Here is a 55,383-nt window from a genome sequence, read left to right as displayed (position 1 = left end):
ATTCCTTGGAGATGCGGCGGACCGGTTCGTCAAGTGCGCGCTGTCATAGTGTCTGAACGAACCGCTGCAGATTGAAGGCTGTTTTGGATAACCAACAGCTACTCGGAACGGCCGAGATTGTGTGCATTGCTGCAGCGAGCTAGCAACCGCTACGAGGATGAGAAGGACAAGCAGTGCGCTAGAAGCGCGTCAGGCCTCTGTTCACTTGCTATGCGGTGGATTGTGCATATATTGTGCGTATGGGAGGTCGGAGATTTGTTATGACCCACGCACAGCTTGCACATTCCAGGGTGGTCTCAGGCTTCGTCGATAGCCTGCAGGAGCCACGTACGCCCTATATTTCACCGAAGCGCCTGTCGCAGGCGCTTGGCGTGAAAGTGGCCAATCTGGCGCAGCTTACGGGAGTTCATCGCAACACGCTTCGGAATCCGGCATCTGAGCGCTTGCAGGGCCGGATGCGCGAGATGGTCAAGGTGATTTCGGCCGCGACGGAGCTTACCGGGGACGTCGACAAGGCGATCTACTGGTATCGCAATGAACCGATTGCTGACTATGGCCATCGCACGGCAGCCGAGCTCGTCGCGGACGGCCAGGTCGAGGCGGTTCTGGCCTTCATCCGGGATCTCGAGAACGGGGCGCGCGGGTGAAGGTCACCCGCATCGGCCCGGACGAGATCTTCCATCGTTATCTGACACCCAAATGGGCTTTCCTGCCGACTAGCGGCGCAGGCGCGGCGATTGACGGCGGTCGTTTCAATCGGCCAGGCGTCGAAGCGCTTTACCTATCCCGGTCGGCCCAGACGGCGCTCGAAGAATACAAGCAGGGCACCAGCATCACCCCACCGGCCACCCTTGCCGCCTACAAGATCACGCTCGCCGAAGTGGCCGACCTTTCGCAGGGGTTCGACCCGGACATCTGGGGCGGCGCCTGGCAGGAATGGGCTTGTGCCTGGCGCCAGATCGCTCGCATCGAAAAGAAAATCCCGCCCTCGTGGAAGCTCGCCGACCTGGTCATCACGGCCGGACTTCGCGGTATCCTGTTTCCGTCACTGCGTCATGCCGGCGGCACCAACCTGGTGATCTTTCCGGCCAATCTTGTCGACGGCGATCATGTCGCGGTTCACGATCCCGAGCATCGGCTGCCGCACGACCAGTCGTCCTGGTCCTGAGTGATCGCCTGTCTCCGTGGTCGCAGCGCGACAACGCCCCGCTCACGGCCCGTCGTCCTCAACGACATCGCCTTCGCGGTTAGCCAACCCGGCTGGAATGTCGCCGGCCAGCAGCTTTTCCTTCGACAGCAGCCCGGCGTCCTCGAGCGCCTCAAAATCCGGCAGCTGGCGCAGCGTGTCGAGCCCGAACTGCGACAGGAAGTTCTTGGTCGTCACATAGGTGTAGGGGGCGCCCGGCTGCGGGCTGCGCGGCCCCGAGGTGATCAGCTCCTGCGCGCGCAGCGCGCCGATCAGGTCGCGCGACACCTCCTTGCCAAAGAAGGAAGAAAGCTCACCACGCGTGATCGGCTGGAAATAGGCAATGCACATGAGGACGAGCGCCTCCGACTGCGACAGTTCTTTTGTCCCCTGCCTCGCAGGGGTGCCGAAGGCGGCGTGGATGGCGTCGCCAAAGAGTTTCTTGGTCCGGTGCTGCCAACCGCCGGCGACGGAAACCAACTCGTAGGGGCGGCCGGCGAGCTCGGCGCGGATGTCGTCGATGACCAGGTCGAGATTGCAGTTTTTTCCCACCACCCGCGCCAGCACCTCGCGCGGCACAGGCTCGCTGGCGGCAAAGATCACCGCTTCCACGCGGCCCATCCATTCGCGCCAGCGCAGTTCCGGCGGCAGATGTTCCAGCTCGGTGTCCAGCAACGCCGGCTGCTCGTCTTTCTTGCGGCGGACGGAGGCTTGGCTCATCGCTACAGCCCAAACAGCCGGAAGGTCGGACGGCCGGAGAGCTCGCGCACGGCCCCGAGGTGCTGGAGGCGCTCGAACAGGCGTCGCGCCGCAAAGCGCGACAGGTTCTTTGTCACAAGCGATCCGGCCACGGCATCTTCATTCAGGAGCAAAACGATCACGTCGCCGGCGCCCTTGGCGCGCAGTTTGGGCGCCACCGCCAGCAGTTTTTCAGCGCGGCGCGACAACTCGGCCGCCAACCGACAAGCCTCGGCCGCTCCCTGAACCAGCGCGACGCAGACCGCGCGCTCAAAACCCTTTTGCCCGGGTCGGATGCGCGTGCCGCCGCCGGCCTCGGCGCGGAAGACCGGGCCAAAAGCCCGCGCTATCAACAGCGGCAACGGCCGCGGCCAGCGCAAGTCCCGCGCCAGCACCAGGTCGGCGAGCCACCAGGCAAACAGCTCGGCATCGGGCCGCATGGCGACGACGTGAGTGGCGATCGCCGCCGCCGCGAACGGCGCCGGGCGTTGGGAGCCCGCCAGTTGCTCGATCTGCGCGCAGAGGTCGGTGAGAGCCTCATTGTCCCAGGCGAGCCCGAGCATCTCGGCCACTTTTGCCAGCCGATCGGCGCTGACCGCCGGCGGCTGCAGCACCAACTGGCGCCAGGCGCCAAAAATGGTGCCGGCCGGACCCGGATCGGCGCCGGCCGGGCAAAGCTGCCAGGCATCGCGCAGCGCGGCTTCATCCTCGGCGCGGCCGGCGAGCCGCATCGAGGCGGCGGCACAGTTGAGCGCCAGCCGCTGGCGCCAGGCGCCGGCCCAGGCAGGTTGCGCGCGGGCAAGCGTGTCCAGCGAAGCCAGTGCGGCTCCCGCCTGGAAGGCGGCGGCCGCGTCACTGGGCGCATCCCGGCCTAGCGCCCAGGCCGGAACGGTGGGCGGCGTGAGGACGGACGTAGCGATCGCTGGATCGAGGCGAATCATGCTTTCGAGGGTAAAGCGGCGGTGCGCTTTATGCCATCTCTTCCGTCTCAAAACGCACAGCCTGTCGTGCCGACAAAACGAACGATAATCTTGCATTATCGGTCGTTATTTGGGTGTGCAGCATGAAACTGTACAACTTGACACCGGAAGCGCCGAAACATACACTATCGGCACCCTGAACGCTCCTGAAGGACAGAAAAGATGCCCCGCGCCGCCGTCAGCGACAGCCAGCGCATGTCGTTTCGCATCAAGCCCGCCGATAAGGCCATGATCCTGCGCGCCACCGAAATCGCCGGCGCCGCCGGCATAACCGATTTCGTGCTGAGCACGGTGCTCGAAGCGTCGCGCGACATCATCGAGCGCAACGACCGCATCGTGCTGTCCGAGCGTGACACGCTCAAGGTCCTGGAAGCGCTGGAGAACCCCCCTGCCCCGAACGAGAAGATGATCGCCGCCGCGCGCGCCCTGCCGGCGGATCTATGAGTCTTCCCGATTGGCGCGAGGAACCGGTCGGCCGCCATCACGATCGGGAAAGCTTCGACTGCGGCGATCACGCCATGAACGGGTTTTTGCGCAACCATGCCCGCAAGAACCATGAGCGCGGCGCCTCGAAGACGTTTCTTGCCGTGGCGAAGGGCGATGCGGCCATCCTCGGCTTTTATACGCTCAGTCCCGCCGAGGCTGAACTCGAACGGGTTCCGGAAGAGCTTAAGAGAGGCCTCGGCCGCTACGCGGTTGGAGGGTTTCGCCTGGCGCGTATCGCCGTGTCGCGAAGTGCGCAGGGCAAGGGACTGGGCGGCCAGCTGCTGATGGCGGCGGGCCTGCGCTGCATTCGCGCCGCCACCGAGGTCGGCGGAACACTGATGTTCATTGACGCCAAGGACGAGCGGGTTGCGAAGTGGTATCGGTCCTACGGCGCCTTGAGCCTCGACGATCGGCCATTGTCCCTGTTCCAGCCGCTCGCTTCCTTCGAAGCCGGCTTGCGCCTCGGGGGAAAACTGTAGCCATGGTGTCCCAGCGCAACGCAGACGAGGTTCCTGGCAACGATCTTCCTGACATCGTCGACGTCGTTCGGGAAATGGGCCGCGTGCCCGAGCAGCAGGCCAATGCCGCCCAGGCGCCCTCCCCTCCCCTTCCGGTTGCCCAGAATTCCCGGTTGCCCGCGCATCTTGACGCGCTCGCCGGCCGCGCCCGCGATTACGTCGAAGCGGCAAGCTCCGCCAATACGCGGCGCGCCTACGCTGCCGACTGGCGCCATTTTGCCTCCTGGTGCCGCCGGCAGGGCATCGAGTTGCTTCCCCCCGATCCGCAGGTGGTCGGCCTCTACATCACCGCCTGCGCTTCGGGAAAGGCGACCGGCGACAAGAAGCCGAACGCCGTGTCGACCATCGAGCGTCGCCTCTCCTCGTTGACCTGGAATTATGCTCAGCGCGGCCAGCCCCTCGATCGCAAAGACCGGCATATCGCCACCGTCATGGCCGGTATCCGCAACAAGCACGCCTCCCCTCCCCGGCAGAAGGAGGCGGTGCTGCCCGAGGATCTGATCGCCATGCTGGAGACGCTCGACCGCGGCACCCTGCGCGGCCTGCGCGATCGCGCGATGCTGCTGCTCGGCTTCGCGGGCGGCCTGCGCCGCTACGAGCTCGTCGGGCTGGATTGCGGCCGCGACCAGACCGAGGACGGTCGCGGCTGGGTGGAAATCCTCGACAAGGGCATGCTTGTGACCCTCAGAGGCAAGACCGGCTGGCGCGAGGTCGAGGTCGGTCGCGGTTCTTCCGATGCGACCTGCCCGGTGGTCGCGCTGGAAACCTGGCTCAAGTTCGCCCGCATCGCGCATGGCCCGCTGTTCCGCCGCGTCACAGGCCAAGGCAAGGCGGTCGGCGCCGACCGGCTGAACGACCAGGAAGTCGCCCGTCTGGTCAAGCGGACCGCGCTCGCCGCCGGCGTGCGCGGCGATCTGCCAGAGGGCCAACGCGGTTTGATGTTTGCCGGCCATTCGCTGCGCGCCGGCCTCGCCTCATCGGCCGAGGTCGACGAGCGCTACGTGCAAAAGCAGCTCGGCCATGCCAGTGCGGAGATGACGCGCAAATACCAGCGCCGGCGCGACCGGTTTCGGGTCAACCTCACAAAAGCGTCGGGGCTGTCAAACGCCGCCTCCCCGGCCGTGCTCAGTGCGCAGCTTCCTTGTTATTGGCGACCGCAGCGTCATCGGACGACAGTGCACGCAGCACGGCCTCCGGCTCCCGGTCCATGACACGAAGCAGTGTCCGGGCGGCACCGCTTGGTTGCCGCGTACCCTGCTCCCACTTCTTGTATCCGGAAGGGCTGGTTCCGAGCACGGTTGCCATCTCGCCCTGAGTCAGATCAAGCTTCTTTCGGATCGCCTTTGCGTCCACTGCGCCGACGTCGACAGTGTGGACCTTGACGCCGGGAACGTCCTTCCCCTGTGCATGCGCCAAGGCTTCCGACATGGCCTGGATCAGATCGGCGCCGAACTTTGTCATCTCGCTCATGTCCTGCTCCTGTTCGCGGCCTTGATCGCCTTGGCAAACGCGGCAACCGCTTTCGCTTCTTCCGGCCTCAGATCAACCTTCTCATTTTTGGCGTATACCAGCAGCGCGTAGATTGGTGCGTCATCGCTGTACCAATTGTAAATGACCCTCGCGCCGCCGCGTTTGCCCTTGCCTTTGACACCGAATCGCACCTTACGAACGCCACCGGCGCCTGGAATCTCGTCACCCACCTGCGGATTGGCTGCCAGAAAGTCGATCAGTTCCTTCCGTTCGTCGTCGCTGAATAGCTCCGCCGCCTGCTTGATGAACAATGGTGTCTCAGCGACGGTCTGCATGCGCTTCCTATAACCCAATGGGGTATATATGAGATCACGCCGAGAAGAGTCAATGCCACACTCGCTTCAGGGCGTCTCCGGCGGAGTCTTTGTCCAAATCTATAACGATAGAAGCGCAGGAGAGGGAACCGCGTGCGGTGGGCTACGCGGCGATCGTCCACGCAGCACGGTTCCGGCGCATTGCGATCCCGGCCTCGCCTGTAGAGGCGCCAGCACGGCGTCAGCGCCGGCTAGACGCCCGTCGTCGTGCGGAGCCACCGCCTGGTGCACTTAACGGCCCCGCGTGAAATCACCAGTCAGCTTCAGCGGCTGCTTGAACGAACACGACGCGGAGAAATCAGTACGTGGTCCGTCATCGGTGAAAACCCGTTGGATCGGGCAAGGTGCCCTGACGGTCGAAGTGGAGTGATTTCCAAAACAATGGCTTCGGTCAAGCCATGGCGTCCCCCGGTCGTCGCAACCGGAGCCATGCTATTGCCGATAGCTCTGCTCGGTATGCGACGGGATAAGATCCTTAACCGGGTGGCGGCTGCTCGAAAGGATGGGAAGGATGATGAATACGGGTTTGGATATGCCCGTGGCTGGGTGGATTCAGACGATGGGGGAAGAGGCGACCTCAGTCGGAGTTTATCCTCGACAGGTCGATGAAGAGCGCACCCCGCTACGGGGACTTCGAGTTATTCGACGTTTGCGGAGGCGAGGGGCAGTTTGTTCGGATACTGCGGGCCAGCGGCTTCCAGGCGGCTGACGTCGGCTCGATGGAATCCCCGCCTGATGATGCCGTCGTCGTGATCCGGAGCCGACGGCCATCTTGTGAGCGCGAGGTGGCTTCCCTTTTGCCGCGGCAGCTGTGATCGTGCGGTCGCAATCTTAGCCCGGTCGGAATGCCGATGCTGCGATTAGATTTCGAAGTAGACCTTGGGCGAACAGTCTGGTGTCCTCGAAGTTCGGTGTTACGATCCCAGTTTTGATCGTATCGATAAGCATGTGGTTTGGACTCTCCTTCGTATGCAACGGCTTTGAAGTTCCCCGCTGGGAACTATCACTGGCAAGGGTCCTGATTGCCGGCAGGATCCTCCTCCAACAAAGTTCCCAGCTGGGAACTTCCCGTCTCTCCCGTCCGATTTGCCGGATAATCCCGAATCGGGCTAACACTGGCTACGGTAAATAGTCGAATTTCGGTATCTCTGCGTAGTTTCGACAGCGTTAATGGCTTGTTTACCACATCGCCCCTCAATAACAGGTGTGGAACAAGGGAGAATCGGGTGACGCGTCATCTAAGCAGTTTGCAATTTATGAACACCTTCTCGACGAAACTCGAGAAGGCGCTCAACAATCTGCAATTGGCTCAATATCCGCCGGACGCCGTTCGGACGATGAGGAAGTTCACCTCGACGGAAGTCGCAGCGCTGCTTGGAGTGACCGAGGCATATATTCGACAAGTCTCCTTGAAAGGGCAGGGGCCAGAACCCGAAACAACAACAAACGGTAAGCGACTGTACTCACTTGATCAGGTGCTCGAACTCCGTATGCATCTGGCCGAGAAGGGGCGCAAGAAATGGATCAATCCTCGCCGCGTCGATGGTGAGGAATGCCAAGTCATCGCGATCACCAACTTCAAAGGCGGTTCCTCGAAAACCTCGACGACTATCCACCTCGGGCACTGGCTTGCATTGCGTGGCTATCGTGTGCTCGCCGTGGACATGGATCCTCAAGCGTCGCTGACCAGCTTACACGGCGCGTTGCCTGGGTTCGACTACCGGGAAGGAGATTCGCTCTATTCGGCTATCCGCTACGACAACCCTATACCGACGGATCGGATTGTTCATAAAACGCACATCGCTGGGTTCGACGTGATTTGCGCTGGCCTCGAATTGACAGAGTTCGAAACCGCTGTTGCGCTTGAGATGCGGAAAACTGGCGGCACAGGCTTTCTGCTCAGGGTTTCGCAATCACTCGAACAGGTGACTGACAACTACGACGTCGTCCTACTCGATTGTGCGCCTTCTCTCAACTTCCTGACACTCTCGTCACTTACTGCAGCTACAGCCGTGTTGATCCCGGTTCCAGCCCACATGCTCGACGTGGATTCCACGGGTAAATTCCTGGAATTGGCGGCTTCGTACATGCAGATTCTGGACGCGGCCGGATCAGGAGCGCACTGGGACTTCGCAAAATTTCTGATCACCAAGTTTGAAGGCAATGACCATCCGCAAGCCAACATGCAGGCTTTGATGCGGCAGGTTTTCGGAGACGACCTATTGCTCAATGCTGTGGCCAAGTCGACGGCGGTAGCCGACGCCCTCACATGGAAACAGAGCCTGTACGAGGTACAGAGGTCCCGTTTTTCAGCACCGAAGACGTATGATCGGGCAATCGAATCCATCAATGCAGCAAATGCGGAGATCGAGGGACTGATCACGGCAGCATGGGGGCGCGAACAATGAGCCGCAAGGATTCCAAAGGCATGTTCGCCGCCGTTCTCGGTCAGCTCGGTACCGAGGAAGCGGAAACAGTAGCCGCTGTCCGCTCGACGTCGCCTCACCTGATGAAGGTCGCTGCGGGCGTTCGTCAGATGCAGGAAAGGAGCGAGTTGGCGGAAAGACTGCTGAAGGACGGCGAACAAATCATCGAACTCGATCCCGACGACGTTTTGCCTTCAACGATCCATGATCGCTTCGAAGGGGCATATGATGCAGCAGCCATCGCCGAGATCGTCGAGTCTATGCGGGAAAGAGGACAGATCGTTCCAGGCCTTGTCCGTCCCGCTCCTGGCCGACCTGGTTCGTTCCAGATCGTGTACGGCCGTCGTCGGTTGGCCGCGGCACAGAGGCTCGGGATAAAATTCAAGGCCACGGTTCGTGAGTTGACGGACGAACAGGCTGTCGTTTTCCAAGGCGAGGAAAATAGTGCCCGGCAAGATCTCTCCTACATAGAAAAGTGTTCCTTCGCGCTCGCACAGCAGAACGCCGGCTATAAGCGGGAGACCATCTGCGCGTCCCTTGCCACCGGAAAGTCGCATGTTTCAGAAATGATCAAGGTCGCGTCATCGATCGACCGGGAAGTTGTCCAGTTGATCGGCGCAGCGCCCGCAATCGGGCGAGGACGATGGGAAGACTTCGCACGCCGCTACGTCATCAAGGGAAACGCCTCCAAGGCCAAAGATTTCATTAAGAAGGGCAAGTTTCTCGAAGCCAGTTCAGACGATCGGTTCAACCTGCTGTTTTCCGCATTGCCCGAGGACGGAGTTTCCCTGGAAACTGGGAAATCGGTTGAGGAGAAGCCGAAGCAGAATACTTGGGCTCCTGAAGATAAATCGGTCAGCGTTCGCCTGAAAGATAACGGAAAAACGGCAACGCTTGCAGTTGGGTCGACCGACGGATTGCGCTTTGCATCGTTCATCACTGAACAGCTAGACGACCTGTATCAGGCATTCCGGCTGTCTGAACCAAAACAAACAGGAGACTAGAAACCGCAAAAGAAAAAGGCCCCCGAACGGCGAACCGCGGAAGCCTCTCTCGTATTTGTAGCAAGATCGAGAATCGCAAATCCGCGAATCACTGTCAAGAGTCATTGGCGTCGATTCGGCGAGCAGATTTCTTTTGCCCAATGAGAGGGTGAAGGAAGAACATGGAAACGGGCATTGCAACGACGCCTTTTGGGCGGCGGCCGATGTCGCTCGCCTTACTGGCAGCACAAAACGAGGCAAATGAAATCCCCGATGGTAAGGCCGTCGACAAGTGGCAGGCCTACCGGGATCTGTGCGAAGGAAAATCTGTCGTCGGCGTCGGAGACCGCGCTCTCGCGGTCCTGGCGGCCTTGCTGTCGTTCTATCCTGACGACGAACTGAGCGAGGAAAACGGCCTGGTCGTGTTCCCGTCCAACAGACAGTTGATCCTGCGCGCCCACGGTATGTCGGAACCGACCTTGCGGCGGCACCTGGCGGCTTTGGTCGCGAACGGTCTGATCATCCGCCGAGACAGTCCGAACGGCAAACGATACGCTCGCAAGGGCAGGGGAGGGGCTTTCGAGGAGGCCTTTGGTTTCTCCCTGGCACCCATGCTCGTGCGTGCTGACGAGTTCTCAGCGGCTGCTGAAAGAGTTCGTGCGGGTAACCGCGCGCAGAAACTCATGCGAGAACGCATCACGCTGCACCGCAGAGACATCAGCAAGCTGATCGAGGCGGCCGTCGAGGAAGACGTTCCGGGCGACTGGGGCGGTCTCTGGAGGCGGTTTCGGGCCATTGTGGACGCGATCCCGCGCCGTTCGGCCGTTGCTGATCTCGAGTCGATTGTGGGCGATCTGGCTGCGATCCGTGAGGAAGTGGATATCCTTCTGAATTCTCACATGAATGTCGAAGATTCAATCGGCAATGACGATCGAAATGAACGGCAGTATTCTGATTCAAACACCGACTCCCTTATTGAATTTGAACCTGCTTTAGAAAAAAGCGGGGCGATGGCCGAGCCTAGACGAGAACCGCAGGAGCCGCCGAAGGGCTATCCATTGGGATTCGTGCTGAAGGCTTGCCCGGAAATCATCGACTACGCCGTCGACGGGATCGCCAGTTGGCGAGATTTAATGGCGGTGGCCGCCCAGGTGAGGGGATATCTAGGGGTCTCGCCGTCGGCGTATGAGGATGCCTGCCATGTCATGGGGCCGGAAAACGCGGCCATTGTCGTTGCCTGTATCCTGCAGCGCGCTCAGCACATCAATTCGGCTGGTGGATATCTGAGGGCGCTGACCGAGAAGGCGAGGGCAGGGGCGTTCACCGTCGGGCCTATGCTGATGGCGGCATTCAAAGCGAACGGCTCAACGGCAAGGATGGCGGGATGACGGTGTGCGCAGATGGAGGACCGCTTCGTTTTTAGCTAACGATTCTGGATTTCTGGATATAATGCTATGCGGCTGCCGCACCTGATGGGCTATGGTGCGCCCCAGAGAAACCCACGGCCGGACTATTGATGGACAGGTCGAAGGCATCGCTTGTGAACCGCAGGGAGGCGGTAAGGCTGTTCGCCGCGACGGCGGCGTCCCTGGCGCTTCCAGCGATCGGCAGGGCCGAGGAAGACAAGGTCTTCAGGTTCGGGCTCACGCCTGTCTTCCTGGTCAACGACCTCGAACTCCTCGATCATTTGCGGGGATATCTCGCCTCGCGTCTGAAGGTCCCGGTGGAGTTGGTCACGCGCCGGACCTATCAGGAAATCACGGCGCTCCTCGTTTCGGGGCAAATCCAGTCGGCGTGGATCTGCGGCTATCCGTTCGTCGCGTTCCGCAGCCAACTCGACCTGGTCGCGACTCCGTCCTGGCGGGGGAGGCCGCTGTACCAGTCGTACGTCATCGTCCATCGCGATAGGCAGGTGGACGACTGGACGGGCTTGCGTGGGGACGTCCACGCGTTTTCCGATCCCGATTCCAATTCAGGCTATCTGGTCACGACGGCGCTCCTTGCCGAAAACCGGACGACTCCCGATCGGTTCTTCTCTCACCATTTCTTCACGTACGGACACCGGAACGTCGTGCGCGCGGTGGCTTCCAGGCTGGCGCAGTCGGGCAGCGTTGACGGATACGTCTGGGAGGTCATGCGGGAGACGGAACCCGACCTTGTCGCACAGACGAAGGTGCTCCGCCGTTCGGAATGGCTCGGCTTCCCTCCCGTCGCGGCGCCGCGGCTGCTCGCAGGCGACCCCAGGCTCGCCGCCATCCGGGACGCCCTCACGGGGATGAAGGACGATCCGGAGGGGCAGGCGGTCCTCAAACTGCTCAGGCTGGACGGATTCGTGGTCACGGAGCCTTCGCTCTTCGACACGATCGCCGCCAAGATGGACGTGGTGAGGCGGCTGGGATGAACGTTCTGCGGGCGTGGGGCTCGATCCCGGTTTCCTATCGCGTTCCGGTTCTCGTCGCGCTGCTGATGGTCGTCGTCAGCGCGGCGATCTCCGAACGCGTCCTCGACCGCCTTTCGCAGACGCAGGAGGCGGCTCTCGACGGCCTTGCCGAAACCTACCTGGACGGACTGTCGGCGGCCATCGTTCCCGCGGTGATGCGCGGTGACGTCTGGGAAATCTTCGATGCCCTCGACAGGACGACGACCGCCTATCGGTCGCTCGCCCCGCTGGAGACCGTCGTCGCCGGTGTCGACGGGCGGGTGCTGGCGGCAAGCGACCCAGGCCGGGTTGCGACCTATTCGCAGCTTCCCGCGGATTACGTCGCCCAGTTCGGCCTGCGGAGCGTTTCCATCGACAGCGACACCATGGCCGGATCGACGCGCCGCGACCTCGTTTACCAGGGACAGAAGGTCGGCGCCGTCTTCGCATCTTTCGACGTGTCGCATCTCTTCGCCGAACGCCGGGAGATCCTCGTGACGCTGCTGGCTACGAACGGCATGCTAGCGGCGGCCTTTGCCCTCGGCGGCTTCCTGCTCGTGCGCCGGATAACGGCGCCCCTGGGGGTACTGGAAAGCCACATGCGGTCGGCGGCGAACGGGATGGCCCAGCCGATTCCTCCGGCAGGAATACCGTCGCGGGACCGGGAGGTCGCGAGCCTTTTCAACGGCTACAACGCGCTCGTGCAGGCCCAGCGCGACAGCGACAGATTGGCGACGCAGCTTGCGGAGGAGGAAAGACTGGCCAGCCTGGGGCGCCTCGCTTCCGGAATGGCGCACGAGATCAACAACCCGCTGGGCGGTCTCTTCAACGCGATCGGCACCCTGAAGGCGCACGGCTCCGCACCAGGCGTGCGTGAGACCTCGATCGCCCTTATCGAGCGGGGCCTGCAAGGCATCCGCGATGTTGTCGCGGCGGCGCTCGCCACGTACCGCCCGGAGAGGTCGACCAGAACGTTCGCCGTCGCCGACCTCGAGGACGTCCGCCTGCTGATGACCCCGGAACTGCGCCGGAAGCGCCAGCGCCTGGAATGGAGCGTGGACCTGGGAAGCGGCGAAGTCGCCCGCGTCAACGGAGCACCGATCCGCCAGGCGCTGCTCAATCTTCTCCTGAACGCGAGCGCGGCGACCCCGGAAGGTGGGGGGATCGCCCTGTCGGCGGCCAGCAGGGGAGGCGAACTTCGTTTCGAGGTCAGGGACGAAGGCCCCGGCCTCCCGCCGCACGTCGCCCGGATTCTGGTGGCGAGCGAGCCAGGCCCGATCGTCAGCGCCGGCGGCGGGCTTGGCCTTTGGATGGTACGGCGGACGGTCGACGAGTGCGGCGGAAGGATCGCGGTCGCCGACGGGCCGAACGGCGGGACCGTGATCGCGATGTCCATTCCGATAGCGCAGGAGGAACGACGCTTCGATGCTGCATGAAAGAGGAATTGGGCTGGTGGAGGACGATCCCGTCATGGGCGGGTCGCTCGTGCAGCGGCTGGAACTCGAGGGCTGGAAAGTCAATTGGTGGCAGACTGGCCGGGCTGCCATGACGGAGCTTCCGGCGACAGCGGGTTCGCTCGATCTCGTCGTCTGCGACATCAAGCTTCCGGACGTCTCGGGAGAGGAGGTGTTCCGCCAGCTTGCTCGGGAGCCTGGGATGCCTCCGTTCCTCTTCGTCACGGGATTCGGCGATATCGACCAGGCTGTCAGGCTCATGCGGGCGGGCGCGGCCGATTTCCTGACAAAGCCCTTCGAGATGGAAGCGTTCCTGAAACGGATCGAGGCTGGTCGCCGGCTGTCTGCTGGCAGCGGCCCCGCCGCCCACACGCTTGGCGAATCCCCGGCGATCCGCAACGTCGAGGATGTCTTGAGACAGTACGCCCGGCACGAGCTGCCGGTGCTCGTCACCGGCGAAACGGGTAGCGGCAAGGAAGTGGCCGCCCGCCTCCTGCATCAAATCTCCGGACGCGCCGCCGAACCGTTCGTCGCCGTTAACTGCGCCGCAATCCCGGCGGACCTCATGGAAAGCGAGATATTCGGGCACGAGAAGGGAGCCTTCACAAGCGCGCAGGCGCGCCATCTCGGTTACGCGGAACGTGCCGGAAAAGGCACGCTGTTCCTCGACGAGATCGGCGATATGCCCCTTTCGCTCCAGGCCAAACTGCTGAGGTTGGCCGAGGACGGGACATTCACCCGCGTCGGCGGCGAGGTTACGATACCGTTCAAAGCGCGGATCGTGTCCGCTACCCATCGCGACCTGGCCGGGGCGTCCTCCACGGCGTTCCGGGACGACCTCTATTTCCGCCTGGCGGTCCTTCCAGTCGAGATTCCCCCTCTGAGACGGCGGCACGAGGACATCCTGTGGCTCATGGACCACTTCCTGAACAACGCCGTCGATCGGCTCGATTCCACCATCAGGGGCTTCAGCGCCTTGGCCGAGGAGGCGGCGCTGGCTTATCCCTGGCCCGGCAACGTCCGCGAACTCAGGAACAGGGTGGAGCGCGCCGTCGTTCTCGCCGGGGCCGAGTGGATCATGCCGGGTGACCTGTTTCCGGAACAGTTCGGAAAGTCGACGGCTGAAGATTTTGTCCCTCTTTCGATGGTCAGGGATGCCGCGGAGCGACGACAGATTGAACGGGCGCTGGAAAGAAGTGGCGGCAAAACGACGACGGCGGCCAGGCTGTTGGCAGTTTCACGGACCACACTGTGGGAGAAGATGACACGTCTCGGACTGTTGCCGCCGGAAAAAAGCTGAAGGAGCTTGGAACTCTCGGCATGCGGATCGGCTAGGAGTTCGGCCTATTTATGCCTCCAGACCTTCCATGCCGAGATCAACAAAATGGCCGCGAGGGCGGGCAGCAGGACAGGGCTTGGCACGATACCGAGTAACTTCCCGCCGATGAACGCGCCGAGGATCGAACCCGCTGCCATAGCAAGCAGGAACCCTCGATTGCGACCAAGAACGGCAAAGCTCTGGTCGCGGCTATAGCGTGTGAACGCGACCAGCATCGTCGGCAGACTGACGGCAAGCGACAGGCTTCCCGCCAGCTTGATGTCCGCTCCAAACAGCAGGACCAGCGTCGGGATCAGCAACTCGCCTCCCGCGACGCCAAGAACCGATGCGACGACGCCGATCACGAATCCCGCACCTACGCCTGCTACGATCTGAGCCGTTCCAAGGAAAAGCGGCCGGCCCGCCGCAATGTCGTGGCCTGCGACCAGGACAAGGGCTATCGCGACAAGCAGCGCCGCGATGACGCGATGCAGGGGTTCGGAGCGCAGGCGGGTGGCCCAACCCGCTCCCAGCCAGGCACCCAACAGGCTTCCTGCCAGAAGGTTGACGACGACCGGCCAATGCGTCTCGATCTCGTCGAGAGGGACCGTCCCGGCTCGGAACGGCAGCGCGAAGCCAACGACGACGAGACTCATGGCCTTGTTCAGGATGACCGCCTCAAGGGGAGCGAAGCCGAACAGCCCGATCAGCAGGGGAAGCCGGAACTCAGCGCCGCCAAGACCGATCAATCCGCCGAGCGTGCCGATGAGAGCGCCGCCACCGAAAGCGGCGGAACGATTGCCCGAGACGGAAGAAATCGTGTTCATTGCTTTGTATCTCAACAAATACAACGCTTGCCAAGGCTACCCGTTCGCACGACTTGCGCTGCGCGAGAGCCCGCCTTCGCCGCCGTTCGGATTTACGGACGCCGCCGCCATCGGATGTAAGGAATCCCGAACGTGCGGTGACGGCGCGAGCCTGTTTTTCGTTCGAGAAGCCCTGAATCCCGGGAGCCTGCCCAATTGGCACAGTCGTTGCTCCTGTCTTTCCCGAAGTCATCGTATCAACACGGGAGGGACTTATGTCACGATGCGACAGGCTGGTGGATGTCGGCCGGAGGCAATTCCTGCGCGGCGGCGCGTTCGCCGCAGCAGGCGTCGCGGCGGCCGCCACGTTGCCGCAGGAGGCCGCTGCGCAGGTGGCACCGGCCCTGGCCAGGGTCGAATATCCCTCGAACAGGCTCGGCAACGTCGCCGACCTCAAGCCGAACGAACCCTTGGACGTCGCCTATCCGGACGACAACGCTCCGGGGGTCCTCCTGAAGCTCGGCAAGCCCGTCGAAGGCGGCGCTGGACCCGACGAGGACATCGTCGGCTTCACTACCGTCTGCCCGCACAAGGGTTTCCCTCTCAACTACAGCGCCGACGACCGCACGCTTTCCTGCCCCGGGCACTATTCGCGCTTCGACTGCGAGGCTGGCGGACAGCAGATATGGGGCCACGCCACCCAGAACCTGCCGCAATACGTCCTGCGGGTCGACGACAAGGGCGACATTTACGCCGAGGGGCTAGATGAGCTTCTCTACGGCCGACTGTCCAACGTGCTCTGAGAGGGAGGCTAGAATGGCTTACAAGCGACAGATCGACCGTCTTCCGATCATTCCGGCCGACGCGAAGAAGCAGAACGTCACCTGCCATTACTGCATCGTCGGATGCGGTTACCATGCCTATTCGTGGCCAGTGAACAGGCAGGGCGGCGTCGAGCCGTCCGCGAACGCCTTCGGAGTCAACCTCGCCGAGCAGCAGGCCGCGGAAACCGATGCCTGGTACGCGCCGTCGATGTACAACATCGTCAAGCAGGACGGGAAGGACGTCCACATCGTCATCAAGCCGGACCAGGACTGCCTGGTGAACTCGGGCCTCGGCTCCGTGCGCGGCGCCCGCATCGCCGAGATGAGTTTCTCGCGCCAGCGCTCGACGCAGATGCAGCGCCTTACCGATCCGCTGGTGTGGCGTTACGGACAGATGCAGCCGACGAGTTGGGAAGACGCGCTCGACCTCGTGGCGCGCGTGACCGCCCGCGTCATCGCCGATCAGGGTGAGGACGGACTGTTCGTTTCCGCCTACGACCATGGCGGCGCCGGCGGCGGCTACGAGAACACCTGGGGCACAGGCAAGCTCTATTTCGGGGCGATGAAGATCAAGAATATTCGCATCCACAACCGCCCGGCCTACAACTCCGAGGTCCACGCCACCCGCGACATGGGAGTCGGCGAACTCAACAACTGCTACGAGGACGCCGAGCTTGCCGACACCATCTTCGCGGTCGGCATGAACTCCTTGGAGACGCAGACGAACTATTTCCTGAACCACTGGATCCCGAACCTGCGCGGGACTTCCATGGACAAGAAACAGCAGCAGCTACCCGACGAGGCGCATGCGCCGGCACGGATTGTCATTGTCGACCCGCGCCGCACCGTGACGATCGCAGCTTGCGAAGCGGAGGCCGGCAAGGAGAACATGCTCCACCTGCAGATCAAGTCGGGCACCGACCTCGCCCTGTTCAACGCGCTTCTGACGGAGATCGCCGACAAGGGCTGGATCGACAAGGACTTCATCGCGGCCAGCACGATCGGCTCCGCCGACGCCGGATCGCCCGCCGATGCCGGACACCCGGCGGCCTTGACCGACTTCAAGTCGGCGGTCGAAGGCAACCGCATGACGGCCGAGCAGGCATCGGAGATCACCGGGCTGTCGGCGGACGATATCCGTAAGGCCGCGAGCTGGATTGCGGAGCCCAAGGAAGGCGGAAAGCGCCGCCGCACCATGTTCGCCTACGAGAAGGGGTTGATCTGGGGCAACGACAACTACCGGACCAACGGTGCGCTGGTGAACGTGGCGCTCGCAACCGGAAACGTCGGCCGCCCCGGCGGCGGAGTCGTGCGCCTCGGCGGCCACCAGGAAGGCTACGTGCGCCCGTCGGACGCGCATGTCGGCCGTCCCGCCGCCTATGTCGACAGGCTCCTCATCGAAGGCAAGGGCGGCGTGCACCATGTCTGGGGCTGCGATCACTACAAGACGACACTCAACGCCGACGAGTTCAAGCGCGTCTACAAGCAGCGCACCGACAAGGTGAAGGACGCCATGAATTCCGTTCCTTACGGCGACCGCGACGCGATGGTCGAGGCGATCGTCAAGGCGATCGGCGAAGGAGGGCTATTCTCGGTCGACGTGGACATCGTTCCGACCCGCATCGGCCAGGCGTGCCATGTCGTCCTCCCGGCGGCCACCAGCGGAGAGGCGAACCTCACGTCGATGAACGGCGAGCGCCGCATGCGCCTGACCGAACGCTACATGGACCCGCCCGGCCAGGCCATGCCCGACTGCCTCGTCGCCGCGCGGATCGCCAACAACCTCCAGCGGGTCTTCACCGACATGGGCAAGGCGGACGTCGCCGCCAAGTTCGACGGCTTCGACTGGAAGACCGAGGAAGACGCTTTCATGGACGGCTACCACAATAACGCCGCCGGGGGCGAATTCGTCACCTACGAACGGCTGCGCGCGATGGGCACGAACGGCTTCCAGGAGCCGGCGACGGGATTCGAGGACGGCAAGATCGTCGGCACGCAGCGCCTGTTCGCCGACGGCAAGTTCGGCACGTCGGACGGCAAGGCGAGCTTCATGAAGGCGGAGTGGCGCGGCCTCCAGGCGCCGGGAAAGCAGGAGCAGAAGGACAAGTACGCCTTCCTGATCAACAACGGCCGCGCGAACCAGGTCTGGCAGTCGGCCTACCTCGACATCGAGAACGATTTCGTGATGGACCGCTGGCCGTTCCCGTTCATCGAGATGCATCCCGACGACATGGCGAAGGTCGGCGTGAAGGAGGGCGATCTCGTGGAGGTGTTCAACGACGCGGGCTCGACCCAGGCGATGGCCTATCCGACCACCACCGCCAGGCCGGGGGAGACGTTCATGCTGTTCGCCTTCCCGACCGGAGTGCAGGGCAACGTCGTCAACGCGGGAACGAACGAATTGGTGATCCCGAACTACAAGCAGACCTGGGCCAACATCAGGAAGATCTCCGATGCTCCCGCCTCGGTGAAGCACCTTTCGTTCAAGAACCAGGAATACAGCGCCGCCTGAGCGCGCCCTGGACATCTCCCGCCGCCGCGGCCGACCCGTCGCGGCGGCGGCTGGCATTTATCCGGAAATGGAGAATGGGTTTGCCGATCGAACGAATGGCCATCGCCGCGCTTGTCCTGATGTCCGCCGTCGGCATGGCCCAAGCGCAGGACGCCGAGGCTGGCAAGAAGGTGTTCGCACGCTGCATGGCGTGCCACGACGCCGAAAAGGGCGTGAACAAGGTAGGTCCGACGTTGAAGGGAATCGTCGGGCGGAAAGCGGGAACGGTGTCCGGATTCAGGTATTCGCCTGCCATGAAGGCGGCGGGCGAGGGCGGCTTGGTATGGGACGAGCCGAACCTCGCCCGGTATCTGGCCGATCCGAAGGCCGCGGTCCCCGGAAACAGGATGGCGTTCCCGGGACTGAAGGATCCGGATGAAATCCGGAACGTGATCGCCTATCTGAAAGCCGTATCCGGATAGGGTTGGCCGTGGCTCCGCTTGCCGTTCCCCTCGAAGCATCGTGTTCCGTCGGGGCCGCCGGCGAGATCCTGCCCGTCGATGTGGCGGCTGCGAAGGCCATCGCGGCCGCACGGCCCGTGGTGGAGGTGGAACGCGTCGCGCTTCTCGAAGCCCGGGGGAGGATAGCCGCGCGCCCTGTCGGATCGCCGATGCGGCTGCCGCCTTTCGATAATTCGGCGATGGACGGTTACGCCGTGCGCCGGGCCGACCTTTCCGGAGACGGCCCATGGAGGCTCCCGGTCCAGGGACTTGTCAAGGCCGGAGACGCGGCTTCGGCGCCCGAGGGGAAATGCGCGGTCCGGATATTCACCGGCGCTCCCGTGCCGGAAGGATTCGACGCCGTCGTCATGCAGGAGCGCTGCGAGGTCCGCGGCGGCGGCGTGGTGATCGGCTGCATGCCGCGCCCTGGAGAAAACGTCAGGCGCGCCGGTGAGGACGTTGGCAGCGGAAGCCGCCTCGTCGACAGCGGCGACGTCCTCACCCCGCAACGGCTCGCCCTGCTCGCCGGGGCGGGGATCGCCGAAGTCGAGGTCTACCGGAAGGTCCGGGTCTCGGTCGTCTCCACGGGAAACGAACTACGCGAGCCCGGCGAGACGTTGGCTCCGGGCCAGATCTACAACTCGAACCGGACGTTCCTGCGCTCGTCCCTCGCATCTTTGCCTTGGGTGGAGGCCCTGGACTTCGGCATCGTTGCCGACAACCGGGAAGCGCTGCTGCAAACCTTCGCGGAGGCCGTGGACCGTTCGGACGTTATCGTTACGACTGGCGGCGTTTCGGCTGGGGAGGAGGACCATGTCGCCGCCGTCCTGCGGGACAGCGGCGCGGAGCTCGAGGTCCTCAAGGTCGCGATGAGGCCGGGCAAGCCCTTAAAGGTCGGACTGATCGGCGGCGCGCTCGTGGCGGCCCTGCCTGGGAATCCCAACGCGGCCCTCGTGACCTTTAGGCAGATCGCGCTGCCTGCCATCCGCACGGCTGGAGGATTGCGCCAGGTCCGCCCCGAGTGGCAGGCCGCCCGTTCCGGGTTCGCCTACGGCAAGCTCCTTGGACGTACCGAATTCGTGCCGGTCCGAATAGTGTCGCAGGACGCCGATGGCCTCCCCGTTCTGGAGATGCTGGGCCGCGGGTCGTCGGCCAGCCTGTCCGCGCTGGCGTTCGCCGACGGGATCGCGATCCTGCCTCCCGACGTCGAAGCGGTCGAACCCGGGACTCCCCTTCGCTTCGAATCCATCCGCTGATCCACGGGACTTGTCATCGTTCCGTCATGCTGTATAGCTACAAAGCATCAATCTGGAATCACGGATATATGGATAAGACAGCGGCTCTGGCGGCCCTCGCCGCCCTCGGACAGGAAACGAGGCTGGACATCTTCCGCCTGCTCGTCCAGGCGGGGCAGGAAGGCGTTCCCGCCGGCGAGGTCGCGACGCGCCTCGGCGCCGTCCAGAACACGGCTTCGGCCCATCTCAAGATACTGTCCCACGCAGGACTCGTCCGCAACGAGCGCGACGGCCGCGTCGTGCGGTACGTCGCCGACATGACCGGGTTCCGCGACCTGCTCGCGTACCTGATGGAAGACTGCTGCAACGGCTCGCCGGAACTCTGCCAGCCCGTGATCAAGGCCGTGACCTGCGATTGCTGAAGGAGGATGCGATGAGCGAACCGTACAACGTCCTTTTCCTGTGCACCGGGAATTCAGCCCGGTCGATCATCGCCGAGGCGATCCTGAACCGCGTCGGGGCGGGCAGGTTCAAGGCATTCTCCGCTGGGTCGCATCCGAAGGGCGAGGTGCATCCTTTCGCCCTGCAACTCCTCAAGAGCCTCAATCACGACACGTCGTTCGCCCGCTCGAAGAGCTGGGAGGAGTTCGCGGCCCCGGATGCGCCGGAAATGGATTTCGTCTTCACCGTCTGCGACAACGCCGCCAACGAATCCTGTCCTGTTTGGCCCGGCCAGCCGATGACGGCGCACTGGGGCGTTCCCGATCCGGCAGCGGTGGAAGGGACCGACGCCGAAAGGCATCTGGCTTTCGCAGAAGCCTACCGCATGCTCAACAACCGCATCTCGATCTTTACCGCGCTGCCGATGCAGGCGGTCGACAAGCTCTCCCTGCAGAAGCGTCTGGACGAGATCGGCCGCAACCTGCCGAAGGCGGGCTAGGAAGGCAGTCATGACCGACAGGACGTTGAACCGGGAGGACGCCGTCCCGGCCGGGATCGGCTTCTTCGAAAGATACCTGACTCTTTGGGTGGCGCTCTGCATCGTCGCCGGCATCACCCTCGGGCATTTGATGCCCGGTATGTTTCACGCCGTCGGTGCGGCGGAGGTCGCCAAGGTCAACATCCCCGTCGCCATTCTGATCTGGCTGATGGTCATCCCGATGCTGCTCAAGATCGATTTCGCGGCGCTACGCGAGGTCGGCCGGCACTGGCGCGGGATCGGCGTGACGCTGTTCGTCAACTGGGCCGTCAAGCCGTTCTCCATGGCGCTGCTCGGGTGGCTGTTCGTCGGCTGGCTGTTCCGGCCGTACCTGCCTGCCGACCAGATCGACTCCTATATCGCCGGGCTGATCATCCTCGCCGCCGCGCCCTGCACCGCCATGGTGTTCGTATGGTCGAACCTGACGAAGGGCGAGCCGCATTTCACGCTGTCGCAGGTCGCCCTCAACGATGCCGTTATGGTGGTCGCCTTCGCGCCCATCGTCGGCCTGCTGCTTGGCCTGTCCGCCATCACGGTGCCCTGGGACACGCTCGTCCTGTCCGTCGTCCTCTATATCGTCATTCCCGTCATCGTCGCGCAGCTCCTGCGCCGAAGCCTGCTGGCGAGGGGCGGCGACGCCGCGCTCTCCGACCTGCTGGATACCTTGCAGCCGCTGTCGCTCGTCGCCCTGCTGGCGACGCTGGTCCTGCTGTTCGGCTTCCAGGGCGAGCAGATCATCGCCCAGCCGATGGTCATCGCCCTTTTGGCCGTGCCGATCCTGATACAGGTCTATTTCAATTCGGGCCTCGCCTACGTGCTCAACCGCGTGTCCGGCGAACGGCATTGCGTGGCAGGGCCGTCCGCCTTGATCGGGGCGTCGAACTTCTTCGAACTCGCGGTGGCTGCGGCCATCAGCCTGTTCGGCTTCAGTTCCGGCGCTGCCCTTGCGACGGTCGTGGGCGTCCTTGTCGAGGTCCCCGTCATGCTGTCGGTCGTTTGGATCGTGAACCGGAGCAAGGGTTGGTACGAACGCGGGGCGGGCGTTTCCGGAACCGCTGTCGGGGAACAAGCGAAATGACCGTCACCATCTACCACAACCCGGATTGCGGCACATCCCGCAACACGCTCGCCATGATCCGCCAGTCGGGCGAGGAGCCGGAGGTGATCGAATACCTGAAGGATCCGCCGTCGCGAGAAAGGCTGGTCGAACTGATCGAGGCGATGGGCATGACCCCGCGTGAGTTGCTGCGCGAGAAGGGAACGCCCTATCGCGAACTCGGCCTCGCCGATCCCAAGTGGACCGACGACGAACTGATCGGCTTCATGCTCCGGCATCCGATCCTGATCAACCGTCCGATCGTCGTCACGCCGCTCGGCGTCGTTCTGGCAAGGCCGTCGGAAGCCGTTCTCGACATCCTGCCCAATTCCGACATCGGTCCCTTCACCAAGGAGGACGGTGAGGTCGTCGTCGACGGCGAAGGACGGCGCGTGCGCTGACTGTGTTTCGATTTTTATCGAAATAGCATTGACGCTAGCCGGGCGGTCGGCTAATCAATATTTCGATAAATGTCGAAATAAAAAGCCGCAACGGGAGGATGCGGCTGCAGCAGGAGACCCGCATGAACGCCCACTCGCCCTTGGACACGTTTCCCAACGTCGTCGAAGACCAGTTGAAACCGATCGATGCCGCGGCGCTGTTCGACGTCGAGCGCGCCAGTCATCCGCCGCGAATCCTGATGCTCTACGGTTCGGTCCGCGAACGTTCTTATTCGCGGCTTGCAACGGAGGAGGCCGCGCGAATCCTGCGGAAGCTGGGCGCGGAGGTGCGCGTCTTCAATCCGGCCGGACTGCCTCTTCCGGATTCGGCGCCGGCGGACCATCCGAAGGTGAAGGAACTGCGGGACCTGTCGCTCTGGTCGGAGGGGCAGGTGTGGTGCTCGCCGGAACGGCACGGTTCCATGACGGGCATCATGAAGGCCCAGATCGACTGGCTGCCGCTCTCCCTCGGCGGCGTTCGTCCGACCCAGGGAAGGACGGTGGCGGTGATGCAGGTCTGCGGCGGCTCCCAGAGCTTCAACGCGGTCAACCAGCTTCGGATTCTCGGACGCTGGATGCGGATGTTCACGATCCCGAACCAGTCGTCGGTCGCGAAGGCCTTCGTCGAGTTCGACGAGGCGGGCCGCATGAAGCTGTCGCCCTATTACAACCGGATCGTCGACGTGATGGAGGAATTGGTGAAGTTCACGCTCCTCCTGCGTGACAGGGCGGACTACCTGACGGACCGCTATTCCGAGCGCGTCGAGAGCGCGGAAGCCGTCTCGAAACGGGTGAACCAGCGGTCGATCTAGCGGTTCCATCCGCCTCTTGGCGCGACGTCCACAGCGTCTAATTTCGACAGTAGTCGAATTAAGGTTGACAAGCCGGACCGTCGGCTTATGTTATTTCCATGAAACTCGAAAAAGCAGCCGCCCAGCTCGAAGCCCTCGGAAACCCGACGCGCTTGAAGCTGTACCGCACCCTCGTGCGCGCGGGCCTGGAAGGCCTCCCGGTAGGCAGCATCCAGGAGAAGCTGGCGATCCCGGGTTCGACGCTGTCCCATCACCTGAAACGGCTTGTCGACACGGACCTTGTCACGCAGGAGCGGCAGGCGACCACGTTGATCTGCCGCGCCAACTATCCCGGCATGGAGGCGCTCGTCGGCTACTTGGTCGATGAATGCTGTCTCGACAGCAAGTGCGGGCAGGCGGCCGAAACAGAGGCGGCGTAGCTTTTTGCGCGTCGTCTATTTCGGTGTTTCTAGAACATTGGACGGAGAAAGAAGATGCCTATCCTCTCTCGAATGACCTCGATCCTTGCCAACGCCGTTCAGGGCCGGGTGGACGTCGCCCGCCTGAAGGAGCTCAATGACGCGCAGCTCCGCGACGTCGGGCTGGCGCGCCGCGACATCGCCCCCTCGCTACGGTCGGCCTATTTCCGGGATCCGTCGTCTGTTCTGCGGTGGCTGTGCTGCCAAGGCCCCATGCCGGGGCAACAGACCTTGCATGGCTGCTGCTAGAGGGAGACGGACGACATGAATGCGATGACATCCTCCAGCCTTCCCGTAGCGGTGATCGGCGCGGGGCCTGCCGGCCTCGCAGCGGCGGCGCATCTCGTCCGGCGCGGCTTGCGTCCGCTCGTCCTCGAACGGGGCGACAGCGTCGGCGCGACGCTCCTCGAATGGGGCCACGTCCGGGTCTTCTCGCCCTGGACCTACAACATCGACGCCGCCGCGCGGGCGCTCCTCGATCGCTCCGGCTGGACGGCTCCGGACGGCAAGGGGCTGCCGACGGGCGGCGAGATCGTGCGGGACTATCTTGCCCCGTTGGCAGCGTTGCCGGAAATCTCCCGGAACCTGAGGCTCGGCGCGACCGTCACGGCCGTGACGCGGCAGGGCCATGACAAGGTCTCGAACGAGGGCCGGGAGAATTCTCCCTTCGTCGTCCGCTACGAAGACAGGGACGGCGAGCACCGTGTCCTTGCTCGCGCGGTGATCGATGCGTCCGGGACCTGGACGCGGCCGAACCCGATCGGCGTCGACGGCCTGCCCGTTCCGGGCGAGCGCGAGGCCGCCGCCCGGATCGCCTACGGCATACCCGACGTGATCGGGAGCCGCAGAGGCGACTATGCCGGGAAGCGCACGTTGTTGATCGGCGGCGGCCATTCGGCGATCAACGTCGCGCTCGCCCTCATGGAACTTCAGGAAGGCGACCCGGGAACGGAAATCTTCTGGGCGTTGCGTCACCGCAGCGTCGAAAAGCTTCTCGGCGGCGGGCTGAACGACCAGTTGCCGGAGCGCGGCGCGCTGGGCCTCGCCGCGAAGCGGGCGATGGAGGACGGCAGGCTGAACATGCTGACCTCTTTTGCCGTGAACCGCATCGCGCGAGACGGGGACGGCCTCCTGGTCGAGGCGACGGTCGCAGGGGAACCCTTCAGCCTCGCGGTCGACCGGATCGTCGTGACGACGGGATTCCGGCCGGACCTCTCGTTCCTCGGCGAACTGCGCGTCGCGCTCGACCCCGTGGTGGAAGCGCCGCCAGCGCTCGCCCCGCTGATCGATCCGAACTTCCATTCCTGCGGCACGGTCCCGCCGCACGGCATCGAGGAACTCGCCCATCCCGAGCCGGGCTTCGCCATCGTCGGCTCGAAGTCCTACGGCCGTGCGCCGACGTTCCTGATGGCCACGGGCTACGAGCAGGTCCGTTCGGTCGTCGCCGAAATCGCGGGCGACCACCGCGCCGCGCGCGAGGTACATCTGGTCCTTCCGGAAACGGGCGTGTGCAGCGCCGACCCGGGCGACGGAGCCGACGCGGCCGCGGGCTGCTGTGGCGGGCCCGCTCCGGTCGGGGCGGACGCCTGCTGCCCCAAGGACGCGGAAGCCAAGGCGCATGGCGAAAGCGGCTGCGGCTGCGCTACGATGCCCGCTTCGGCCGAACCGGCGCCCGTCGCGAAGGCCGGATGTTGCCGGAGCGCCACGTGACGAGCACTGCGATAGACGAGCAGGGAGAGAAACATGGCGCGACGAGGGGGCTGATCACAGCCCTCGGAGTCGCGCAGATATGCTCGTGGGGAACGCTCTACTACAGCTTCGCTCTTATGGCCGAGGCGATGCGAACGGACCTCGGCTGGCCGAAGACGGAGATCTACGGCGCTGCGACCCTCGGCCTGACGCTGGCGGGAGTCGCTGCCTATCCCGTCGGCGCGGCCATCGACCGGGGCAGGGGCCGCTACGTCATGAGCCTGGCGTCGGTGGGAGCCGGGCTCATGCTGTTCGCCTGGTCGCAGGTCTCGAACATCTTCGTCTTTTACGCCATCTTCGCGGCCATGGGCTGCCTTCAGGCCGCGACCTTCTACGAACCCGCCTTCGCCGTGATCGCGCGGAGGGTTGGCTCGGGAAACGCCCGCCGTGGCATCACGGCGCTGACGCTGTGGGGCGGGTTCGCCAGCACCGTGTTCATCCCGCTGATCCAGTTTCTGATCGACCATGTCGGATGGCGCGACGCGCTGATGGTGCTCGGCGCGATCAACGTCATCGTCTGCGGCGGACTTTATTTCCTGGCGATCGATCCGAGTAAGGACCGGCCGCGCCGAACGAGGGAAGCGCACGAGCCCGAGCCGCTGGCGGGCCGCAAGGCCGTGGCGTGGGCGATGCGGCGCCCCGTCTTCTGGGCGCTCATGGTGGCGCTCGTCGGCTACGAGGCCGCCTTCGCAGCGCTGACCTTCCATCTCTATCCGTTCCTGCTTGAGCGCGGACTGGATTCCACGGGCGTCGTCAGCGTCCTCGCGGTGATCGGCCCGGCACAGGTCGCCGGGCGGCTGCTGATCATGTTCCTTGCTCCGAACGCCCCCGTTCGCAAGGTCGGCTCGATCATCGTGATCGTGTTCCCGCTGGCGGTCGTCGGTTTCGCTTGGGCTCCGCCGAGCGTGCTCGTGATCGCCCTGATCGCCGCCTTCTACGGCGGGGCGAACGGGATGATCACCATCGTGCGCGGCTTGATGGTCCCCGAGATGATCAGCCGCGACGCCTACGGGGCGATCAACGGCGCGCTGGTCGCCCCAATGAACGTGACGCTGGCCATCTCGCCCTTGGCTGCCGCGTGGATATGGTCGAGGACGGGAGGCTACGACGCCGTTCTGGTCGCGATCGGGATCGGAGCGATCGTGCTGTGCGTCGGTTTCTGGACGGCCGCGGTGTTGAGCCGCCGCCCCGACGGCAAAGGGACAGCTGGAGGGAACGGCGGTTAGACCCGTGGCAGCATACCGCTTTGTCGATTCTACGATGGATAGATGAGAGTAGCGACAGCGTGTTGATCTCCGCCAAGAACTTCTTGGCGAAAATCCCCGATCGGCTCTCAGCGGAAATCGACACTTTCGCCAAGCGCGAAAACCTCGCCTTTCACAATGAAGAGAAGCGATGCGTCGCCCGCGTCGTGCCGACCGCCCGGATCAGCGGGAAGACCGCGCGCCAAACCCGGCAAGACAAACGGGTGGCGGTTCGTACTACCATGACTCACCGCCGAATAGGTTGCCGAAACCGCCGCGATGCATCATCGTGTTCGCGATGATTCTGCGCTCTGACACTACCCGAAGGCGCAATACTGAGGCACCTACTGGCGTGCCTGCCAACCCGGTGGCATCCTGGTCGCGCCGAGCCGCTTCATTGCCGAAGGGCGCAATTGGGACGACTGAGAACGCCCGGCGCGCCCTACACTTGTGTGACGACGAAGAGGTTCTGGTCGAGTTCGGCCTGAACACGCGTCGCGTCCGTCCGATTTCGAGGCGCACGAGGATGCCGGGCTGCTTTCCAAGGCGGGGACATTCGGCAAGGCTGGCCAATAATGAAGATGAGGAAGCCTGACGTCGGGCACCGACCAGTTGCGACACTGGAACGAACTGATGAACGAACAACCTCCAGGAAGACGCCTTGGACGGGGTCTTGCCGCCCTGATCGGTGACGTGAACAGTCCGGCTCCCGAACCGGCAAACCAACTCGCGCCGGATCGCACGGTTCCGATCGAACTCGTCTCCCCGAACCCGCGCAACCCGCGGCGTAGTTTTGGTGAAGCCGATCTGATCGATCTGGCGCAGTCGATCCGAGAGCACGGCATTGTTCAGCCTGTCGTTGTTCGCCCATCTCCGGATCAGTCGGGCTATTATGAGATCATCGCCGGCGAGCGACGCTGGCGGGCGGCTCAGAGAGCCGGGCTGGCAGAACTGCCTGTTATCGTTAGAGACGTCGATAATCGTACGGCGCTGGAACTGGCAATTATCGAAAATGTCCAGCGCGCTGATCTCAATCCCGTCGAGGAGGCGCGGGGCTACCAGCAGCTCATTGATGAGCATGGCTACAGCCAGGCGGATCTCGGGCAGGTCATCGGCAAAAGCCGCAGCCACGTGGCCAACACCTTGCGGCTTCTGAAGTTACCCGACGGGGTACACGATATGCTGGTCAGCGGGACGCTGTCTGCCGGTCACGCCCGCACGCTGGTCACCGCCGATAACCCGACAGAGGTTGCGCGCCGCATCGTCGAAGACGGGCTGTCAGTGCGGCAGGCAGAAGCCCTCGCGCAGACACCTGCGGCAGAGAGCCCTTCGATCTCGCGATCCGCTTCTGCGGCGAAAGATGCCGACTTGCTCTTGCTCGAAAAGAAGCTTTCGGATGCGATTGGCATGAGAGTGACGATTGCGCTCAAAGGCAACGTCGGAGAGTTGAAGCTCGTTTGCCGGTCACTCGAACCGCTCGATGAACTATGCAGGCGTCTTGGACAAGGATAGTCGCAGGCCGCGCTAGTCGAAGGGGCAAGGACATATCCACGCAGATCAAACTAACCGGAGTGGGCGTGCCAGCCTTCATTAGGTGTTCATCGGAAGGGGAGGCATCTCGCCCTCAGTGGTGCGCCAGATCCAGGCGCCGATTTCCGGCCGTGACGTAATCAACTCGCCGAGAGCTTCTTCGTAAGCTCCGTCGGCCGAGGGTGGAACGACATAGAGCGCAACCGGCTGCGATGAACGCTGCAAAATAGCAGCCGCGGTCGGCTTTTCGGCCGACAAATTGTAGCGTAGTCCCTTGACGCTGCGCTCTTGCAACTTGGCCAGTGCGTCGACCAGCCTCTTCTCGTAAGCGGACTCGTAGGGCACCCAGTTTTCGGCGACAACCATCAGCGCCATGTCCTCCACGACCGCGAGACCGACTGGCGTGAGCCCGAACGTCGCAATCACGATCAGGTGAGAAGCCTCGTCCGCTCCCCAAAGCGCCAACTCGTTCTCGAAGCGGGCCTTGAGACGTCTATAAAGACCTTCTTCCAACATGAGCGGAAAATCCGGCAGGTGTTTTATGATCAGCCGATGGCCGCTGCGCGCCGGCGCAAAATCCTTCACCTCACCGACCAGGATCATTAATTTGCGCGGCCCGCTCTTCGGAGGGAGAGCAGATGCAAGCGCTGCGGTTCGCCGTTGTTCGATCGCGCTCTTGTCCGTCGCTCGAAACGGCTCTGGTATGAATAGAATTTCGCTGAGCGGTCCGCCCTTCACCGTCATCTGGCCGGCAGCCTCCGTCAGATGCCACCGAATATTCCACCAGTGCCGCTTGCCCGCCCATCGCGACGTCCACGCTGTCAGCTCGGCCTGCTGCCAGAGGTAATGCAGCAGGCTGCGCAACGAGAGCTTCTTCGCATCCCCGACGATAGTGTCGGTCGCATTTGTTCCCGTATTCGGCGCCGCTCGCGTCCCGATTTTCGTCAGGCTGAAGCTCACTTTCAGCGCCGACATTCCGCTCTCCGGATCCACCTGTATGGCGCTACCCGTCAGCACGCCGAGGCCTGACAGTTCGTCCGGTGGTTCGTAGGATGGGCAGTTGGGATCGTGCCCACCACCTGAGAGCGGCATGCGCTTGACCAAGTACTGATCGCCAATTCGGGCGATGTACATTGGAAGCCCACCTTCCTTGCACAGACAACGCGGCCGAATCCGTTTCCGGTAAGCATCCGCTAACGCACTCTGCAAATACGGCGCCTTCTCGTCGATCACCTCGTCAGCAAGTCTGAACCGTCGCATCGCCTCCATTGCTCCGGACGCCGCCACATCCCCTATCGTCATTGACTCACGCTTTCACCGACGACGCAACCCTCGGGATATCTGAATGCGGGCACTGTTTCGACGATGCGCGGCCTGCGACCGGCCGATGCGGCAGCGCGCCGCGCTTCGCGCGGGCTGGCGCAGGTAGAGGCAGAGGGGAGGCCGGTTAGCGGCGGCGAGTGAAGGACCGGGGGAGAGGCTCCCGGCACCCGTTGCGGAGCAAGACCATGACCCAGATGGAAATTCAGGCACCATCACGTATTACGTCCAACGGCTACAAGGTCGACGTCAGCAGGGGCCAGAACATTGGCCGCGTGTCGTCGGAATGGTTCAACCGGCCGCCCGACGACCGGTATCTGTCACTCACGGACCTGCATAATTCGGTGAAGCACCGATCCGAACGTAGCAAGACCCGCATCGTCGAAAGCGAGGCTATCCGCGTCGAAGCCTCTCGTGACAATCCTGAGCGGCTGACGTTGATGCTACCCGATGCTCATGCGCCGGTCACTCCGACACACTGGAGCTTCGGTCAGCTTGCCAGCCTGGTCGGCGCGCCCGCCACGTATCTGCGTCAACTTCCGGCGCCGCTCGCCGGGATAAATCTGCAGCACGGACTGCTCAATCACCGGGCCGAACAGGTCAAGACACTCGAGATCGAGAACGGCCGCCTTGAGCTGCGAGCGGTAACCGGTCCGGACTACGGCAGAATATTCGACCATGAACTTATCGAAGCGGTGCAGAAGATCGCCGGCAACGGCACCGGCGACACGCGCTGGAAGGTGCCGGGTTTGCTCGACTGGTCCACCCATATCTACAACCCGAATGTCGATATCTCGAAAGATACGACGACACTCTATGCCTCCGACCGCGATGTCTTTGTGTTCCTGGTCGACGATCTCAACCCCATCGAGGCCGGCCGGTTGCCGAACGGAGAACCAGATCTCTATTTCCGCGGATTTTATGCGTGGAACAGCGAGGTCGGGTCGAAAACCCTTGGAATTGCAAGCTTTTACCTACGCGCAGTGTGTTCTAACAGGAATCTCTGGGGCGTCGAAGATTTCCAGGAGATCACCATCCGCCATTCGAAATATGCTGCCTCGCGCTTTGCGCTTGAAGCTGAACCAGCGCTGATCCAGTTCGCCGAATCCTCGCCGATGCCCTTTGTCAACGGCATCAAGGCGGCACGCGAACGCATCGTGGCGCGCGACGATGACGATCGGACAACATTCCTGCGCAAGCGCGGCTTCTCGAAGGGCGAAACCGCGAAGATCATCGACTCGGTACTCAATGAAGAAGGGTATCCGCCGGCGTCGATCTTCGACTTCGTCCAGGGGATCACCCGGGTAGCGCGCGACAAGCAGCATCAGGACGTTCGGCTCGAAATGGAAGGCAAGGCAAAAAAGCTCCTCGACCTCGCCCACTGATCCATCCAGACGGATGATCTGCTGATCGCACGTCCGGTTTTCCCATGATCGCCCCATGCAAAGCGCCGTCCCCCCGTCCGGAGGGCGGCGCTTTTCGCCGTCGCCGGTCACTGGGAGTAAACATATAAGTGCGAATGACCGAGATTGGTGGATTCCTGCCTGACGGCTCCTGGGTGGCGAGGCCGGGATAGCAGCCGTTCAGGTGTTGAGCTTACTGCGGCGGCAACGCGCCGCCATGTCCGCCATTCGCCCACCCGGCCTCGCGTCCCGAAAGCCGCCGTCGCGAGTCCAGCTATCGCGAACGTTACCTAAGCGCCATCACTTGCGGAATCGGGGAGTCCAGCTTTCGATCAGCGCGTCTTCGTCATCGTCTTCAGGCTCAGCCTCGGAGCGCATGCTGAGCGCCTTGCACGTTAGAATCGTCAGAGTACGCCCGTACTGCCCAAGTCCGACCACCTCTTCGGTGATGCGATAGTTGCCGCCGCCGCCCATCCAGTCACTCAACCGTTTCTGGCCCTCGTCGCGTTGACCTGTACGCACATTTTCGGGGCTGGCATTAAACTGCGCCGTAATGGTGCCTGAGGGAACGCCGATGCCCTTTCGCAGAAAGGTCAGTCCTTTCGCCTGCTTGAGGCCATCAGACATGAAGCACCAGTCAACGGCGTCGCCTGTCGTGCAGATGACTGCAACACCGTCTGATGTGAGGGTGCAGTATCGGATGGCGGTCGCCGTCAACGACGTTTCGCATTCTCTTCGGAGCGCCTCGACGCAGGCCAAGCCCGCATCCCGATCCGCAATCGCCTTCTTGAACGGCGCTTCCGGCATGAGAAGCGCGGCTGCGAAGTGATCCGCCTCTTGTTCGAAAGGATCACCTGACACGAAGCCCGCGCGTGATTGATGAACACCTGTCGTGAGCAGCGCTTCGGGGTGTCCTTCAATGAAGTAATGCCCCAGTTCGTGGCTGATGCTGAACCTCTGAAAGCCACGGCTGGGAATGTTCGTTGCGTACATGATGCCGAAATCATCGCCGGCTTTGATTAGCATACCCGAGACGCCTAAAGCTGTGTCAGGCTTGGGCTGCACCATGATCCCCTTGGTGGCAGCGATTGCTTCGGGGTCGACCCACAGTCCTTCAATCTTCATCTGCCGAAGCACTGCATTGGCAGCAGCCTCAGCCAGAGCACGACGTGCGAGCCGTGGCTTCGTGTTCATTCGCTTGCCTTCGCACCTCTCTGTTTGGCCAGCAGGCCCACGAAATCCGTGGCGAGCTTCAGGTCTTCCTCGGTGAGCTTGCTCAGGTCGCGGTGAAGGCGTCCGACTGTTTCTGCTGAGGCCTCGGGCGTATCGGATCGACCGAGCAAATAGTCGGTGGTCACATTGAGGGCCGAAGCCAAGGCTTTGAGATTGTCGAACGACGGTTTCCGCGGGCCCGACTCGAAATGAGACACCGAAGCAGCCGGAAGCCCGGCTTTGGCAGCAAGTTCGGCCTGATTCAGGCCACGGAGTTTGCGGGCGTCTTTGAGACGTTCCTTAAAAATATCAGTGGCTTGGGCTTCCGGCATGGTGCTTTCAACATGGATAACTTGACGTTTCCGCCATTCCGAGTCATTGTCATGGTGGTCATGGCAATTATGCCATGGCGGAATCGCATGGCGCAAGCCAGAAACCTATGGGCCAAAGATGGCAAAGAATGACAGGTTTGTCGTTCGGCACGGCAACGACTGGGCGGTGAAGAAGGGCGGCGTGGCCGCACCGGAAAGCATCCACCACAAGCAAAGCCGCGCCGAGCAGCAGGCGAAATCGACCGTTCGTGATCTCGGAGGCGGGGAAGTCCGCATCCAGGGGCGCGACGGAAAGTGGCGTGACTCTGACACTGTCGCGCCGGCGCGTGATCCGTTTCCGCCGCGCGACAAGAAACACTAACGAACAGGAGAAGAAAAATGGCGAACAACAATCACGGTCAAGGTGGCGGTCAAGGCGGTAGCAATCCCGGCCAAGGCGGTGGCGGCAACAACGAGATCACCATCCACATGGACAAGAAGCAGTTCAAGTCCCCGAGCCCGACGACCGGGGCGGCGCTCTACACGCTAGGCCAGGTCGCCACAGGTTACGATCTATGGCGCGAGGTTCACGGCAAGGGCGATGACGAACTTATCGCGAACAACGCCACGCAGGTGATCCTGAAAAACGGTGACCACTTCTACACCGCACAGTCCTCGTTGAACCCGGGCGCTGACCATGTCAGCGACTGATGTGGAAGAACTCTTGCCGGAGACTGATCGGGATTTTCTGGTCGCCGCCGGCTATGAGCACGCGATCGAACGGGTTGGGGACCACGTCCACATCGTCATCAAGAATTTCCCGTTGCCGCGTTACAAGCCGCAGAGCGCTGATCTGCTGATCAGGGTGAAGAACGGTTACCCAAATGCGAAGCTGGATATGTTCTGGACGTATCCAGACGTGTCGCTGCCCAATGGCGGCGTCCCTCTAAAAGCCGACGTTCATGAGCAGTACGGGGGCCGCAATTGGCAGCGTTGGTCCCGGCATATCGCCGACGGAAAATGGCGTCCGGGTGTCGACAACTTACGGTCGTATCTCACGACGGTGAAAACGGAGCTGGCCAAGGGGGGTTGATGCGCTACTCCGTCACCTTCCTCGAGCATGATTACGAAGCCTTGGAAAAGCATTTGGCGGCCAGTACCGATGAGCAGGCCGCGTTTTTGATTTGCAGGATTGCACAGGCCGAAGGCGAGACCAGGCTTTTGGTCCGGGAGTTGTTGCCGGTGACCGGCGAAGACGTCATCGAGCATTCTCCTGTCCACATGAAGATCGCGCCGCGCGCCTACACACGCGCCATGAAGCGCGCCAATGACGAAAAATCCTGCCTTCTCTTCGTCCACTCCCATCCGAACGGCTACCCGGATCATTCCGCTCAGGACGACGTCGAAGAAGCGAAACTCTTCAAGACCGCTTATACTCGTATTCGCACGCCCGGCGTTCACGGGTCGTTGGTGCTCACGCCGCAAGGACTCTCCAGTGCGCGCGTTTGGCTGCCGGATGGAGCGAGCGCTTCGATCGAACGCATTCGTATTGTTGGCAGACGCGTAAGGTTTTGGTTTTCACAGCAGGGCACGACCGAAATCCCCACATTCTTCGATCGTCAAGTCCGGGCTTTTGGCCCAGACATTCAGCGCCTATTATCGCGCCTACGGGTTGGCATCGTCGGCGTTGGCGGCACTGGATCTTCTGTCCTTGAACAACTTATCCGCCTTGGAGTCGGCACGATCTACATCTCCGACGGAGAGCGTTTTGAATCCTCGAATGTGAACCGCGTCTACGGGTCCCGCGTCATTGATGACACGCTCCCCAAAATCAAGATCGCACAGCGCCTGGCGGCGGAGATTGGATTAGGCACGAAGGTCGAGCTCATTGATAAGCCGATCTCATATCAATCTGCGCTCAAGACATTCCGGGACTGCGATATTGTGTTCGGCTGCACGGATGACGAGCTTGGTCGTTCGCTCCTGAATACCTTCGCGATCTACTACTACATCCCAGTCTTTGACATGGGCGTCAAAATCGACTCCGACGAGGGTGTTATTCGGTCCATCAATGGGCGGGTCACAACGCTGGTGAATGGAGCCGCCTGCTTGCATTGCCGGGGCAGAGTTTCTGCCGAACGCATCGCGGCTCAGGCGGAATGGGAAGCTGATCCTGAGGGCGCGCAGGCCCTTCATGATGAAGGCTATCTGCCGGAACTCGGGGACCCGGCTCCGGCTGTGGTGGCTTTTACGACCACAGTCGCAGCAAGTGCAGTGTCCGAATTTCTGCACCGTCTCACCGGCTTTATGGGACCGGAGCGCGAAAGCACGGAAGTCTTGCACCTGATCGACCAAACGTCGGTTCGGACCAATCGGGTTGCGTCGCAGCATGATTGTTTCTGCGCGGATAAATACCATTGGGGTCGCGGCGATGTGCGCCCTTTCCTCGATACGACATGGCGGGCTGAATGAAGAGACTGATTGCCTATCTCAGACGTCTTTGGCTTCGGTTTCGTCGCCGTCACGAGATCGCATCGATTGTTCAGGTCAGCAGTCGTTCGGAGCTTCCCACTAGACTAGGGACCTCTCTCTACCTCGTTGGCGATCCACCGAAATGGGCAGTCCTAAAATGCCCTTGTGGTTGTGGCGACACCATCGACGTCAACCTTATGAAGGCGCGCAGTCCTGCCTGGCAGTTATCTGTTGTCAACGGGAAAGCGAGCTTTCATCCGTCTTTGTGGATGCCCAAAGATAAGTGCGGTGCGCATTTCTGGATCAGAAATGGGAAGATTACCTGGGTTTGACTTTCATAACGGCATGACGTGGGTCGCAGTGGATCCCTGATGGCGCAGCGTAGGTCTGCTCGTGAGACCTTTGAAACAGAAGCGGGCAGTCCGCCGCCGGCAGTCAATCTGCCGTTCACCTCAACGAAAATCTTGGGTTGCCGCCGGGCGATATTCGCGCCTTACTACAACCGGGTATAGGCAAGTGGCTTGGGTTATGACGTTGATGAAGCGGACGGCGCTCTCTGCCGTCTTCATGGCAGTGGCAATCGGGTTCGGATCAGGCACCGCTGTCGCGGATGATGTATCCAGTTCCGGAACGGGATTTTTCGTCAACGATCAGGGCTGGGTGGTCACCAACGCCCACGTCGTGGAAGGCTGCACGAGCGTCAGTGTTCCGCAGATAGGGACAGGCGACGCCTTGGCGGTCGATAAGCAAAATGACCTCGCCGCCTTCAAGCTCTCATCCGGCATCGGGAAGTCGCATCTACCGCTACGCCGCTCCCAACCGAGGCTTGGCGAGGATATCGCCGCCTATGGCTTCCCCCTCGACGGTATTTTGTCGGACTCCATCAAGGTCACCACGGGCAATATCAATTCCCTGGTGGGGATGGAAAACGACACCCGCTATCTGCAGGTTTCGACGCCGCTACAGCCCGGCAATTCCGGCGGCCCGATCCTCGATCAGTGGGGATCGGTTGTTGGCGTCTCAACCGCCGTGCTCGGCACAAAATTCACCGATGCAACAGGTATAGCGCCTCAGAACGTCAATTTCGCGGTTCGGTCAAACGTGGTCGAACTGTTCCTGCAAAGCCGAGACATCAAGTACGACAGCGCCGATCCGGGACAGGATGACAAACCGCTGTCCACGGCCGATCTATCCGACAAGGCGGTTCCGGCAGTCGTGAAGGTTCTCTGTCATGGCGGGGCTACGACTACGGCAGAAGCCGAGGCGTCCGACAAGCCGACGGTGCCGAGCACGATGCCTCGCCCGGCTATCCGCTCATTCAGTCCTGCCGACAGCTACGATGTCATGGGCTTCGATTACGCGACCCTGAAGAATGTTTCCGAAGCCGAGTGTGAGAACGCATGCCAGGGCGATCTATCATGCAAGGCCACGACCTATAACAGGAAGGCCCGTTTCTGCTTCCTGAAGAGTGACGCGAAGATCCTCGTCCGCAATGTTGATGCCGTGGCGAGCGTCCAGAGCAACCTTACGGGCAGTCTTATCTTTTCGACGTTCGTTATCAGGTCGGGCCGTGACATGGCCGGCGGCGACTACAGCAGGATTCGAAACACCAACTTCATTGCCTGCTATGCGGCCTGCGAGACAGACTACCAGTGCCGGGCGTTTTCGTACGTTCGCAAGAAGAACGAATGCTGGCTGAAAGACCGGATCGGCTACGTCAACACGAAAAATGGCGTCGACCTGGGCCTGAAGTGATGGCTTTCCCCAGAATAGGCCTGCTCCTGATACCCGTGGCAGCCGCTATCGGATATTTCGCTGGCGACGGTCTTGATGCTGTTCGACCCTATGCAGCGGCGGTCACCCAACATTCTTCCGTCGCATCCAACGGTTCGCCTCCTGGGAGGTCGATCACAGGTCGCGCTTCGGTCATTGACGGCGACACCATCGAGATTTCTGGCCAAAGGATTCGTTTCAACGGTATCGACGCCCCTGAGGGTGCTCAGCGCTGCAATGACGCATCAGGCCGGTCCTATGCCTGCGGCAGGGAGTCCGCGAATACGCTGGACGAGTTCTTGGCATTATCACGCCCGGTCACATGCAAGTTTGTCGAATGGGATCAATACGGCCGCTTCGTCGGAAATTGTATCCGCGCCGACGGTGCTTCCGTGCAGGAATGGCTTGTGAAGAACGGTCATGCGCTCGATTGGCCCCGATATTCGCATGGGGCTTTCTCAGGGCAGGAGAAGGCGGCCAGAAAGTCTAAGCGGGGCGTTTGGCAGGGTGACTTTCAGAAACCATGGGAATGGCGAGCGGCACAACGGGGCCAGGCGGCTCCTGCCGCTCCCAGCCCCGCCGTTTCCCTCGTCGACCAGTCCGGCTGCAACATCAAAGGCAACATCAGCGCCAAAGGCGAGCGCATCTATCACGTCCCTGGTCAGAAATTTTATAGCCAGACGAAAATCTCCGCGGGGAGAGGCGAGCGCTGGTTTTGCTCCGAGGCAGACGCGCGGCAAGCTGGCTGGCGCAAAGCGCGGCGTTGAACGCCGATGTTAGCTCCCAATCCTGATTATCCTCCTCCGGATCCTTGGCCATGCGGCTGGGTTCTGTTCGGAATGGCGCTAGGGATCATCGGCCCCGTGACAATATGGTGGTTGCTGGGCTGAACGGCAGCTATCTGCTGGGTCCGCTCCAGGGCCGGACAGTCAGCAGTCGGCCTCTCCCTTGACAGAGACATTTCCCGGCACAGTAGGCCGGGCGAACAGCAACGGCCAGGTTTGGTCGCTTGCTGAATGGCAGTTATTCGCTGAGCACGCCCGATACCGGACAGTCTCTTACCGGCCCCGGTTCAGCTATAGATCGCTCGTACTGGCAGTTAGTGCGTACCTTAGTTGCCCATGGGCTAGGCACTTTGTTGTACAGTAAGACATGCGATGAGACCCGGCCCGTCCTTGCGCATGGTGAGCGTGAGTCCTGCCCCCTGTCTTTCGGCCGCTGCTTTCGCGATCGCCAGTCCCAAGCCGCTCCCCTCGCTGTCCTGGGCCCCGGCACGGAAGAATCGCTCAAAGACGCGGGGCATGTCGTCCTCCGCAATGCCAGGGCCGGTGTCGCGGATTTCTATCCGGGCTTCCGGCCCCTCGGCTATCACCGCGACATCGACGGTTCCGCCACGCGGCGTGTATCGCACGGCGTTCTCCGCGAGGTTGCCGAGGATGATTTCCAAATCGGCCGAGGAGCCAGTCACCATGGCGCTGTCCTGGCGGGTGATACCGAGGTCGATCCCCCGACTCTCTGCGAGCGGGGTCAAACGCGCAACGGTGTCGAGCGCAAGCTGGACTAGATCGATCGGCTGCGGTGCAGGTGCTGCCTCATGGGCATCGTAACGCGCCAGGCGCAACAGCTTACCCACAAGGCTTCCGGCCCTGCCTATCCCGGCTTCCAACTCGGCCAGGCGTTCGGAAAACCGGCCGTCTCGATCGTCATGCCGAAGGTTGTCGATCTGAATCTGCAATGCCGAAAGCGGCGTGCGCAGTTCATGCGCCGCGTCTGAAACGAACCGCCGTTGCCGTTCCAGCAGAGCGCGCAGCCGCGCGAGCAGGAGATTGATCGAACTGACGAAAGGAATGACTTCGGCGGGCACGTCGTCCGTGGGTACGGGATCGTCAGCGCCGCTGCTGCGCGAGGCGACGGCTGCCGCCAGGCGGTCGAGCCGGGCCATGATGCGGTCGATGATCCAGCCTAGCGTCAGCAATGACAGGGGAATCAGGATCATGATCGGAATGGCTGCTTGCAACGCCGCGTTGGCCGCCAGTTCCTGCCGGACCCTGGTGTCCTGCGAAACCTGAACGGTCCGGTCCGGCCCCACCAGCGTGTAGACGCGCCAGTCCGTGTCGCCGGTCGAAATATCGGCAAACCCGGTCGCAGGTCGCAGGACAAGACCGACGGCTGGATGCGACTGCCGCACCGGCCGGCCGGACGCATCCCAGACCTGGACGACGAAATCGTCCTCGGGGTCGTGCGGTGCCTCGCTGACGGGGTTTGCCGCAGGCGACGAACGCGCGTCCCCGACATAGAGGGCGATCTGCCGTAGCTGGTTGTCGAGGAAGGCGGAGGCCTCGTTGCGGACAAGGAGGTAGGAGGTCGCCGCCGCGCAGATGCCGATCGCCGTCATCAATCCGGCGAGCCACAGGAAAGCGGTGCGGCGGATCGAAATCGCGTTCGTCACTTCGGAACCATCCAGCCGGCGCCCCGGACATTGCGAATGATGTCCTTGTCGAACTTGCGGCGCACATAGTGGATGAGCACGTCGATGGCGTTGCTTTCCACCTCCTCGCCCCAACCATAGAGCCTTTCCTCGAGCTGGGCGCGGGAGAGGATCGTTCCGGGCCGCTCCAGCAGCGCCTGAAGCAAGGCGAATTCGCGCGCCGGCAACACTTCGCCGCTGCCGCGATATGTGACCTCGTGGCTCGCCAGATCCAGTTCGATCTCGCTCGTGCATAGGATTGAGACCGCCTGACCGCCATGCCGGCGCAGGACGGCGCGTATGCGGGCAAGCAGCTCCTTCACTTCGAACGGCTTGACCAGATAGTCGTCGGCCCCGAGATCAAGTCCGGCGACACGATCGTCGAGTCCGTCGCGCGCGGTAATCACCAGGATCGGCCTCTTGTCGCCGGCGGCGCGCAACGAGCGCAGGATTTCCAGGCCCGAACGGCCGGGCAGGCCGATGTCCAGCAAAACGAAGCCATGGCCGCCGACGGCAACGGCTTCTTCGCCGAGATGCCCGTCGCGCACCCAGTCTGCCGCCATGCCGGCGTCGTCGAGGGCCTGCACCAAGGCCCTTCCGAGCATCATGTCGTCTTCGATCACCAGGACACGCATGATGCAAGACGTAACCGAAACGGATCCGCCTGCACAGGTTCCGGTGCTCTAAGACCCTTCTAATTCTACTGACGTCCTATGCCTTACCAAGTTCGCACAGGAGCCCTGGCCATGACCGCGTATTACCGCCTGTCTGCTGCACTCGTCGTCTTGTTCATGGTGGCCGGGACGTTTCCCGCCGCCTGGGCGCAAGAGAAACTCGTGGCACCGGAGACGAACCCACCGGGTGACATTCCGGACAACCAGGTCTTCATTACCTACAGTTCTCCCGACGGATTTGATCTGAAAGTGCCCGAGGGATGGTCACGAACCGCGATCGACCATGGCGTCCGGTTCTTCGACAAATATGATGAGATCGACGCCACCCTTGGCGGCGCAAGCGCTGCTGCAACGGCCTCTTCGGCCAAGACTCACGAAATTCCGGACCTCAAGGCAACCGGACACGCCGTCAAAGTCACCGCGGTCAAGGATGTGAAGCTCACGGCCGGACCGGCCGTTCGCATCAGTTATCTCTCGAATTCCGCGCCAAATCCGGTCACGAACAAGCAGATCAGGCTCGAACACGAGCGCTTCATCCTGTTCAGGAATGGCAAAACCGTAACCCTCGATCTCTCCGCACCGGCTGGCGCTGACAATGTCGACCAGTGGAAACTTATTTCCAATTCGCTGCGGTGGAGATGAGACCATGCCTGCGCTGGAAACAACCGAGCTTTACCGCTTCTTCCATGCCGGCGACGACGAAGTCGTGGCCCTGCGCGGGGTTGCCCTCACGCTCAACGAAGGGGAGTTCACTGCGTTGAGGGGACCGTCGGGCAGTGGAAAGTCGACGCTGCTTTCCTGCCTGGCCGGAATCGATGAACCGGACGGTGGCGCGGTGTCGATCGGGGGCGAGCGCATGACCCGGCGCCCCGAGCCCGAGAGGGCGCGGTTGAGGGCGCGCCATTTCGGCATCCTCATGCAGTCCGGAAATCTGTTCGGGCACCTGACGGTGCGGGCCAACCTGCGTCTCCAGATGGAGCTGTCCGGCCGTGGCAAGCCTACCGAAATCGACGACCTTCTCGGCAATCTCGGCCTCGATGGTCTCGCCGATACTTTGCCCGCCCACCTTTCAGGCGGCGAGGCCGCTCGCGCCGGCCTGGCCGTGGCACTCTCGGCAAAGCCCCCAGTACTGCTCTGCGACGAGCCGACGGCGGAAGTCGATGCGGCGACGGAACAACTCGTCATCGATCGCCTCATCGAAGACTGTCGAAGAGGCGCTGCCGTCCTGGTCGTCACGCACAGCCCGGCGCTCGCCGCACGAGCCGATCGCGTCGTCGACATCCGTGATGGAAGCATTGTGCATGGGTAGGACCCTGGTAGTAGCCACCGATCTTTGGCGAAGCTTCCAGCGTGAGCGAGGCGTCGTGACGGCCGTTCGGGGTTGCTCCTTCAGGATTCATGCCGGCGAGACGATCGCGATCATGGGACCTTCGGGTTGCGGGAAGACGACGCTCCTGAATCTGATCGCCGGCCTGGACGTCCCGAGTTCGGGCCACGTGGAATGGCCAGCACTCGGCGCCACCGACACATTGCGCCCAAAGCGTATCGGCGTCGTCTTCCAATCCGCCAACCTGATGCCCGCACTCACGGCCGTTGAAAATGTCGAGTTGCCGATCCTTCTCGGCAACGGCGCGGAATCCAGGATCCGCGCTCTAGCCGCACTTTCGGCTTTCGGGGTCGAAACCCAGGCGTCGAAGCTTCCTGAACAACTCTCCGGCGGTCAGGCGGAGCGGATCGCCGTCGCCCGAGCCATCGTGACGGACCCGGAACTGATCGTCGCCGACGAGCCGACAGGTCAGCTCGATCAGGCGGGTGCCATGGCGCTGGTCGATCAGCTCCTTGCCTGGGGGCGTGGGGCGGAAACCGCCATCGTCGTCGCCACGCATGACGAGAGAGTGGCGGCAAAGATGAACTGCATCTGGCGTATGCGTCACGGCAAAGTCGAAAGCATGGTCGGGAGGTCCGCATGTACCGGCATTGGCTGATCGGACTTGTCCGAACCGGCTCCGGCCGGCTCATGGGCACCATCGGCGGTGTCGCGCTGACGGTTGCCTTCATCGCTTGCCTGGGAGCCTTTCTGCAGTCCAGCGCGGCCGGGATGACGGCGCGGTCGATCGCGCAGGTGCCCGTCGATTGGCAGGTTCAGCTCCAGCCAGGGGCGGACCGCGGGGCGGTCGAGGCTGCGATTCGTTCTGCCGCGGCGGTTATCGGCCTCCAATCGATCGGTTATGCCGATGTACCAGGCTTTGAGGCAACGACCGGAGGCACCGTCCAAGCCACCGGCGGCGGCGAGGCGCTAGGCATCGAGCCAGGCTATTTCGGCCAGTTCCCGGCACAGGTTCGACGGCTGGTCGGGTCGGTAGACGGTGTTCTGGTCGCGCAACAGACGGCCGCCAACCTGCATGTCACGGTGGGGGACCAGGTCGTCATCCACCGCCACCAGACGTCCGACGTCGCCGTGACCGTCGCCGGTATCGTCGATTTGACCAACGCCGATGCGATGTTTCAGGCAATCGGCGTCGCCCCCGGCGTCGCGCCACAGGCTCCGCCCGATAACGTCATGCTGTTGCCGATGCCCCAGTGGCGGCAAATATTCGCGCAGCAGGGCGCAAACCGGCCTGACACCGTCAGGACCCAGTTCCATGTCAGCTTCGATCATCGCGATCTGCCTGCCGATCCGGTTGCCGCCAGCAACGCGGCGACAGAGCTTGGCCGCAATTTCGAGGCGCGCGTCGCGGGAGCGGCTCTGCTTGCCAACAATCTGGCGGCTCGATTGGAGGCGGTGCGCGAAGACGCCCTCTATGCCCGGCTGGTCTTTCTGTTTCTTGGCACTCCCGGGGCTGTCCTCGCTATCCTGCTTACCCTTGCCGTCGCCGGCGCCGGGCGTGACAGGCGCCGCCGTGACCAGGCATTGCTGCGCTTGCGAGGGGCAACGGTCGATGCCGTTCTTCGCCTGGCCGCAGCTGAAGCGATCCTCGCGGGCGTCGGCGGTGCGGTTCTCGGGGTTCTCCTCGGTGCGCTTGCTGCGCATTTCCTCCTCGGGGCGACACTCCTACGTGGGGTCGCTATTCCTTTGCTCAGCGCCGTGGCCGGGCTCGCGCTGTCGCTCGCTGCGATCCTGCTTCCCGCCTGGCATGATGCTCGTAGTTCCACCATTGCGGCCGGTCGGCGACCGATAGGCGAGCATCGGACGCCCTTCTGGGCTCGCGGTTATCTGGATCTCGTGCTGCTTGCGCTCGCGGCGGCGCTCTACTGGCGTTCGGCGGCGAGCGGATACCAGGTCGTCCTCGCGCCGGAGGGCGTGGCGGCGACGGCGGTAGACTACACCGCGTTCCTCGCCCCTATGACGCTATGGATCGGTCTGGCGCTGTTGGCCATGCGGCTCGTCGGGGTCGGGCTACGGCAAGGTCGGCCAGTGCTAGCCAAGTGCTTGCGACCAGTCGCCGGACGTCTGGCGGATGTGGTGGCTGCGACATTTGGGCGACAAGGCCGCCGCCTGACTGCCGGCATCGGCCTGGCTGCGCTTGCTTTCGCCTTTGCCTCGTCAACCGCGATTTTCAACGCAACCTATGTGGCCCAGGCGCGGGTCGACGCTGAACTCACCAACGGCGCTGACGTCACCGTTACGGGCACATCCGCCGCGCCCGCCTCCCAAGTCCTTGGCAGCCTCTCCAGGTTACCGGGCGTGGCGGCGGCCGAGCCGATGCAACACCGATACGCCTACGTCGGAACCGACCTTCAGGATCTCTATGGCATCGATCCTGCACGCATCGGGAGGGCCACGGCCATGTCCGATGCCTATTTCGCCAATGGCAACGCCGGGGCGACACTCGCCGACCTCGCGCAAACGCCCGATGGCGTACTGGTCTCCCAGGAAACCGTGAACGACTATCAACTCAGCCGCGGCGACAGCATCAACCTTCGTCTGCAAAACGTGGCCGATCACCAATATCACGTCGTGCCCTTTCACATCGTGGGCGTGGTGCGCGAATTCCCGACTGCGCCCAAGGATTCGTTCCTGGTCGCCAACGCAGCTTACATCGCCCGGCAAACCGGTTCCGCGGCAGGCGAGATTGTTCTCGTTCGATCGAACGGTGATCCCGCCCGCATCGCTTTGGCCGCCCGAAATGCGACTGCGGATATCCCCGGACTGAAGGTCAGCCAGATCGGCGATGCCGTCGCCTTGATCGGATCCAGCCTCACTGCCGTCGATCTCGCCGGCTTGACGCGACTGGAGTTGATCTTCGCGCTTGTCATGCTTGCCGCATCGGGCGGGCTGGTACTGGGCCTCGGCTTTGCCGACCGCGAGCGCTCCTTCGCGATTCTCGTGGCCCTGGGGGCCCGGCCACGGCAACTCGGTGCCTTCGTCTGGAGCGAGGCGGCTTTGGTCATCGGCAGCGGCATGGTCTTGGGTCTCACAGCCGGTACGCTGATTGCCTATGTCCTCGTCAAGCTGCTGACAGGAGTGTTCGATCCGCCGCCAGAGGTGCTTTCGGTGCCGTGGCTCTACCTTGCTTCTCTCGTCGTCACGGCGGCGGCGGCCGCTCTGGTAGCCTCGACGGGTGAGGCGATGCGCAGCCGGACACACGTCACGGACAAGCTCAGAGGCGGGTGAATCTCCGTTTTCCCGCAACCCATGCCGCCACTACGGGAAAAGACAGATCGGCGGCCCAGACCTTGAAAGGATAAGCAGATGAAGCCGCAAACGATCATAGCCGCCATGCTGGTTCTGGCACCGATCAGTACCGCATTCGCTGCCCAGACATCCGGCACGATCACCGCAATCAGCAAGAATGCAGACACGATCACGCTGTCGGACGGCAAGACTTATTCCCTGCCCGAAGGGATCGAAGACACCAAACTTCGCATCGGCGAAAAGGTCCAGCTAACTTATGCGGACAAGGGCGGTAAGGCGGTTGTCTCCCACCTGCTTCCGCAAAAATGAAAATTACGGCGGCCGGTGCAATTACCGGCCGCCGCTTTCGCGCGCGGTCGGCAGCCGATTGCTCGTGCCCAGCGCCACGCAGCTCTAATTCTCAGCTAATTGAGCCTGCGTATTCATCACCGAACGCCAAGGAAGAGCGGAAGGCGCGTCGAGCTATCGCTGCGGGCAGGCCGTTCAACCGGCGAGGGGCGATGCGGAAACAGCGCCCTTCTTGTGACGCCAGAACTCGGGGAAATCCACCGATGAAACAGATTTTTCTAGCCATCGCGCTCATTGCCGCTCCCGTGGCGGCTTTCACAGGTTTTGAGCTCTACGCCAGCAACGCGCCCGCCAAGGCGGCGGGGCTTGGCGACCTTTCATCCTTCAAGACCATCATCGCCGACGTCCAGACCCTCGCCTCCAAGGGCGATCTTGCCGGTGCCGCCAAGCGCGTCACCGACTATGAGACTGCCTGGGACCAGGCCGAGACGGCGATCAGGCCACTGAACCAGACCGACTGGGGCAACATCGACGCCGCCTCGGATGCCGCGCTGAAGGCGCTGCGCCAATCCCCGCCGTCGGCGGACAAGGTCAACAAGACGCTCGCCTCGCTGATGGCCGTCCTCAACGATCCGGCCCGGCCGGCTTCGTAGGCGCACGTCACCCGCACCGCCGACCTTTCCCTCCGCTCATTCCAGGAGAGCCGCATGTCCACATCGAGCGCTACCGCCAAAACCGTCGCCTACAATCGTGTTCCCCGCATCACCGCTGACTTCTGGCTCATCAAGCTGATGGCCGTCACCATGGGGGAAACGGCGGCCGACTATCTCAACGTGCAGATGGGGCTCGGTCTGACGGCGACGTCGCTGATCATGTCAGCGATCCTCGCGGTCGCGCTGGTCTGGCAATTCGCACAGAAGCGCTACGTTCCGGCCGCCTACTGGCTTTCCGTGGTGCTGATCAGCATCGTCGGCACGCTGATCACCGATAACCTGGTCGACAATTTCCATGTGCCGCTGCTGGATACGACGATCGCGTTCTCGGTCGCGCTGGCGCTGACGTTCCTGCTCTGGTTCAAGGCAGAAGGGACGCTTTCCATCCACTCCATCTTCACCGGGCGGCGCGAAGCCTTTTACTGGCTGGCGATCCTGTTCACCTTCGCTCTCGGCACGGCGGCGGGCGACCTGGTGGCTGAAAAATTCGCGCTGGGCTATCTGGCGACCGGCATGCTGTTCGGTATGATCATCCTCTCGCTCAGCATCGGCTATTTCTTCCTCGGCCTCGACGCGATCCTCGGCTTCTGGCTGGTCTATATCCTGACCCGGCCGCTGGGCGCTTCCTTCGGCGACCTGATGTCCCAGCCGGCGCAGTACGGCGGCTTCGGCCTCGGCACGATCATCACCAGCGCCATCTTCCTCACGGCGATCGTCCTGATCGTCGTCTACATGAGCCTGCGGCACGAAGGCGAGGAACTGGTCGAGGTCGACGCAAGCGGCAAGCCGGCGAAGACCGCCAAAGGCCACGGCTTTACCGAAGTCGAAGAAAAAGGCTGAGGGCCCCCTACGATTGCCGGTCGCCGTGAACATCGCGCTTTGCGCGGCTGCTCGGCAGGATTATCAACAGCACGGAAAGCGCCGGCTTCTCGGCGCTGCCGACGGAAACCGCAGGAAATGAGCGACCAGACCGGGAAGCCTGCAAGCGCGGCCGGGAAAATCACGTCGTCCGGCCTGCGTGCGGGCATTCCGGCCGGCATCTGGGCGCTCGGCTTCGTCTCGCTGCTGATGGACGTCTCCTCCGAGATGATCCATGCGCTGCTGCCGGTCTATATGGTGACGGTGCTCGGCACCTCGACGCTGGCCGTCGGCATTATCGAGGGCATCGCCGAGGCGACGGCCTCCATCACCAAGGTTTTTTCGGGAGCGCTGAGCGACTGGCTCGGCAAACGAAAACTCCTCGCCGCGCTGGGCTACGGGCTCGCTGCCCTGGTCAAGCCGGTCTTTCCGCTGGCGTCCTCGCTCGACGGGCTGATCGCCGCGCGCTTCATCGACCGGATCGGCAAGGGCATACGCGGCGCGCCGCGCGATGCCCTCGTCGCCGATATCGCGCCGCCCGAACTGCGCGGCGCGAGCTTCGGCCTGCGTCAATCGCTCGACACGGTGGGCGCCTTCGTCGGGCCGTTGCTCGCCATCGGCCTGATGTGGCTGACGATGGATCACTTCCGGACCGTGTTCTGGATCGCCGTCATTCCAGCTTTCCTCTCGGTCGCCCTTCTCCTCGTCGCCGTGAAGGAGCCCGAGCGGCCGGCCACGTTGCGGAAAATCCGCCTGCCGCTGCACCGCGAGGAATTGCGGCGCCTCGACGCGCCGTACTGGTGGGTCGTGGCGATCGCCGCGATCTTCACGCTGGCGCGCTTCAGCGAGGCCTTCCTGATCCTGCGCGCGCAGTCGATCGGCCTGCCGATAGCGCTCGTCCCGGCGGTCATGGTGCTGATGAGCCTCGTCTATTCGCTGTCGGCCTATCCTGTCGGCATCCTGTCCGACCGCAGGAACAAGGTGACGATCCTGATCGTCGGGCTCGTATTGCTCGTCGCCGCCGACGTAGTGCTGGCGTTTGCCGGCGGCATCCTCGCGGTCGGTGTCGGCGTCGTGCTCTGGGGTCTCCATATGGGCTTCACCCAAGGGCTGCTTTCGACGCTCGTCGCCGAAACCGCGCCGGCGGAACTGCGCGGCACCGCTTTCGGCATGTTCAACCTGGTTTGCGGTCTGGCCATGCTCGCCGCCAGCGTCATCGCCGGTGCGCTGTGGGACGTGGCGGGACCGGAAGCGACTTTTCTCGCGGGCGCCGCCTTCGCGTTGCTGACGGTGCTGGTTCTTCTGCCTGTTCGAGGGAAGCTGGCGAAGCCGGCCATGCCTGCGGCAAGACAGGATTATTGACGCGCCGCCGAAGCCGTTCGCGCGAATACGAGAGGATATGCCGTTGCAACTCTATGATCTCGACGCCTCCATGACCCATGCCATCAACGGTCTCGCAGGAGCGGGCGGCATCGCGGATTTCCCGATGATCTGGGTGTCGGCCATCGGTGTGCCGCTGCTCGTCCTCGCCGTTGCCGGCCAATGGTGGCAGGGGCCGGACCGGCCGCACAACAGGCATATCCTCGTCGCGGCAGGACTGACCTTCCTCCTCGGCCTGGCGCTCAATCAGTTGATCCTTTTGTTCGTCCATCGCATGCGGCCATACGATGCCGGCATCTCCCACCTGCTCATTGCGCCCAGCACCGATCCGTCCTTCCCCTCCGACCATGCGACCGCAAGCTTCGCCATCGCGGCCGCGTTCCTCGTGCACGGAATGCGGCGGATCGGCCTGTGGTTTCTAGCGGCGGCGGTGCTGGTGGCGTTCTCCAGGGTCTATATCGGCACGCATTATGTGAGCGACGTCCTCGGCGGCGCTGCGACCGGCATCGCCGCCGCCTTATTGGTCCTCGCGCTCTACCGCGAAGGAACACGCATCGATCGGCTGGTCACGGGCATCCTGTGAGGCCCTAGCCGTGTTCACGTCCTTCTTCTCCGTCGTCACCGCCTTCATTGCGGCGCATCCGCATCTGGCCTACGCGGCCGTGCTGCTGCTCGCTCTGTCGGAATCGATTCCGGTCATCGGCGTCTTTATTCCGGGCACGGCTGCCATTCTGGCCGTCAGCGCGCTGGTGCCGAGCGGGATCGTAAAATTGTGGCCGTTGCTCGGTACAGCAACCATCGGTGCCGTCATCGGCGATGGTCTCTCCTTCTGGCTCGGCCATCGCTACCACCGCGAGATCCTCGAACGATGGCCGCTCAGCCGGCACCCGGATCTCACAACCCGCAGCGAAGCCTTCTTCGCCCGGCATGGCGACAAAAGCGTCTTCATCGCCCGCTTCACGCCTGGGGTGCGTGCGTTCATTCCCCTGATCGCCGGCATATTGCAGATGCCGGTACGGCGCTTCTATGCCGCCAACATCCTGTCGGCGCTGGTCTGGGCGCCGTCCCACATCCTGCCCGCGGTCTTCGTCGGCGCGGCCTTCTCCATGCTCGGCGCCGCCGCCAAGCCGCTTGCTATTCTGGTCGTCCTCGTTGTCATCGTCATCTGGGTCGCAATCCGTCTCGTCAGGCTCGCCCTTCGCCACGGCCCGCCGCTTGCATCGCGCATGTCGGAACGGTTGCGGACGCATGTGGCGGGCAGCAATTCCCGCTGGGGGCGTTTCGTGATCGATCTCCTCGATCCGGCACGGCCCGACGCACGAATCCTGGCACTGCTCGCTCTCCTGCTGATCGGCTCCGCCTGGCTGTTCTTCGGGATATTGGAGGACGTTGTCAGCGGCGATCCGCTGGTTCGCGCCGACACCGCGATCTACCAGGCGCTACAGGACCTGCGCACCGGACCGGGCGACGCCCTCATGCTCATCGTTACCGAACTGGGCGATACCGCCGTCGTGCTTGCCGTAACGACAACCGTGCTTCTGTGGCTCGCATGGAAACGAAGCTGGCGCACGGCCGCCTACTGGTTGGTCGCCGTCGGTGGAGCGTCGGCGCTCAACACAGCCATCAAGATTGCGCTGCATCGTCCCCGCCCGAACGAGTTTTTCTACACCGGTTGGAGCGCCTTCTCGTTTCCCAGCAGCCACAGCACGGTCAACCTAGCCCTCTATGGCTTCCTCGCTATCCTGATCAGGCGCGAACTGCGCCCGGCATGGCATCTCCCCATCGCCTTCACCGCGCTTTCCTTTGTATTGTTGATCGCGTTCTCGCGCGTCTATCTGGGAGCGCACTGGTTCTCTGATGTAGCCGGGGGGCTGGCTTTCGGAACGGCGTGGCTTTCGGTGCTTGCGTTCTTCTACATGCGGAAGCCTGCGCCGCCTGTCGGGGCCTGGGGCCTGACCGGGGTCGCTTGCCTGGCGCTCGCTCTTGCCGGGGGCCTGAACGTTTCTCGGCATCATTCCCTCGATGTCGAACGCTATGCGGTAAAGCGCACAATACCGGTGATGACGGCTGCTGACTGGTCGGCATCGGGATGGCAAAGCCTGCCATTCCGGCGTATCGACATCACAGGCGAAATCGAAGAACCACTGACGATTCAGTGGGCGGGAAACCTTTCTGCGATCCAGCAGGATCTGCAGGACAAGGGATGGCGCTCGCCTGGAGCATGGGCATCATCGAAAGCTCTTCTCTGGCTTACCACGACAGCGGCGCCTGTCGACCTGCCGGTCATCCCCCGTCTCTCAAGTGGGCAACTTCCGACGCTCACACTGGTATTGCCGGACAGTGCGGCGCCCGATGTCTCGCGGCTCGTGTTGCGTCTGTGGGATGCCGGCCTTGAACTCACCGACGGAAATCTGATGCCGGTCTGGGTTGGCTCCGTCGTCAAGGAGCGGGTTCTGCGACCGCTTTCGCTCGTCTCCGTTATCTCGTCCCAGGCCGACGCCAACACGCCACGCAATAGTCTGGCTCAAATGCTACGATCGGGGCGCATCGCTACGCGCTCCGATACAAAATCTGATGACGAATGGGACGGGGGCGTTCTGCTGCTGCGACCGATGGGACAAAATGCGCCGGATTGAGCACGGGCACAAGCGCGCCGGTAGCGACAGTTTTTTGCTGAACAGAGACTGAAGCTGACAGATCTCTAGGCCCCCGGTCTGCCGTTTGGCAGAAGCTGAACGAATGGCAAGTTTCGGGCGGTGACGATAGCACTCCGAACGGCGACAATTAAGGTCGTTTGCCGAAGGGCAGCTATGGGCTTGGCCTGTCCCAAAACCTGACCGTCCGGAATCGGCCCCGCTCAAGCCGAAAATCAAGTGCTGAATGAACGGCAATTTTCGGGTGCTCCGTGGTCCGGGCTGAAGGACTGACTTGAGGGTCGGAAGCTGCCATTTCTTTCATCGATGGGTCTATCGCAAATCTGGAGAGAATTCGGGTCGCGCCTGCGGCAGCCGGCCTGCGCCGGCGCCGCGAGAGGTAGAGGGCGGAGGGGAGGGTTCCTGACGGGTTTGTAGGTGCGGGGAGAGGCCCCGGCCGCCCGTCATGGAGACCCTGACCATGGCAAAAAGCGCCATTCAGAAGATCACCCTCAACCAGGCCGAAAACATCCCGTTCGACAAGCTGTTCCTGTCCCAGAAAAACGTTCGACGGATCAAGAACGGCGTCTCGATCGAGGATCTCGCGGTTGACATTGCGCGTCGCGGCCTCATCCAGAGCCTCAACATCCGTCCCGAATTGAAGGACGGCGAAGAGACCGGCCGTTACGAAGTGCCTGCCGGTGGCCGGCGGTTCTCGGCACTCCAGCTTCTGGTCAAGCGCAAGGAAATGGCGAAGACCGCGCCGACGCCCTGCATCGTCAATCGTTCCGGTCAGACGAGCATGGAGGATGACTCGCTCGCCGAAAACGTCCACCGCGAGAACCTGCATCCTCTCGATCAGTTCCGTGCCTTCAAGACGCTGAGCGAGCAGGGGCTCGATGTCGAGGAGATCGCCGCCCGCTATTTTGTTTCGCCGAACACGGTGAAGCAGCGGCTGAAGCTCGCCAACGTCTCGCCAAAACTGCTCGATCTTTACGAACAGGACGAGATCCGGCTCGAGCAAATCATGGCGTTTTCGATTTCGGACGATCATGCCCGCCAGGAGCAGGTCTGGGAGCGCATCTCCGACAACTCGAATATGCAGGAGCCCTATTACATCCGACGCCTGCTGACGGAAACGACGGTCCGCGCCGACGATCGTCGTGCCGTCTATATCGGCGCCGAAGCCTATGAGGCTGCCGGCGGGATCATCCTGCGCGACCTGTTCGAGCAGGATTCCGGCGGCTGGTTCCAGGATGCAGCCCTTCTCGAGCAGCTGGTCTTCGAAAAGCTGAAGGTGGATGCCGAGGCCGTGCGCGCCGACGGATGGAAGTGGGTCGAAGCGGCGATCAGCTTTCCGTACGGTCACACCTCCGGCATGCGGCGCGTTTATGCCGAGCCGGAAGAAATGAGCGCCGATGAGATCGCCCGCCACGACGCCGTCAAGGCCGAGTACGACGAGCTCGACGCCAAATACGCCGAGATGGAGGAAGCTGACGACGCAATCGAAAATAAGCTCGATGAGCTTGGCGCTGAACTCGACGCGTTCGCCGATCGGCCGCATGTCTACGATCCGGTCCAGAAGGCCATCGCCGGTGTGTTCGTCACTCTTGGGGCTAATGGTCAGCTTCAGATCGAAGCAGGCTTCGTCCGTCCCGAGGACGAACCACGGGTCGAGACGGACGACGATGACGAAGCGGCCAGCGACGAGGGTCGCAATACGGCGGACGCCGAGAATGACGATGCCGGCGGCATCACTGTCAACGGCCGATCTTTGAACGGCGCATCCGAGGCTGCCGAAGAGCCCGAGGACGAAGGCATCAAGCCGTTGCCCGATCGCCTCGTTTTCGACCTCACTGCGCAGAAGACGCTGGCGCTTCGCAACGCGCTCGCGAGCGACGTCGACATCGCCTTTGTCGCGGTGCTTCATGCGCTCGTCCTGCAGGTGTTCTACCGGTTCGCCAAGGAGAGCTGCCTCGAGATCACGCTTGCGAGCAACAGCTTCGGCCAGGTTCAGGGACTTGCCGACACGCCATGGGCGAAGGAGATCGCCGAGCGGCACGAGGGCTGGGACAAGGATATGCCCGACAGCAACAAGCTCTGGGACTTCCTGTTCGGTCTCGACGAAGCGAGCCGCAAGGCACTGTTCGCGCACTGCGCCTCGCTTTCGCTCAACGCCGTCGTCGAACCCTGGAACAGGCGTCCGGGTGCGCTTGCCCATGCCGACGTGCTCGCCGGTACGCTCGGCTTCGACATGGTCGAGGCGGGTTGGTCGCCGACGGTGGACAACTATCTCGGCCGCGTCACCAAGGCCCGGATCGTCCAGGCGGTCCGCGAAGCCCGCGGCGAGGATTCCGCGCAGTTGATCGACCATATGAAGAAGGATCTCATGGCACGTGAGGCCGCCCGTCTTCTCGAAGGATCGGACTGGCTCCCCGAGCCGCTGCGCCTCGAGGTCGAGGATGCGGTTGCCGAAGCTGGTGAGCCCGTCGCCGGCGATGCGACGGACGAGACATCTCCCGAAGGCGATGCCGCCGAACTGCCGGCCTACCTCGCCGGCAATACCGGTCCATCCGCCGATGAAGAGATGGCCAGCGACGGCGACGACGCCGACCACCTTCAGGCCGCCGAATAATCGGCTCCTCCGCTCATCACCGGGCCCGGCATTACAGCCGGGCCCTTCCTGTTTTTCAACGTGGAGAAACCCGCAATGTCAGCCCACATCGTTTACGATTCAGCCCCTCTGGGAAGTGTCATCCGCTACTCGGACGGCGCCCCGAAGCCGCCGGAGCGTTTTCGGAAAAAACTCGCCGCCTGGGGACGTCGCAATAGCGTCGGCCGGCTGATCAGGAAGGAACCGCCGCGCGAACGGGCGACCTATACGTCACCGGCGTGTTTCACCCTGCATGAAGGGGATTTCGGTCAGGCCGGCACTGTCGTTGTCTCTGTCCGCCGCACCTATACCGTCGACAGCGAGCTGCGGTTCGAGATCGTCGAACGTCCCGCGATCGGTATGGTCCGCATCCTGCAGGATGTCGGCGACAGCCCGGAACTCCTGCATCTCGCAAAGGACCGCGAGGCCGCCGAGCGCTGGCTCGCCAGCAACCGGTACAGCCGAGCCTTTCTCGAAGAGGTCACCGCCGATGAGGTCGGCGCCGACATCGTCGAGGGCCGCACGGCCGCCTAACCTTTTCACCACATAGAACCAACCAACGACAGGTCCGGGAGCGCGCAAGCGATCCCGGACCTGTTCCGTTTCATGGAGATCGACATGTTCGACTGGACCAAAAGCTGCTCCTACGATGCGCAGCAGAAAAGACGTTTTCACTCGACCGCCCGCTCGCGGCTGAAGAAACTCGCCGCCGAGCTTCATCTACCAGCCGGATCATACGACGTGCGTTCCAACAAGGCGGGAATCGCCGTCTCCGGTGAAGTGACCTTGCATCACACCGCCGTCTACATTCAGGTCGGTCAGTTCGGCATGTCCTCGGGTCACGGTATCCTGATCCGTACCTGCAAGGGCCGCAAGGACTATACTGGCGGAGCCAACCACTTCGTCGCACTCGCCATGCTCGACGACATCCCGGCGCTTGCCGCGGCCGTCCGCGCCATCACCGGCATTGGCCGGGATGCTGTGCATTCCCCGGATCGCCACGCCGCCTGAAGACGCCACCCGGGGGCACCGGAAGCCTTCGGCGTCACCGGTGCACGCAACGGCGCCGCGCCGCAGGTTTGTCCATGTGGCGGGCCGCCACATCCATCAACATGAGGAAGGATCATCATTCACATGGCAAGACACAGAATCAGGATCATCCAGGTCTTCAGGACCACACGCAGCATCGAGATCGAGGTTGAGGCGGATGACGAGTATGACGCTTGCGAAGGGGTGTCCTCCGGCGCCATCGACCCGCCCGAATTCGACGATCCCCGCTGGCAAACCGGCTGGGACCTCCAAAACGAGGAGGTGGGGCCGGCGTGACAATCGACCTGTGAACCCAGACGGTTCACGCCGGCGATCTTGTCACTCGTCCGATCTGGACCCGTCGACTGTCGTCGACAGGGCCGGCTGTTCTTCCGGCAGCGGCCCGACGATCCCGGCTGCTGCCCGTCTCTTCTTATATCAAGACCACGGAGCTTTCCGATGACCACGCTCGAAACCCGTCGTTTCGCCGTGATCTCCACCGCGCATGTCTCGGAGACCACGGCCAAACGGCTCGACAATATGCCGCCCAAGGACTGGCCCTGCCTCGGCGGACCATACGGCGAATATGGCTGGTTCCTCTATGCCCATGACGAGAACGCCGGCGTCTGGCCGGACGTCATTCCCGACGAACTTTTTAAAGTCATGATCTGGGCTCGAACACGAGGCTTCGACTACATCCTGCTCGATTGCGACGCCGACGAGGTCGAGGACTTGCCGGTCTTCGACTGGTGACGCGCCAGCAGCGCCGGCCCGGGCGCACCGTGTATCACCGCGGGAGAGCGAGAGGCGGGCCGGTTGCGGGTGTGGTGCTGGTGGGAGCGGGAGCGGTGCCTTGTCCGCTGCGTCTCGCGTTGCGTCGATAGTCATCGACCAGCAGCCGCAATGACGGCAGGCCCGAGGCCCGTAGGCTCCCCGTGCACCAGCATTCCAGCATCACCATGTTCACCCGAGCCCGGCCTTCGCGCCGGGCTCCTTCGTTTCAGGAGGTTAAAATGCCTGCATCGCACATCGCCCTTGGCGATCC

At 62.8% G+C, this 55,383-nt stretch carries 59 protein-coding genes (1 of these 59 cut by a window edge); 49 read left to right on the top strand and 10 right to left on the bottom strand.

The annotated features are described in order from the left end of the window. The 3 genes from ABMA46_RS14325 to ABMA46_RS14315 form a co-directional block, all read left to right on the top strand. Nucleotides 1-49, top strand: the final stretch of a protein-coding gene (locus ABMA46_RS14325; RefSeq protein ID WP_292385824.1) for a CBASS cGAMP-activated phospholipase. Its footprint begins 995 nt before the window's first position; 49 of the gene's 1,044 nt are visible here — the last part of the coding sequence; its start codon lies off the left edge, out of view; it ends in the stop codon at nt 47-49. A gap of 211 nt (nt 50-260) precedes the next feature. Further along, nucleotides 261-647, top strand: a complete 387-nt coding sequence (locus ABMA46_RS14320) for a hypothetical protein (RefSeq protein WP_349000310.1) — start codon at nt 261-263, stop codon at nt 645-647. Next, the gene (locus ABMA46_RS14315; protein WP_349000309.1) at nt 644-1,168 is read left to right on the top strand and encodes an RES family NAD+ phosphorylase; all 525 of its coding nucleotides are present in this window, start codon (nt 644-646) and stop codon (nt 1,166-1,168) included. Before ABMA46_RS14320 ends, ABMA46_RS14315 begins: the two co-directional genes overlap by 4 nt. A gap of 42 nt (nt 1,169-1,210) precedes the next feature. Here the strand turns inward: ABMA46_RS14315 and scpB are convergent, their stop codons facing one another. Beyond that, the gene (scpB, locus tag ABMA46_RS14310; RefSeq protein WP_349000307.1) at nt 1,211-1,906 is read right to left on the bottom strand and encodes an SMC-Scp complex subunit ScpB; all 696 of its coding nucleotides are present in this window, start codon (nt 1,904-1,906) and stop codon (nt 1,211-1,213) included. A gap of 2 nt (nt 1,907-1,908) precedes the next feature. Beyond that, on the bottom strand, nt 1,909-2,865 hold the full coding sequence (locus ABMA46_RS14305) for a DUF1403 family protein (RefSeq protein ID WP_349000305.1): 957 nt from the start codon (nt 2,863-2,865) through the stop codon (nt 1,909-1,911). A 201-nt stretch (nt 2,866-3,066) separates the two neighbouring features. Between ABMA46_RS14305 and ABMA46_RS14300 the strand changes: the two genes are divergently transcribed. Genes ABMA46_RS14300 through ABMA46_RS14290 form a run of 3 tightly spaced genes read left to right on the top strand, consistent with a single transcriptional unit; the run spans nt 3,067 to nt 5,119 of the window. Further along, nucleotides 3,067-3,348 carry a type II toxin-antitoxin system TacA family antitoxin gene (locus ABMA46_RS14300; protein ID WP_349000304.1) on the top strand — a complete coding sequence of 94 codons (282 nt, stop codon included), beginning with the start codon at nt 3,067-3,069 and terminating at the stop codon, nt 3,346-3,348. Then, nucleotides 3,345-3,869 (top strand): GNAT family N-acetyltransferase, encoded by a 525-nt coding sequence (locus ABMA46_RS14295; protein WP_349000302.1) that lies wholly within the window; start codon nt 3,345-3,347, stop codon nt 3,867-3,869. Before ABMA46_RS14300 ends, ABMA46_RS14295 begins: the two co-directional genes overlap by 4 nt. A 2-nt stretch (nt 3,870-3,871) precedes the next feature. Beyond that, on the top strand, nt 3,872-5,119 hold the full coding sequence (locus ABMA46_RS14290) for a site-specific integrase (RefSeq protein ID WP_349000300.1): 1,248 nt from the start codon (nt 3,872-3,874) through the stop codon (nt 5,117-5,119). Here ABMA46_RS14290 and ABMA46_RS14285 read toward each other — a convergent pair. After that, nucleotides 5,034-5,378 (bottom strand): helix-turn-helix domain-containing protein, encoded by a 345-nt coding sequence (locus ABMA46_RS14285; protein WP_349000298.1) that lies wholly within the window; start codon nt 5,376-5,378, stop codon nt 5,034-5,036. The genes ABMA46_RS14290 and ABMA46_RS14285 overlap by 86 nt on opposite strands. Next, nucleotides 5,375-5,713 (bottom strand): type II toxin-antitoxin system RelE/ParE family toxin, encoded by a 339-nt coding sequence (locus ABMA46_RS14280; RefSeq protein ID WP_349000296.1) that lies wholly within the window; start codon nt 5,711-5,713, stop codon nt 5,375-5,377. The genes ABMA46_RS14285 and ABMA46_RS14280 overlap by 4 nt, the downstream gene beginning before the upstream one ends. Nucleotides 5,714-6,978: 1,265 nt before the next feature. On the opposite strand from ABMA46_RS14280, the gene repA reads away from it, so the two are divergent. The 6 genes from repA (at nt 6,979) to ABMA46_RS14250 (ending at nt 14,334) form a co-directional block, all read left to right on the top strand. After that, nucleotides 6,979-8,160, top strand: a complete 1,182-nt coding sequence (gene repA / locus ABMA46_RS14275; RefSeq protein WP_349000295.1) for a plasmid partitioning protein RepA — start codon at nt 6,979-6,981, stop codon at nt 8,158-8,160. Further along, the gene (gene repB / locus ABMA46_RS14270) at nt 8,157-9,182 is read left to right on the top strand and encodes a plasmid partitioning protein RepB (protein WP_349000294.1); all 1,026 of its coding nucleotides are present in this window, start codon (nt 8,157-8,159) and stop codon (nt 9,180-9,182) included. Before repA ends, repB begins: the two co-directional genes overlap by 4 nt. 161 nt (nt 9,183-9,343) lie before the next feature. Further along, nucleotides 9,344-10,549 carry a plasmid replication protein RepC gene (gene repC / locus ABMA46_RS14265; RefSeq protein WP_349000292.1) on the top strand — a complete coding sequence of 402 codons (1,206 nt, stop codon included), beginning with the start codon at nt 9,344-9,346 and terminating at the stop codon, nt 10,547-10,549. Between the two features lie 128 nt (nt 10,550-10,677). Then, on the top strand, nt 10,678-11,562 hold the full coding sequence (locus tag ABMA46_RS14260; protein WP_349000291.1) for a substrate-binding domain-containing protein: 885 nt from the start codon (nt 10,678-10,680) through the stop codon (nt 11,560-11,562). Nucleotides 11,563-11,627: 65 nt separating this feature from the next. Further along, nucleotides 11,628-13,016, top strand: coding sequence for a sensor histidine kinase (locus tag ABMA46_RS14255; RefSeq protein WP_349000290.1), 1,389 nt, complete (start codon nt 11,628-11,630; stop codon nt 13,014-13,016). Further along, the gene (locus ABMA46_RS14250) at nt 13,006-14,334 is read left to right on the top strand and encodes a sigma-54-dependent transcriptional regulator (RefSeq protein WP_349000289.1); all 1,329 of its coding nucleotides are present in this window, start codon (nt 13,006-13,008) and stop codon (nt 14,332-14,334) included. Before ABMA46_RS14255 ends, ABMA46_RS14250 begins: the two co-directional genes overlap by 11 nt. A 44-nt stretch (nt 14,335-14,378) precedes the next feature. Here ABMA46_RS14250 and ABMA46_RS14245 read toward each other — a convergent pair whose 3' ends face one another. Further along, nucleotides 14,379-15,179: a sulfite exporter TauE/SafE family protein gene (locus ABMA46_RS14245; RefSeq protein ID WP_349000287.1), complete on the bottom strand. Its 801-nt coding sequence runs from the start codon at nt 15,177-15,179 to the stop codon at nt 14,379-14,381. 254 nt (nt 15,180-15,433) lie between these two features. Between ABMA46_RS14245 and ABMA46_RS14240 the strand changes: the two genes are divergently transcribed. The 14 genes from ABMA46_RS14240 to ABMA46_RS14175 all read left to right on the top strand — a co-directional run bounded on the left by ABMA46_RS14240 (nt 15,434) and on the right by ABMA46_RS14175 (nt 28,498). Next, complete coding sequence (locus ABMA46_RS14240; RefSeq protein WP_349000286.1) at nt 15,434-15,961, top strand: arsenate reductase (azurin) small subunit; 528 nt, start codon at nt 15,434-15,436, stop codon at nt 15,959-15,961. A gap of 13 nt (nt 15,962-15,974) precedes the next feature. After that, nucleotides 15,975-18,494, top strand: a complete 2,520-nt coding sequence (locus tag ABMA46_RS14235) for an arsenate reductase (azurin) large subunit (RefSeq protein WP_349000284.1) — start codon at nt 15,975-15,977, stop codon at nt 18,492-18,494. 74 nt (nt 18,495-18,568) lie between these two features. Beyond that, on the top strand, nt 18,569-18,955 hold the full coding sequence (locus ABMA46_RS14230) for a c-type cytochrome (protein WP_349000282.1): 387 nt from the start codon (nt 18,569-18,571) through the stop codon (nt 18,953-18,955). Nucleotides 18,956-18,963: 8 nt separating this feature from the next. Continuing rightward, nucleotides 18,964-20,229, top strand: a complete 1,266-nt coding sequence (locus ABMA46_RS14225; protein ID WP_349000281.1) for a molybdopterin molybdotransferase MoeA — start codon at nt 18,964-18,966, stop codon at nt 20,227-20,229. A gap of 68 nt (nt 20,230-20,297) precedes the next feature. Then, entirely contained in the window at nt 20,298-20,630 is a 333-nt protein-coding gene (locus tag ABMA46_RS14220; RefSeq protein WP_349000279.1) for an ArsR/SmtB family transcription factor, read from the top strand. 11 nt (nt 20,631-20,641) lie between these two features. Then, a complete protein-coding gene (locus ABMA46_RS14215) occupies nt 20,642-21,148 on the top strand; it encodes an arsenate reductase ArsC (RefSeq protein WP_349000278.1) in 507 nt (168 codons plus the stop codon). 55 nt (nt 21,149-21,203) lie between these two features. Then, entirely contained in the window at nt 21,204-22,265 is a 1,062-nt protein-coding gene (gene arsB, locus ABMA46_RS14210; RefSeq protein WP_349000422.1) for an ACR3 family arsenite efflux transporter, read from the top strand. Next, nucleotides 22,262-22,684, top strand: coding sequence for an arsenate reductase (glutaredoxin) (gene arsC, locus ABMA46_RS14205; protein ID WP_349000277.1), 423 nt, complete (start codon nt 22,262-22,264; stop codon nt 22,682-22,684). The genes arsB and arsC overlap by 4 nt, the downstream gene beginning before the upstream one ends. 122 nt (nt 22,685-22,806) lie before the next feature. Further along, on the top strand, nt 22,807-23,535 hold the full coding sequence (gene arsH, locus ABMA46_RS14200) for an arsenical resistance protein ArsH (protein WP_349000275.1): 729 nt from the start codon (nt 22,807-22,809) through the stop codon (nt 23,533-23,535). A gap of 98 nt (nt 23,536-23,633) precedes the next feature. After that, complete coding sequence (locus tag ABMA46_RS14195) at nt 23,634-23,954, top strand: ArsR/SmtB family transcription factor (protein ID WP_349000274.1); 321 nt, start codon at nt 23,634-23,636, stop codon at nt 23,952-23,954. Between the two features lie 54 nt (nt 23,955-24,008). Then, entirely contained in the window at nt 24,009-24,242 is a 234-nt protein-coding gene (locus ABMA46_RS14190) for a hypothetical protein (protein WP_349000272.1), read from the top strand. Between the two features lie 24 nt (nt 24,243-24,266). After that, a complete protein-coding gene (locus ABMA46_RS14185) occupies nt 24,267-25,703 on the top strand; it encodes an FAD-dependent oxidoreductase (RefSeq protein WP_425475751.1) in 1,437 nt (478 codons plus the stop codon). Continuing rightward, a complete protein-coding gene (locus ABMA46_RS14180; RefSeq protein ID WP_349000268.1) occupies nt 25,700-26,968 on the top strand; it encodes an MFS transporter in 1,269 nt (422 codons plus the stop codon). Before ABMA46_RS14185 ends, ABMA46_RS14180 begins: the two co-directional genes overlap by 4 nt. A gap of 651 nt (nt 26,969-27,619) precedes the next feature. Next, nucleotides 27,620-28,498, top strand: coding sequence for a ParB/RepB/Spo0J family partition protein (locus tag ABMA46_RS14175; protein WP_349000267.1), 879 nt, complete (start codon nt 27,620-27,622; stop codon nt 28,496-28,498). A gap of 78 nt (nt 28,499-28,576) precedes the next feature. Here the strand turns inward: ABMA46_RS14175 and ABMA46_RS14170 are convergent, their stop codons facing one another. After that, complete coding sequence (locus ABMA46_RS14170; protein WP_349000421.1) at nt 28,577-29,776, bottom strand: DUF1173 domain-containing protein; 1,200 nt, start codon at nt 29,774-29,776, stop codon at nt 28,577-28,579. A 248-nt stretch (nt 29,777-30,024) separates the two neighbouring features. Between ABMA46_RS14170 and ABMA46_RS14165 the strand changes: the two genes are divergently transcribed. After that, nucleotides 30,025-31,221, top strand: a complete 1,197-nt coding sequence (locus ABMA46_RS14165; protein ID WP_349000265.1) for a DUF932 domain-containing protein — start codon at nt 30,025-30,027, stop codon at nt 31,219-31,221. Nucleotides 31,222-31,539: 318 nt separating this feature from the next. Here the strand turns inward: ABMA46_RS14165 and ABMA46_RS14160 are convergent, their stop codons facing one another. Further along, nucleotides 31,540-32,433, bottom strand: a complete 894-nt coding sequence (locus ABMA46_RS14160; RefSeq protein ID WP_349000264.1) for an ImmA/IrrE family metallo-endopeptidase — start codon at nt 32,431-32,433, stop codon at nt 31,540-31,542. Beyond that, nucleotides 32,430-32,783, bottom strand: a complete 354-nt coding sequence (locus ABMA46_RS14155) for a helix-turn-helix domain-containing protein (protein WP_349000262.1) — start codon at nt 32,781-32,783, stop codon at nt 32,430-32,432. Before ABMA46_RS14155 ends, ABMA46_RS14160 begins: the two co-directional genes overlap by 4 nt. 118 nt (nt 32,784-32,901) lie before the next feature. Here ABMA46_RS14155 and ABMA46_RS14150 point away from each other — a divergent pair, with 118 nt between their 5' ends. From ABMA46_RS14150 to ABMA46_RS14125, 7 genes are all read left to right on the top strand, one after another. Next, nucleotides 32,902-33,144: a DUF2188 domain-containing protein gene (locus ABMA46_RS14150; protein ID WP_349000261.1), complete on the top strand. Its 243-nt coding sequence runs from the start codon at nt 32,902-32,904 to the stop codon at nt 33,142-33,144. Nucleotides 33,145-33,161: 17 nt separating this feature from the next. Next, nucleotides 33,162-33,473, top strand: a complete 312-nt coding sequence (locus tag ABMA46_RS14145; protein ID WP_349000260.1) for a hypothetical protein — start codon at nt 33,162-33,164, stop codon at nt 33,471-33,473. Beyond that, entirely contained in the window at nt 33,460-33,855 is a 396-nt protein-coding gene (locus ABMA46_RS14140; protein ID WP_349000258.1) for an E2/UBC family protein, read from the top strand. Before ABMA46_RS14145 ends, ABMA46_RS14140 begins: the two co-directional genes overlap by 14 nt. Beyond that, a complete protein-coding gene (locus ABMA46_RS14135; protein WP_349000256.1) occupies nt 33,855-35,234 on the top strand; it encodes a ThiF family adenylyltransferase in 1,380 nt (459 codons plus the stop codon). Before ABMA46_RS14140 ends, ABMA46_RS14135 begins: the two co-directional genes overlap by 1 nt. Then, a complete protein-coding gene (locus tag ABMA46_RS21375) occupies nt 35,231-35,566 on the top strand; it encodes a ubiquitination-like system serine protease family protein (protein WP_425475745.1) in 336 nt (111 codons plus the stop codon). Before ABMA46_RS14135 ends, ABMA46_RS21375 begins: the two co-directional genes overlap by 4 nt. A 196-nt stretch (nt 35,567-35,762) precedes the next feature. Further along, on the top strand, nt 35,763-36,989 hold the full coding sequence (locus ABMA46_RS14130; protein WP_349000254.1) for a trypsin-like peptidase domain-containing protein: 1,227 nt from the start codon (nt 35,763-35,765) through the stop codon (nt 36,987-36,989). 35 nt (nt 36,990-37,024) lie between these two features. Beyond that, nucleotides 37,025-37,774: a thermonuclease family protein gene (locus tag ABMA46_RS14125; RefSeq protein WP_349000253.1), complete on the top strand. Its 750-nt coding sequence runs from the start codon at nt 37,025-37,027 to the stop codon at nt 37,772-37,774. Nucleotides 37,775-38,133: 359 nt separating this feature from the next. Here the strand turns inward: ABMA46_RS14125 and ABMA46_RS14120 are convergent, their stop codons facing one another. After that, entirely contained in the window at nt 38,134-39,456 is a 1,323-nt protein-coding gene (locus tag ABMA46_RS14120; RefSeq protein ID WP_349000251.1) for an ATP-binding protein, read from the bottom strand. After that, on the bottom strand, nt 39,453-40,109 hold the full coding sequence (locus ABMA46_RS14115; RefSeq protein ID WP_349000249.1) for a response regulator: 657 nt from the start codon (nt 40,107-40,109) through the stop codon (nt 39,453-39,455). The genes ABMA46_RS14120 and ABMA46_RS14115 overlap by 4 nt, the downstream gene beginning before the upstream one ends. Nucleotides 40,110-40,220: 111 nt before the next feature. Between ABMA46_RS14115 and ABMA46_RS14110 the strand changes: the two genes are divergently transcribed. The 15 genes from ABMA46_RS14110 to ABMA46_RS14040 all read left to right on the top strand — a co-directional run bounded on the left by ABMA46_RS14110 (nt 40,221) and on the right by ABMA46_RS14040 (nt 55,091). Continuing rightward, the gene (locus tag ABMA46_RS14110) at nt 40,221-40,790 is read left to right on the top strand and encodes a hypothetical protein (protein ID WP_292841596.1); all 570 of its coding nucleotides are present in this window, start codon (nt 40,221-40,223) and stop codon (nt 40,788-40,790) included. Nucleotides 40,791-40,794: 4 nt separating this feature from the next. Further along, nucleotides 40,795-41,457 carry an ABC transporter ATP-binding protein gene (locus tag ABMA46_RS14105; protein ID WP_349000246.1) on the top strand — a complete coding sequence of 221 codons (663 nt, stop codon included), beginning with the start codon at nt 40,795-40,797 and terminating at the stop codon, nt 41,455-41,457. Further along, nucleotides 41,435-42,133 carry an ABC transporter ATP-binding protein gene (locus ABMA46_RS14100; RefSeq protein ID WP_349000244.1) on the top strand — a complete coding sequence of 233 codons (699 nt, stop codon included), beginning with the start codon at nt 41,435-41,437 and terminating at the stop codon, nt 42,131-42,133. The genes ABMA46_RS14105 and ABMA46_RS14100 overlap by 23 nt, the downstream gene beginning before the upstream one ends. Next, nucleotides 42,115-44,763 (top strand): ABC transporter permease, encoded by a 2,649-nt coding sequence (locus ABMA46_RS14095; protein ID WP_349000242.1) that lies wholly within the window; start codon nt 42,115-42,117, stop codon nt 44,761-44,763. The genes ABMA46_RS14100 and ABMA46_RS14095 overlap by 19 nt, the downstream gene beginning before the upstream one ends. Nucleotides 44,764-44,841: 78 nt before the next feature. Then, entirely contained in the window at nt 44,842-45,093 is a 252-nt protein-coding gene (locus ABMA46_RS14090; RefSeq protein WP_349000241.1) for a DUF1344 domain-containing protein, read from the top strand. Nucleotides 45,094-45,335: 242 nt separating this feature from the next. Continuing rightward, a complete protein-coding gene (locus ABMA46_RS14085; protein WP_349000239.1) occupies nt 45,336-45,725 on the top strand; it encodes a hypothetical protein in 390 nt (129 codons plus the stop codon). Between the two features lie 54 nt (nt 45,726-45,779). After that, nucleotides 45,780-46,625 carry a COG4705 family protein gene (locus tag ABMA46_RS14080; protein WP_349000238.1) on the top strand — a complete coding sequence of 282 codons (846 nt, stop codon included), beginning with the start codon at nt 45,780-45,782 and terminating at the stop codon, nt 46,623-46,625. Nucleotides 46,626-46,742: 117 nt separating this feature from the next. Then, entirely contained in the window at nt 46,743-48,005 is a 1,263-nt protein-coding gene (locus ABMA46_RS14075) for an MFS transporter (RefSeq protein ID WP_349000236.1), read from the top strand. 70 nt (nt 48,006-48,075) lie between these two features. Further along, entirely contained in the window at nt 48,076-48,606 is a 531-nt protein-coding gene (locus tag ABMA46_RS14070; RefSeq protein ID WP_349000420.1) for a phosphatase PAP2 family protein, read from the top strand. Between the two features lie 10 nt (nt 48,607-48,616). Further along, nucleotides 48,617-50,659 (top strand): bifunctional DedA family/phosphatase PAP2 family protein, encoded by a 2,043-nt coding sequence (locus tag ABMA46_RS14065; RefSeq protein ID WP_349000235.1) that lies wholly within the window; start codon nt 48,617-48,619, stop codon nt 50,657-50,659. Nucleotides 50,660-51,137: 478 nt separating this feature from the next. Continuing rightward, nucleotides 51,138-53,291, top strand: coding sequence for a ParB/RepB/Spo0J family partition protein (locus ABMA46_RS14060; protein WP_349000233.1), 2,154 nt, complete (start codon nt 51,138-51,140; stop codon nt 53,289-53,291). A 75-nt stretch (nt 53,292-53,366) separates the two neighbouring features. Further along, nucleotides 53,367-53,843 (top strand): hypothetical protein, encoded by a 477-nt coding sequence (locus ABMA46_RS14055; protein WP_349000232.1) that lies wholly within the window; start codon nt 53,367-53,369, stop codon nt 53,841-53,843. Between the two features lie 84 nt (nt 53,844-53,927). Then, nucleotides 53,928-54,320: a hypothetical protein gene (locus ABMA46_RS14050; RefSeq protein WP_349000230.1), complete on the top strand. Its 393-nt coding sequence runs from the start codon at nt 53,928-53,930 to the stop codon at nt 54,318-54,320. Between the two features lie 123 nt (nt 54,321-54,443). Beyond that, entirely contained in the window at nt 54,444-54,635 is a 192-nt protein-coding gene (locus ABMA46_RS14045; protein WP_349000228.1) for a hypothetical protein, read from the top strand. A gap of 162 nt (nt 54,636-54,797) precedes the next feature. Further along, complete coding sequence (locus ABMA46_RS14040; RefSeq protein WP_349000227.1) at nt 54,798-55,091, top strand: DUF5983 family protein; 294 nt, start codon at nt 54,798-54,800, stop codon at nt 55,089-55,091. The last annotated feature ends 292 nt before the right edge of the window (nt 55,092-55,383 follow it).

This window comes from Mesorhizobium hunchu (assembly GCF_040081975.1).
Classification (GTDB): Bacteria; Pseudomonadota; Alphaproteobacteria; order Rhizobiales; family Rhizobiaceae; genus Mesorhizobium; species Mesorhizobium hunchu.
This window is presented reverse-complemented; position numbering and strand designations above follow the sequence as displayed.

Excerpts from the sequence above, each read along its gene's own strand:
- ABMA46_RS14320 (WP_349000310.1), top strand. The coding sequence starts at position 261 with ATGACCCACGCACAGCTTGCACATTCCAGGGTGGTCTCAGGCTTCGTC.
- scpB (WP_349000307.1), bottom strand. The coding sequence starts at position 1,906 with ATGAGCCAAGCCTCCGTCCGCCGCAAGAAAGACGAGCAGCCGGCGTTG.
- ABMA46_RS14305 (WP_349000305.1), bottom strand. The coding sequence starts at position 2,865 with ATGATTCGCCTCGATCCAGCGATCGCTACGTCCGTCCTCACGCCGCCC.
- ABMA46_RS14300 (WP_349000304.1), top strand. The coding sequence starts at position 3,067 with ATGCCCCGCGCCGCCGTCAGCGACAGCCAGCGCATGTCGTTTCGCATC.
- ABMA46_RS14295 (WP_349000302.1), top strand. The coding sequence starts at position 3,345 with ATGAGTCTTCCCGATTGGCGCGAGGAACCGGTCGGCCGCCATCACGAT.
- ABMA46_RS14290 (WP_349000300.1), top strand. The coding sequence starts at position 3,872 with ATGGTGTCCCAGCGCAACGCAGACGAGGTTCCTGGCAACGATCTTCCT.
- ABMA46_RS14285 (WP_349000298.1), bottom strand. The coding sequence starts at position 5,378 with ATGAGCGAGATGACAAAGTTCGGCGCCGATCTGATCCAGGCCATGTCG.
- ABMA46_RS14280 (WP_349000296.1), bottom strand. The coding sequence starts at position 5,713 with ATGCAGACCGTCGCTGAGACACCATTGTTCATCAAGCAGGCGGCGGAG.
- repB (WP_349000294.1), top strand. The coding sequence starts at position 8,157 with ATGAGCCGCAAGGATTCCAAAGGCATGTTCGCCGCCGTTCTCGGTCAG.
- repC (WP_349000292.1), top strand. The coding sequence starts at position 9,344 with ATGGAAACGGGCATTGCAACGACGCCTTTTGGGCGGCGGCCGATGTCG.
- ABMA46_RS14260 (WP_349000291.1), top strand. The coding sequence starts at position 10,678 with ATGGACAGGTCGAAGGCATCGCTTGTGAACCGCAGGGAGGCGGTAAGG.
- ABMA46_RS14255 (WP_349000290.1), top strand. The coding sequence starts at position 11,628 with ATGGTCGTCGTCAGCGCGGCGATCTCCGAACGCGTCCTCGACCGCCTT.
- ABMA46_RS14250 (WP_349000289.1), top strand. The coding sequence starts at position 13,006 with ATGCTGCATGAAAGAGGAATTGGGCTGGTGGAGGACGATCCCGTCATG.
- ABMA46_RS14245 (WP_349000287.1), bottom strand. The coding sequence starts at position 15,179 with ATGAACACGATTTCTTCCGTCTCGGGCAATCGTTCCGCCGCTTTCGGT.
- ABMA46_RS14240 (WP_349000286.1), top strand. The coding sequence starts at position 15,434 with ATGTCACGATGCGACAGGCTGGTGGATGTCGGCCGGAGGCAATTCCTG.
- ABMA46_RS14235 (WP_349000284.1), top strand. The coding sequence starts at position 15,975 with ATGGCTTACAAGCGACAGATCGACCGTCTTCCGATCATTCCGGCCGAC.
- ABMA46_RS14230 (WP_349000282.1), top strand. The coding sequence starts at position 18,569 with ATGGGTTTGCCGATCGAACGAATGGCCATCGCCGCGCTTGTCCTGATG.
- ABMA46_RS14220 (WP_349000279.1), top strand. The coding sequence starts at position 20,298 with ATGGATAAGACAGCGGCTCTGGCGGCCCTCGCCGCCCTCGGACAGGAA.
- ABMA46_RS14215 (WP_349000278.1), top strand. The coding sequence starts at position 20,642 with ATGAGCGAACCGTACAACGTCCTTTTCCTGTGCACCGGGAATTCAGCC.
- arsC (WP_349000277.1), top strand. The coding sequence starts at position 22,262 with ATGACCGTCACCATCTACCACAACCCGGATTGCGGCACATCCCGCAAC.
- arsH (WP_349000275.1), top strand. The coding sequence starts at position 22,807 with ATGAACGCCCACTCGCCCTTGGACACGTTTCCCAACGTCGTCGAAGAC.
- ABMA46_RS14195 (WP_349000274.1), top strand. The coding sequence starts at position 23,634 with ATGAAACTCGAAAAAGCAGCCGCCCAGCTCGAAGCCCTCGGAAACCCG.
- ABMA46_RS14190 (WP_349000272.1), top strand. The coding sequence starts at position 24,009 with ATGCCTATCCTCTCTCGAATGACCTCGATCCTTGCCAACGCCGTTCAG.
- ABMA46_RS14185 (WP_425475751.1), top strand. The coding sequence starts at position 24,267 with ATGACATCCTCCAGCCTTCCCGTAGCGGTGATCGGCGCGGGGCCTGCC.
- ABMA46_RS14175 (WP_349000267.1), top strand. The coding sequence starts at position 27,620 with ATGAACGAACAACCTCCAGGAAGACGCCTTGGACGGGGTCTTGCCGCC.
- ABMA46_RS14170 (WP_349000421.1), bottom strand. The coding sequence starts at position 29,776 with ATGCGACGGTTCAGACTTGCTGACGAGGTGATCGACGAGAAGGCGCCG.
- ABMA46_RS14165 (WP_349000265.1), top strand. The coding sequence starts at position 30,025 with ATGACCCAGATGGAAATTCAGGCACCATCACGTATTACGTCCAACGGC.
- ABMA46_RS14160 (WP_349000264.1), bottom strand. The coding sequence starts at position 32,433 with ATGAACACGAAGCCACGGCTCGCACGTCGTGCTCTGGCTGAGGCTGCT.
- ABMA46_RS14155 (WP_349000262.1), bottom strand. The coding sequence starts at position 32,783 with ATGCCGGAAGCCCAAGCCACTGATATTTTTAAGGAACGTCTCAAAGAC.
- ABMA46_RS14150 (WP_349000261.1), top strand. The coding sequence starts at position 32,902 with ATGGCAAAGAATGACAGGTTTGTCGTTCGGCACGGCAACGACTGGGCG.
- ABMA46_RS14145 (WP_349000260.1), top strand. The coding sequence starts at position 33,162 with ATGGCGAACAACAATCACGGTCAAGGTGGCGGTCAAGGCGGTAGCAAT.
- ABMA46_RS14140 (WP_349000258.1), top strand. The coding sequence starts at position 33,460 with ATGTCAGCGACTGATGTGGAAGAACTCTTGCCGGAGACTGATCGGGAT.
- ABMA46_RS14135 (WP_349000256.1), top strand. The coding sequence starts at position 33,855 with ATGCGCTACTCCGTCACCTTCCTCGAGCATGATTACGAAGCCTTGGAA.
- ABMA46_RS21375 (WP_425475745.1), top strand. The coding sequence starts at position 35,231 with ATGAAGAGACTGATTGCCTATCTCAGACGTCTTTGGCTTCGGTTTCGT.
- ABMA46_RS14130 (WP_349000254.1), top strand. The coding sequence starts at position 35,763 with ATGACGTTGATGAAGCGGACGGCGCTCTCTGCCGTCTTCATGGCAGTG.
- ABMA46_RS14115 (WP_349000249.1), bottom strand. The coding sequence starts at position 40,109 with ATGCGTGTCCTGGTGATCGAAGACGACATGATGCTCGGAAGGGCCTTG.
- ABMA46_RS14110 (WP_292841596.1), top strand. The coding sequence starts at position 40,221 with ATGACCGCGTATTACCGCCTGTCTGCTGCACTCGTCGTCTTGTTCATG.
- ABMA46_RS14105 (WP_349000246.1), top strand. The coding sequence starts at position 40,795 with ATGCCTGCGCTGGAAACAACCGAGCTTTACCGCTTCTTCCATGCCGGC.
- ABMA46_RS14100 (WP_349000244.1), top strand. The coding sequence starts at position 41,435 with ATGGAAGCATTGTGCATGGGTAGGACCCTGGTAGTAGCCACCGATCTT.
- ABMA46_RS14095 (WP_349000242.1), top strand. The coding sequence starts at position 42,115 with ATGTACCGGCATTGGCTGATCGGACTTGTCCGAACCGGCTCCGGCCGG.
- ABMA46_RS14090 (WP_349000241.1), top strand. The coding sequence starts at position 44,842 with ATGAAGCCGCAAACGATCATAGCCGCCATGCTGGTTCTGGCACCGATC.
- ABMA46_RS14085 (WP_349000239.1), top strand. The coding sequence starts at position 45,336 with ATGAAACAGATTTTTCTAGCCATCGCGCTCATTGCCGCTCCCGTGGCG.
- ABMA46_RS14080 (WP_349000238.1), top strand. The coding sequence starts at position 45,780 with ATGTCCACATCGAGCGCTACCGCCAAAACCGTCGCCTACAATCGTGTT.
- ABMA46_RS14075 (WP_349000236.1), top strand. The coding sequence starts at position 46,743 with ATGAGCGACCAGACCGGGAAGCCTGCAAGCGCGGCCGGGAAAATCACG.
- ABMA46_RS14070 (WP_349000420.1), top strand. The coding sequence starts at position 48,076 with ATGACCCATGCCATCAACGGTCTCGCAGGAGCGGGCGGCATCGCGGAT.
- ABMA46_RS14060 (WP_349000233.1), top strand. The coding sequence starts at position 51,138 with ATGGCAAAAAGCGCCATTCAGAAGATCACCCTCAACCAGGCCGAAAAC.
- ABMA46_RS14055 (WP_349000232.1), top strand. The coding sequence starts at position 53,367 with ATGTCAGCCCACATCGTTTACGATTCAGCCCCTCTGGGAAGTGTCATC.
- ABMA46_RS14050 (WP_349000230.1), top strand. The coding sequence starts at position 53,928 with ATGTTCGACTGGACCAAAAGCTGCTCCTACGATGCGCAGCAGAAAAGA.
- ABMA46_RS14045 (WP_349000228.1), top strand. The coding sequence starts at position 54,444 with ATGGCAAGACACAGAATCAGGATCATCCAGGTCTTCAGGACCACACGC.
- ABMA46_RS14040 (WP_349000227.1), top strand. The coding sequence starts at position 54,798 with ATGACCACGCTCGAAACCCGTCGTTTCGCCGTGATCTCCACCGCGCAT.